The sequence below is a fragment of the Enterobacter cloacae complex sp. FDA-CDC-AR_0164 genome (assembly GCF_003071645.1).
GTDB lineage: Bacteria > Pseudomonadota > Gammaproteobacteria > Enterobacterales > Enterobacteriaceae > Enterobacter > Enterobacter ludwigii.
This window is the reverse complement of sequence record NZ_CP028950.1, coordinates 3109273-3166943: the sequence shown is the minus strand read 5'-3', so window position 1 is coordinate 3166943 and position 57671 is coordinate 3109273. Positions and strand designations below refer to the sequence as shown.

Here is a 57671-nt window from a genome sequence, read left to right as displayed (position 1 = left end):
GACCATCCCCATTACTGGGTGCGGTGGGACGACAGAGATTATTCAGTGCATCTGGAAAAAGAATTACGCGCGGCCACAATCGATGGGCCACGCCTTTATAAAGAAATGGCGTAAGGAGATCACAATGACCGATACCAGCCTGATTCCCGAAAAAGAAGTGATGAACAAGCTTGGGGTTTCATCACGCCAGACCATCTGGAACTACACCAACCGGCACGGTTTTCCCAAGCCAGTCAGGACCCACCCGAAAGCGTACCTGCGGGAAGCTGTTGATGGCTGGATCCTCAATGGCGGCGTTAACCAGAAATGTTCCTGATGTGCCAGAAAAGCTTATCAGCGTGAAGCTCATACGCTTTGCGCTGAGCCTCTATCCAGTCATGTTTGTTGTACACAGCCATTACCCCGCCAAGTTCATGCCCGAGCATCCTCTCAGTAACATGAGGCTCGACATCCATCTCTGACAGCCTTGTTACCAGCGTCCTCCTGAAGTCGTGGGTTCGCCAGTAGCCAAGGTCCATCCCTCCCCTTATTCGATTTACGAATCGGTTGGCGGCAGCGATGCTGATCGGTTCGTTTATGTCCTCCCCGGGGAAAAGTACATCATTGTAAGTTGTCATGGCCTTTTCAAGGAAAGGCTGAATCTGTTCGAAGATGGGACGCCGGATAACGTTGCCCATTTTGCTGTGCTCTTTCGGCACGGTCCAGACCATATCATGCAGATCAAACTCGGCTTTGGTGGCCAGTCGAAGCTCAGATAGCCTTGCCCCCCACAGCATTAGCATCTGGTGAAGAAGCTTATTTGAGGTAGACGCCCGGCTTCTTTCAATAGCCATCCAAATCTGAGCCAGCTCGTTATATGACAGAACTCGGTCGCCCACAGCAGCCCTGGAGCCGAAATCTCTTGGCTGGATGCTCATAATTGCGCAGCTATCTATCACCTGACGCCGCATGCACCAGCTTATCGCAGATCTTAGCTGGCTGAGCACTTGGCGTGCACGTCTCGGGTTGTCCCTTTCCTCTTCTGTGAGGAGGTCCACCCACTGCTTAACTGTGATGGAGGATGCCGGTCTATTAGGGAACGCGTCATGCATCCGCTTCATAACCGTTGATCGGTATAGTGCCTGGGTCTTTTCTCTGAGTGTCGTAGAGACGTAATTGTCGAACCAGTAGTCGAGGCATTGGGCGACCGTCAGGGAGTTCTGCGTCTTCTCCTCAAAGTAGGAGCGCGGATCTGTGCCGGAGAAATAAAGGTTTCGTAAATCAGATGTGATCTGCCTGGCATCCTTTAACGACACCGAAGGGTAGCGGCCAATGCCGAGACGATGAGGTTTACCATGCCAGCGATACCGGTACTGGAACTGGATGACCCCCTTTGGAGAAATGCGCACGCTGAGGCCATCAGCATCAGCCACTTCTTGTGGACCCGAATATGGTTTACCATGAATGGTACGCAGTTTTGTGTCGCTGATAGCCATAAATAATATTTGGTACGCTCAGAAATAGTGGTTTGGTACACTTCTGGTACGCAATATCACATGGACATCAAGACACAGTAAACAACTATATTTAACGTTCGTGGACAAACTCAGGTGAGAAAAGGGTTGTTTTTCGAGTGATAACAGGCAGTTAATTAACTATTGTGGACAATCTTAAACAATGGCAGACACAGATAAACAACCTACCTTCCTATTCCACGACTACGAAACCTTTGGCACCCACCCGGCGCTGGATAGACCGGCACAGTTTGCGGCCATCCGTACCGACGACGAATTCAACATCATTGGCGAGCCTGAGGTCTTTTACTGTAAGCCGGCCGATGACTACCTGCCCCAGCCCGGCGCGGTAATGGTCACCGGGATCACCCCACAGGAAGCCCGGGACAAAGGCGTGAACGAGGCCGCATTCGCCCGGCGCATTCACGACCTCTTCACCGTCCCGAATACCTGCGTGGTCGGTTACAACAACATCCGTTTCGATGACGAAGTGACGCGCAATATCTTCTACCGCAACTTCTACGATCCTTATGCCTGGAGCTGGCAGAACCGCAACTCGCGCTGGGATTTGCTCGACATTATGCGTGCCTGCTATGCGCTGCGCCCGGAAGGCATCAACTGGCCTGAGAATGATGAAGGGCTGCCGAGCTTCAGACTGGAACACCTGACGCGCGCAAACGGTATTGAGCACAGCAATGCCCACGATGCGATGGCCGATGTCTACGCCACCATTGCTATGGCAAAGCTGGTGAAAACCGCTCAGCCGCGGCTGTTTGACTATCTGCTGAGCCACCGCAGCAAGCAGAAACTCACCACACTGATTGATGTGCCGCAGATGAAACCGCTGGTACATATCTCCGGTATGTTTGGCGCCTGGCGCGGCAATACCAGTTGGGTCGCACCGCTGGCCTGGCATCCGGATAACCGTAATGCCGTGATTATGGTGGATTTAGCCGGTGATATTACACCGCTGCTCGATCTCGACAGCGATACGCTGCGCGAACGGCTCTACACCCCAAAAGATGAACTCGGCGATCTGCCCGCGGTGCCGGTCAAACTGGTCCATATCAATAAATGTCCGGTCCTGGCCCAGGCCAATACTCTGCGCGCGGAGGATGCAGACAGGCTGGGGATTAACCGTCAGCGTTGCCTGGATAACCTCAAGGTGCTGCGTGAAAACCCGCAGGTACGTGAGAAAGTGGTGGCGATCTTTGCCGAAGCCGAACCCTTTGTTCCGTCAGACAACGTCGATGCGCAGCTGTACAACGGATTTTTCAGCGACGCAGACCGTGCGGCAATGAATATTGTTCTGCAAACCGAACCGCGTAACTTACCCGCACTGGATATTACCTTCGCGGACGCACGTATCGAAAAACTGATGTTTAATTACCGCGCGCGCAACTATCCTGGCACGCTGGATGAAACCGAACAGGCGCGCTGGCTTCAGCATCGTCGTCATGTGTTTACACCAGAATTTCTGCAGAGCTACGCGCAGGAGCTGGAGATGCTGTATAGCCAGTATGAAGGAAATGCTGAAAAGCAGGCGCTGTTAAAAGCGCTGTATCAGTATGCGCAGGAGATCGTCTGACAGATTTTGGGCGAAAAAAAAACCGGAGGCGATGGTCTCCGGTTTTTTTTTACTTAACTCTTACGCAACGTCTTCGTACTGAGGAACCGGGTTACGGAAGCTCTTCGTGACGCACGCCAGGTAAACCAGGCCGATACCCGCCCAAATCAGGCCAAGCACCATGGAACTCTCTTCCAGGTTAACCCACAGCGCACCCACGGTCAGCGCACCACACATCGGCAGGAACAGATACTGGAAGTGATCTTTCAGCGTTTTATTACGCTTTTCACGGATCCAGAACTGAGAAATAACCGACAGGTTAACAAAGGTGAACGCCACCAGCGCACCGAAGTTAATCAGCGCAGTTGCCATCACCAGGTCAAAGTTAATCGCCAGCAGAGCAATAGCGCCGACCAGGATGATGTTCATCGCCGGCGTACGCCAGGTTGGGTGAACGTAGCCGAAGAAGCTTTTCGGGAATACGCCGTCACGACCCATTACGTACATCAGACGTGCAACGCCTGCGTGCGCGGCCATGCCGGATGCCAGTACCGTGATGGTGGAGAAGATCAACGCGCCAACCTGGAACGCTTTACCCGCCACGTAGAGCATAATTTCTGGCTGAGAGGCATCCGGATCCTTAAAGCGAGAGATATCCGGGAAGTACAGCTGCAGGAAGTAGGTCGCAAAGATAAAGATCAGACCACCAATCAGCGCCGTCAGGAAGATAGCACGCGGGATAACACGCTCTGCGTCCTTGGTCTCTTCAGACAGGTTGCTGATGCCGTCAAAACCGGTAAAGGAGAAGCACAGAATGGTTGCCCCGGTAATCATCGGGATCACATGCGCATCACCAGACCAAAACGGCTTGCTGCTCGCCAGGGTACCTGCACCTTCACCGTGGAAGACACCAAAGATAACCATGCCCAGAATCACGGCAATCAGGATGACCTGAAGCACAACAATAACGGAGTTAAAGTTCGCAACGGACTTGATGCTGCGCAGGTTAAACGCCGTCATAAAGGCCACCAGCGCCACGACGAACATCCACGAAGGGATCGACGGCACCAGTGCTTCAAAATAAATTTTAGCCAGCAGAATGTTGATCATCGGCGCGAACAGATAGTCGAGCAGCGAAGACCAGCCCACCATAAAGCCAACGGTCGGGCTGATGGATTTCTGGGCATAGGTGTAGGCGGAACCGGCAGACGGATAGCGACGGACCAGTTTACCGTAGCTCAGCGCGGTAAAGAGGATCGCAATCAGTGCGAAGGCGTAAGCCGTCGGCACATGACCGTCTGTGAGGCCTGATACGATACCGAATGTATCGAACAGCGTCATTGGCTGCATATAGGCAAGGCCCATCATAACAACCGGAACTAACGTAAGGGTTTTACGTAATTCCACGCGAGAGGTGTTTGGAGTTGCGTTATGCGACATAGTTATTCTCCTTTACGGTGATAACCGCCACGTAAGCGAAAAATTGCCCCATTTCTGTATTCCTCAGCGACAACAACTGTCGGATTTTAGTAAATATCTATCCGGTACGAAGCCCGGCCTCTTGGTTTTTAGTTTCGTTTCATACGTGCAAAAAAAAATAACCGACGCCTTTTATATCGTCGATTATTCATTTGGTTGCAGCGGCGCATTTTGCCCCACATCGGATACAAAAGGCAATACTTTGCAACGCCCGGGGCGATTTTCTTTTTTCTAACTGGCTGATTTCTCGACGCTGCTTTGCGAGTAAACGGCAGCAATAGCACTATTTGCTAAAATTTCGTCCCGCCACCAGGCACTTGCCAGCCCCGCAGTTTGTTCATTCCAGCCGACCCACACCGATTCATTGCTGCTTTGTGCAAGCACCTGTTTTTCAACAAGCGCACCGCTGTCTAAAAACCGCTGTGCCAGATAGCGGGGTAAATAGCCGCACCCCAGGCCACTGATTTGCAGCTCCAGCTTGGTTTTATAGTCGAACACCGTGATCGCCTCCTGCTCATCAAGCAACTGCGTGGAGGCCGCACAGTCGGGACGCGAGCTGTCACCGACCACAATGGCGCGGTAGCCTTTAATCGTGCGCCGGTTAAGGGGTTCCGGCTCCTGCGCGAGCGGATGGTGTGGCGCGACGGCGAAAACCTGCTCCAGCACACCCAGCCGGGCGAAACCGAAATCGCTTAACTGGGGCGGTTCATGCAGCGCACCGACAAAAATATCGGCCCTGCCCTGAGTTAAGGCATCCCATGAATCGCCCAGCACGCCATTAATGAAGATTAATCGGGTTACGCTGTGGTGCTGATAGAACGCCTCAATCAGCGGCGTCAGAAGAGAAAACGGAAAAGTATCATCAACGCCGATGACCAGTTCGTTCTCCCATCCCTGGTGCAGTTTGACGGCCTGTTTTTCCAGTTCGCGAACGGTATGCAGGACGTCGCGCCCCTTCTCCAGCAGCATCTGCCCGGTACGGGTAAAACGGGCGCGGTGACCAGAGCGATCGAGGATCTGGATATTAAGATCGCTTTCCAGTTTATGAACGGTATAGCTCAGCGCCGACGGGGTTTTGAAGAGCTTTGCCGAAGCAGCGGCAAAGCTCCCCTCTTTTTCCAGTGCATCCAGAATAATAAGAACATCCAGCAGCGGTTTCATGTTCGCCCCCTTCCGGTGTGCGATCGTTTCCGCTGAGAAACTTATTCCATCGGCATCACCAGCGGATCGGGATATTGATACTCAAACCCCAGCTCATGACAAATGCGATTGCCATCAACAATTTTGCCTTTACTTTCGTCCTTTGCTTCACCAAAAACAGGCGGAACCAGACCCAGCTGGCGTGCCATCAGCGGGTAAAACGTGCTACGCGCTGGATGAGAAGGCGCACATATATTATAGATGTGCCCACCTTTTGGAGCCTGTAAGAGTAGTTCTATTGCGGCAATTACGTCATCAAGATGCACAAGATTGACGCCATGTTGTCCGTCTGGCGCGGATTTTCCCGCGAAGAAGCGCCCTGGATGTCGTCCGGGGCCAACCAGACCTGCCAGCCGTACGATATCGACCTGGGTGCCGGGAAGATGATGCAGCCAGTCTTCCAGCTCTTTCAGCACTTTACCGCTCGCGGTAACGGGATGACGCTCAGAGGTCTCTTTCACCACGCCGTCAACATCGCCGTAGACCGAGGTTGAGCTGGTAAAAATAATGCGTGGGACGTGATGCGCCAGCGCGCTGTCGACAATCTCCTGCATCGCCTGCAGATAAAATGATTCGCCCGGGCCACTGCGCCGTGCCGGTAACGTAATCACCAGCGCATCAACGTTCATCAGCGTATCCAGATCGTCAGCATCACACACCAGTTCAGGTTCCAGACGCAGCTCGACGCCGTCAATACCGCACATGCGCGCCGCTTCTACCCCATCCGCCGTGGTTTTGCTTCCGGTCACCTGCCAGCCTTTTGCGGCCAATGACATCGCCAGCGGCATTCCCAGCCAACCTAAACCGACAATCGCGACCTTTTTCATGCGAATTCTCCTGACTTTTACTCGTCTTTCTTAAGGCTACGCCAGCCCGACAGAACACACAATTCATAGCGTCAATATGAAATGAATTAATGATCAAAAAAAGCCCTTGCAATCAGTCATACAACTGGTTTAGGTTAAAAGACATCAAATGAATAAGCATTCATCGAGAATTTTATGACACGCGTTCAATTTAAACACCACCATCATCACCATCATCCTGACTAGTCTTTCAGGCGATGTGTGCTGGAAGACGTTTGGATCTTCCAGTGGTGCATGAACGCATAAAAAAGCCCCCGGAAGATCTTCTTCCGGGGGCTTTTTTTTGGACCAAATTCAGACAGGTTAAAACAGGTTAACGAGGAAAACAGAATGTTAGATAACTCACGTTTACGCATAGCTATTCAAAAATCAGGCCGTTTGAGTGATGATTCACGCGAACTGCTCGCCCGCTGCGGGATTAAAATCAACCTGCACACCCAGCGCCTGATTGCCCTGGCTGAAAATATGCCCATCGACATTCTGCGCGTGCGTGATGACGATATTCCCGGCCTCGTGATGGATGGCGTTGTTGACCTCGGCATCATCGGTGAAAACGTGCTGGAAGAAGAGCTCCTGACCCGCCGTGCCCAGGGTGAAGATCCACGCTATTTTACCCTGCGTCGTCTGGACTTCGGCGGCTGCCGCCTGTCGCTGGCCACGCCTGTCGATGAAGCCTGGGACGGCCCGGCCGCGCTGAACGGCAAACGTATCGCCACCTCCTACCCTCACCTGTTAAAACGTTACCTGGATCAGAAAGGCGTGCAGTTTAAATCCTGCCTGCTGAACGGCTCTGTTGAGGTGGCGCCGCGCGCGGGTCTGGCTGACGCCATCTGTGACCTCGTCTCTACGGGCGCCACGCTGGAAGCGAACGGTCTGCGCGAAGTGGAAGTGATTTACCGCTCCAAAGCGTGCCTTATCCAGCGCGACGGCGAAATGGCCGATGCGAAACAGCAGTTGATCGACAAACTGCTGACCCGTATTCAGGGCGTGATTCAGGCCCGTGAATCGAAATACATCATGATGCACGCGCCAACCGAACGTCTTGATGAGGTCATTGCCCTGCTGCCAGGCGCAGAGCGCCCGACCATCCTGCCTCTGGCCGGTGACCAGCAGCGCGTCGCCATGCACATGGTCAGTAGCGAAACCCTGTTCTGGGAGACCATGGAAAAACTGAAGGCGCTGGGCGCAAGCTCAATTCTGGTGCTGCCAATTGAGAAGATGATGGAGTGATGGCCATGAGCTTTAACACAATCATCAACTGGAACGATTGTTCGCAAGAACAACAGCGCGCGCTGCTGATGCGTCCGGCGATTTCCGCCTCAGAAAGCATTACCCGCACCGTGGCCGAGATCCTTGATAACGTCAAAGCCCGTGGCGACGATGCGCTGCGGGAATACAGCGCAAAGTTTGATAAAACCGAGGTTGGCGCTTTAAAGGTAACTGAACAGGAAATCACGGACGCGGAAAGCCGCCTCGGTGATGAGATCAAACAGGCGATGGCCGTCGCGGTGAAAAACATTGATACCTTCCACACCGCGCAGATATTGCAGGCGGTCGATGTGGAAACCGTGCCCGGCGTACGCTGCCAGCAGGTCACGCGTCCGGTTGCGTCGGTGGGGCTTTACATCCCCGGTGGTTCCGCCCCGCTGTTCTCTACCGTATTAATGCTGGCAACCCCGGCACGCATCGCCGGTTGTCAGAAAGTTGTACTGTGCTCGCCGCCTCCGATTGCCGATGAAATTCTCTATGCGGCAAAACTGTGTGGCGTACAGGCGGTGTATAAAGTGGGGGGTGCACAGGCAATTTCCGCGCTGGCGTTTGGTACCGAATCCATTCCTAAAGTGGACAAAATTTTTGGCCCGGGCAACGCGTATGTGACCGAAGCCAAGCGTCAGGTCAGCCAGCGTCTGGACGGTGCCGCAATTGATATGCCTGCCGGTCCTTCTGAGGTGCTGGTGATTGCCGACAGCGGTGCAACGCCGGACTTCGTCGCCTCCGATCTGTTATCCCAGGCAGAACATGGCCCGGACTCACAGGTTATTTTGCTGACGCCGGATGCGGATATGGCAAGACGCGTGGGTGAAGCCGTTGAACGTCAGCTTGCCGACCTGCCGCGCGCCGACACGGCACGCCAGGCACTCTCAGCAAGCCGCCTGATTGTGGCGCGCGATCTGGCGCAGTGCATTGCCATCTCCAACCAGTACGGCCCGGAACACCTGATTATCCAGACCCGCAATGCGCGCGATCTGGTTGACAGCATTACCAGCGCAGGTTCGGTCTTCCTTGGCGACTGGTCACCGGAATCCGCCGGCGATTACGCTTCCGGCACCAACCACGTTCTGCCAACCTACGGATATACATCAACCTGTTCGAGCCTCGGGCTGGCGGATTTCCAGAAACGCATGACCGTACAGGAGCTGTCCCGCGAGGGGTTTGCCTCTCTGGCCTCCACCATTGAGACCCTGGCCGCTGCCGAACGTCTGACCGCCCACAAAAACGCCGTTACGCTGCGCGTTGCAGCCCTGAAGGAGCAAGCATGAGCATTGAAGAATTAGCCCGCGAAAATGTCCGTCGCCTGACGCCTTATCAGTCTGCTCGTCGTCTGGGTGGCAACGGTGATGTCTGGCTGAACGCTAACGAATACCCGACGGCCGTACAGTTCGAGCTGTCGCAGCAAACGCTGAACCGCTATCCGGAATGCCAGCCGAAAGCGGTTATCGAAAATTACGCCCGGTACGCAGGCGTAAAGCCTGAGCAGGTGCTGGTCAGCCGGGGGGCAGATGAAGGCATTGAACTGCTGATCCGAGCCTTCTGCGAACCGGGCAAAGATGCTGTCATGTACTGCCAGCCAACCTACGGAATGTACAGCGTCAGTGCAGAAACCTTTGGCGTGGCGTGCCGTAACGTGCTTTCGCTGGAAGACTGGCAGCTCGATCTGCAGGGGATTGCCGATAATCTTGACGGCGTGAAAGTGGTGTTCGTCTGCAGTCCAAATAACCCGACCGGGCAGATTATCAACCCGCAGGACATTCGAACCCTGCTGGAGATGACGCGCGGTAAAGCGCTGGTGGTGGCTGACGAAGCCTATATTGAGTTCTGCCCGCAGGCGACGCTGGCTGGCTGGCTCGAAGAGTACCCGCACCTGGTTGTACTGCGTACGCTGTCAAAAGCTTTCGCTCTCGCTGGCCTGCGCTGCGGCTTTACGCTGGCCAATAAAGAAGTCATCGACCTGCTGATGAAAGTGATTGCGCCATATCCACTCTCTACGCCGGTTGCCGACATTGCGGCGCAGGCTTTGGCCCCTCAGGGGATCAAGGCGATGCGCGAACGCGTGGCACAAATCCTTGAAGAACGGCAGTATCTGGTCACTGCCCTGAAAGATATTCCCTGCGTGGAGCAGGTATTCGACTCTGAAACCAACTACATCCTGGTACGCTTTACCGCGTCGAGTGCCGTATTTAAATCTTTATGGGATCAGGGCATTATCTTACGAGACCAAAATAAACAACCATCCTTAAGCGGCTGTTTGCGTATTACCGTAGGCACCCGTGCAGAGAGTCAGCGCGTGATTGACGCCCTGAAAGCGGAGAAAGTATGAGCCAGAAGACCCTCTTTATCGATCGTGACGGTACCCTTATTTCGGAGCCGCCAACCGATTTTCAGGTCGATCGTTTCGACAAACTGGCTTTTGAACCCGATGTAATCCCGGTGCTGCTCAAGCTGCAGAAAGCCGGCTATAAGCTGGTGATGATCACTAACCAGGACGGGCTGGGTACCGACAGTTTCCCGCAGGCGGATTTTGACGGCCCGCATAACCTGATGATGCAGGTGCTGACCTCTCAGGGCGTTGAATTTGATGAGGTGCTGATCTGCCCACACCTGCCTGCCGATGAATGTGACTGCCGCAAGCCGAAGGTAAAGCTGGTCGAACGCTACCTGACGGATGACGTGCTGGATAAAGCCAATAGCTATGTCATTGGCGATCGCATGACCGATATTACACTGGCGGAGAACATGGGTATCTCCGGGCTGCGCTATGACCGTTCCACCCTTAACTGGGCAAAAATTGGTGAGCAGTTGACCCAGCGTGACCGCTACTCGCACGTTGAGCGCAACACCAAAGAGACGCAAATCGACGTTAAGGTCTGGTTGGATCGTGAAGGCGGCAGCAAGATCCACACCGGTGTGGGTTTCTTTGACCATATGCTGGACCAGATCGCGACCCACGGTGGTTTCCGCATGGAGATCGCCGTGAAAGGCGATTTGTATATCGACGATCACCACACCGTGGAAGATACCGGCCTGGCGCTGGGTGAAGCGCTGAAGCTGGCACTCGGCGACAAACGCGGCATCAACCGTTTTGGTTTTGTGCTGCCGATGGACGAGTGCCTGGCGCGCTGCGCAATGGATATCTCCGGGCGCCCACACCTGGAATACAAAGCGGATTTCACCTACCAGCGCGTGGGCGACCTCAGCACCGAAATGGTTGAACACTTCTTCCGTTCATTGTCCTACACCATGGGCCTGACGTTGCACCTCAAGACCAAGGGCAAGAACGACCACCACCGCGTGGAAAGCCTGTTCAAAGCCTTTGGCCGTACCCTCCGCCAGGCGATTCGTGTGGAAGGTGACGCCCTGCCCTCATCGAAAGGAGTGCTGTAATGAATGTGGTGATTCTGGATACCGGATGCGCCAACCTGAACTCCGTAAAATCGGCAATTGCCCGTCACGGCTATGCGCCGGACGTGAGTCGCGACCCTGACGTCGTACTGCGCGCCGATAAGCTTTTTCTGCCCGGCGTAGGGACAGCGCAGGCGGCGATGGATCAGATCCACGAGCGCGAGCTGGTGAGTCTCATCAAAGCCTGTACTCAACCGGTGCTGGGAATTTGTCTCGGCATGCAGCTCTTGGGCCGACGCAGTGAAGAGAGCAACGGCGTTGATCTGCTCGGGATTATTGACGAAGACGTGCCGAAAATGACCGATCACGGTCTGCCTCTGCCGCACATGGGCTGGAACCGTGTTTATGCCAAAGCCGGTGACAGACTGTTTCGCGGCATTGAAGACGGGGCCTATTTTTACTTCGTGCACAGCTACGCCATGCCGGTAAATCCGTACACCATTGCCCAGTGCAATTACGGCGAAGCATTTACCGCGGCGGTGCAGAAAGATAACTTCTTCGGCGTGCAGTTTCACCCGGAACGTTCGGGTGCCGCAGGCGCACAGTTGCTGAAAAACTTCCTGGAGATGTAATGATTATTCCCGCTTTAGATTTAATCGACGGCACGGTTGTCCGTCTCCATCAGGGCGATTACGGGCAGCAACGCGACTACGGTAACGACCCCTTGCCACGTCTGCAGGATTATGCTGCCCAGGGCGCGCAGGTGCTGCACCTGGTGGATTTGACTGGCGCAAAAGATCCGACAAAACGTCAAATCCCACTTCTTAAAAAACTGGTGGCCGGCGTAGATGTGCCGGTCCAGGTAGGCGGTGGCGTGCGTACGGAAGATGACGTTGCGGCGCTGCTGGACGCTGGCGTGGCGCGGGTGGTCGTCGGCTCGACTGCCGTTAACGATCCTGAAAAGGTTAAAGCCTGGTTCCGCCGCTTTGGCGCTGACGCGCTGGTGCTGGCGCTGGATGTTCGTATCGACGAACAGGGTAACAAGCAGGTTGCAGTCAGCGGCTGGCAGGAAAATTCCGGGGTGACGCTGGAAGAGCTGGTCGAGAGGTATCTGCCCGTTGGCCTGAAGCACGTGCTGTGCACCGATATCTCCCGCGACGGCACGCTGGCAGGCTCTAACGTTTCTTTATACCAAGAAGTCTGTGCGCGTTATCCGCAGGTGGCCTTCCAGTCATCGGGGGGTATTGGTGATATCGCTGATATTGCCGCGCTGCGCGGAACGGGTGTACAGGGCGTGATTGTGGGCCGGGCCCTGCTGGAAGGTAAATTTACTGTGACGGAGGCGATTCAATGCTGGCAAAACGGATAATCCCTTGCCTGGACGTACGTGACGGCCAGGTAGTGAAAGGCGTGCAATTCCGCAACCACGAAATCATTGGCGATATCGTCCCGCTGGCAAAACGCTACGCTGAAGAAGGCGCAGATGAGCTGGTGTTTTACGATATCACCGCCTCCAGCGATGGCCGCGTTGTGGATAAAAGCTGGGTGGCGCGCGTGGCAGAAGTGATTGATATTCCCTTCTGCGTGGCTGGTGGGATTAAATCTGCGGAAGACGCTGCAAAAATTCTCTCCTTTGGTGCCGATAAGATTTCCATTAACTCCCCTGCTTTGGCAGACCCGGAGCTGATTACCCGTCTGGCCGATCGCTTTGGCGTACAGTGTATTGTTGTGGGGATTGACACCTGGTATGACGCCGCAACGGGTAAATACCATGTCAACCAGTACACCGGCGACGAAAGCCGGACACGCGTAACCCAATGGGAAACGCTGGACTGGGTGCAGGAAGTGCAGAAACGTGGCGCAGGCGAAATTGTGCTGAACATGATGAACCAGGACGGCGTGCGTAACGGTTACGACCTGGAGCAGCTGAAAAAAGTCCGCGCGGTCTGCCACGTACCGCTGATTGCTTCCGGCGGTGCAGGCACCATGGAACACTTCCTCGAAGCCTTCCGCGATGCAAACGTTGACGGCGCGCTGGCGGCCTCTGTGTTCCACAAACAGATTATTAATATTGGTGAGTTAAAAACGTACCTGGCCGACCAGGGCGTGGAGATCAGGGTATGTTAACAGAGCAACAACAGGCGCAGCTGGACTGGGAAAAAACTGACGGATTACTGCCGGTGGTTGTACAGCATGCTGTTTCAGGTGAAGTGCTGATGCTGGGGTATATGAACCAGGACGCGCTGGCAAAAACGCTCCACAGCGGTAAGGTCACCTTTTTCTCGCGCACCAAACAGCGCCTGTGGACCAAAGGGGAAACCTCTGGCCATTTCCTGAATGTGGTCAGCATTACGCCGGACTGCGATAACGATACGCTTCTGGTACTGGTGAATCCGATCGGCCCAACCTGCCACAAGGGCACCAGCAGCTGCTTCGGCGACGCAAGCCACCAGTGGCTGTTCCTGTATCAGCTGGAACAGTTACTCGCTGAGCGTAAAACGGCGGATCCTGAAAGTTCGTATACGGCTAAGCTGTACGCCAGCGGGACTAAACGTATTGCGCAAAAGGTGGGGGAAGAAGGCGTTGAGACAGCACTGGCCGCGACCGTGCATGACCGCGAGGAGCTGACGAACGAGGCGTCGGATTTGATGTATCACCTGCTGGTACTGCTGCAGGATCAGGACCTTGATTTAACGGCGGTGATTGAGAATCTACGTAAGAGACATAAATAAAAAAACCGGGGAATTTCCCCGGTTTTTTTATCTGATGAGAATCACGCTTTTGGTTTGTAGTTCCGCAACGCGTTGCGACCCAACACCACACCTGAACCGATAATCCCGCCAAGCAGGACAGCAAGGATCAGAGTGATGGCCTTTTTCGGACTGTCACGATAAACAGGAAGATCCGGTTTCATGACATAGCGATAGACATGAATGGTGTCCGGGTTAACATTCAACTTCTCGATATCCAGCAAGTTCTGCTTAGTCTGATAGTACGCTCCAGAGAACACCAGCGGACGTGAAGCTTCGTTTTCAATCATCGATTTTAACGCTTCGCTGCCCAGCAGGAACATGGTTTCCTGCGTCACGTCCTGAGTTTGCTGAATCTGTGGAGAGGTGATTTTCGCTGCTTCTGCGTTCTTCAGCGCTTCCGTAATCTGTTTGATACGCAAATCTTTTTGCTCCTGAGAGACTTTCTCCTGGTTCTCCAGGGAGTCATTCAGGGTTGTGATCTGCTGCTTAATGTTATCTTTTAGGTCAAGCGCCAGTTCTTTCGCCGTCTGCTCGTCTACCTGTTGAATATATTGGGCCAGCTGCTTCTGAGCAGCCTCCGCAGATTCCCCGGTATAAGAGACACTTAATGGCAATGATTGTCCTTTAACTGCCTGCTCAATCGTCAGCTTTTCCGGAATTTCCTGGTTTTCAAGTGCCTGAGATAAAGCAGAGAAAGAAGAGTTGAAACGTCCAATCACTCTGGTTTGAATATCGAGCATTGAGGGGGCTGCACCGCCATAAAGTATGTTTAAAGCATTCGAGTACGTCGCGATTTGCGCCGCATCAGGCTGTGAGATGATGGCCGACGATGTCCACTTTTCTTCTACTACACTGATATAGATACCTGCAAGGATGATAAAAACTGCGACAAAAGCTCCAATAATCAACTTTCCACGCCACAGTTGCATCACTAAATCGATGAAATCAAGTTGCTCCAGGTCATTGCTACGCGTGACCGGGTTATTGTTGTTTTGCGTCATACTGTCCCTAACGAATAAAAAGGGCAAAAATAATCATAAAGTATAGTGTATCTGTTACTGGCAATTTTTCTATAAGAATCCGATGAGTTATATCGGAAAGATTGGTTATGTAACTCACGTCTAACGCGCTATCATATAGCAGTTCTGATGCTTCCGGCATCAATTAGACCGAAAAGTTAACGAGGAAAGGTATGAAATTTTTGGTTACGGGCGTGGCGGGATTTATTGGTTCAAATGTCAGCAAGCGCTTGTTGGATGCAGGACACCATGTTGTGGGGATTGATAATCTAAATGACTACTATGATGTCAATCTTAAGCTGGCACGTCTGGATCTGCTGACATCTGGCAATTTCACCTTACACAAGCTGGACTTGGCCGATCGTGAAGGCATGGCAGCACTGTTCGCCCGTGAGAAATTTGATCGCGTCATCCACCTGGCCGCACAGGCAGGCGTACGCTACTCGCTTGAAAATCCTCACGCCTATGCTGATGCCAACCTGGTAGGGCACCTCAACGTGCTGGAAGGCTGTCGCCATCATAAGGTACAACATCTTCTGTATGCGTCTTCCAGCTCCGTTTACGGTCTGAATCGCAAGATGCCTTTTTCGACTGACGATTCGGTCGATCACCCTGTCTCACTTTATGCCGCGACCAAAAAAGCCAATGAACTGATGTCGCATACCTATTCCCACCTGTACAACCTGCCCACGACGGGCCTGCGTTTCTTTACCGTGTACGGTCCGTGGGGACGCCCGGACATGGCGCTGTTCAAGTTCACCAAAGCGATGATTGAAGGCAAGAGTATCGATGTCTACAACTACGGCAAGATGAAGCGTGACTTCACCTACATCGATGATATCGCTGAAGCGATCATCCGCCTGCAGGATGTGATCCCTCAGGCTGATGCGAACTGGACCGTTGAGACCGGTTCGCCAGCGACCAGCTCCGCGCCGTATCGCGTCTACAACATCGGTAACAGCTCGCCTGTCGAATTGATGGATTACATTACCGCGCTGGAAGATGCGTTAGGTAAAAAGGCAGAAAAAAACATGATGCCCATCCAGCCCGGTGACGTGCTGGAAACCAGCGCCGATACGAAGGCGTTGTATGACGTCATTGGATTTAAACCGCAGACCTCGGTAAAAGACGGAGTGAAGAACTTTGTCGACTGGTACCGTAATTTCTATAAGGTTTAATACAAAAAAACCCGGCGCATGAGCCGGGTTTTTTATGTGCGGTAGAAAGGAGATTAGTCGCTACCAAACAGATCGCGGGTATAAACCTTATCCGCCACGTCTGCCAGCTCTTCCGCCATACGGTTCGAGATAATCACATCCGCTTCTTTCTTGAAAGCGTCCAGATCGCGAACCACACGGGAGTGGAAGAACTCGTCTTCCTGCATCGCTGGTTCATAGATAATGACCTGCACGCCTTTCGCCTTAATACGCTTCATGATCCCCTGAATGGAAGAGGCGCGGAAGTTATCAGAACCGCTCTTCATGATCAGACGATAGACACCCACCACTTTTGGCTGACGCGCGAGAATGGAATCAGAAATGAAGTCTTTACGCGTGCGGTTGGCATCCACAATCGCGGAAATCAAATTGTTAGGCACCGCCTGATAGTTTGCCAGCAGCTGTTTGGTATCTTTTGGCAGGCAGTAACCGCCGTAGCCAAACGACGGGTTGTTGTAATGGTTACCAATACGCGGGTCGAGGCACACGCCTTCGATGATCTGGCGGGTGTTCAGGCCCAGACTCTCTGCATAGCTGTCCAGCTCGTTGAAGTAGGCCACGCGCATTGCCAGATAGGTATTAGCGAAGAGCTTGATTGCCTCGGCTTCGGTGGAGTCAGTGAACAGTACCGGAATATCTTTCTTGATTGCTCCTTCCTGCAGCAGTGCGGCGAAGCGCTCCGCACGCTCAGAACGCTCACCGATCACGATACGGGATGGATGCAGGTTATCGTATAACGCCCTGCCCTCGCGCAGAAATTCTGGCGAGAAGAAGACATTATCAATACCCAACTCTTCTTTAATCGATTTGGTGAAGCCTACTGGAATGGTCGATTTGATGATCATCACCGCTTTTGGGTTGATTGCGATAACATCTTTGATCACCGCTTCCACGGTTGAAGTGTTGAAGTAGTTGGTTTTAGGGTCGTAATCCGTTGGTGTGGCGATGATGACGAAATCTGCGTCGCGGTAGGCGTCTTCTTTGTCCGTCGTTGCACGGAAATTCAGCGGTTTGTTGGCGAGGTATTCCTGGATTTCTTTATCGACAATCGGGGATTGCTTTTGATTAAGCATATCCACTTTAGACTGAACGATATCCAACGCCACCACTTCATGGTTTTGTGCGATCAGAATGCCGTTTGATAGGCCTACATAGCCTGTTCCGGAGATAGTTATTTTCATTCGTTCAACTTCTTCAAGTTTAAGTTTCAGGAGGCGTAAGTACACCACCGCAATAAACAACTGTTGAGGTTTTTACCTCTTAAGTTGAGCGGCTGTCAAGGCGAAAGCCTGGCTGCGAAAATGTGAAAATGCAGTGGTTTATACGGCGTTGAAAGACGCTCGCTGGACAAAGCAAGTCCAGATGGGCTTATTCGTGATAAAAAAAGCCCGGTGAGCATCACCGGGCTTAATTATCAGGCTGAGTTAAATCAGATTAATCCAGCCATTCGGTATGGAACACACCTTCTTTATCGGTACGTTTATAGGTATGCGCACCGAAGTAATCACGCTGCGCCTGAATCAGGTTCGCTGGCAGCACGGCAGCACGGTAGCTGTCATAGTACGCCACCGCAGCGGAGAAGGTCGGTACAGGGATACCGTTCTGCACAGCGTAAGCAACCACGTCACGCAGCGCCTGCTGGTATTCGTCCGCGATTTTCTTGAAGTACGGTGCCAGCAGCAGATTCGCGATACCGGCATTTCCAGCGTACGCATCAGTAATTTTCTGCAGGAACTGAGCGCGAATAATGCAACCCGCACGGAAGATCTTCGCGATTTCGCCGTAGTTCAGATCCCAGTTGTTTTCGTCTGAAGCGGCACGAAGCTGAGAGAAGCCCTGCGCGTAGGAGACGATTTTACCCAGGTACAGAGCACGGCGAACTTTCTCGACGAATTCAGCTTTGTCACCGGCGGGTTTAGCCTGTGGGCCAGACAGCACTTTGGATGCCGCAACACGCTGCTCTTTCAGGGAAGAAATGTAACGCGCAAATACGGATTCGGTGATCAGAGACAGCGGTTCACCCAGATCCAGAGAGCTCTGGCTGGTCCATTTACCGGTACCTTTGTTCGCAGCTTCGTCCAGAATCACATCAACCAGGTATTTACCCTCTTCATCTTTCTTGGTGAAGATATCTTTGGTGATGTCAATCAGGTAGCTGTTCAGCTCACCTTTGTTCCACTCGGTAAAGGTTTCAGCCATCTCTTCGTTAGAGAGGTTCAGGCCGCCTTTCAGAAGAGAGTAAGCTTCTGCGATGAGTTGCATGTCGCCGTATTCGATGCCGTTGTGAACCATCTTCACATAATGGCCCGCACCGTCTGGACCAATATAGGTCACACACGGCTCGCCGTCTTCCGCAACCGCAGCGATTTTGGTCAGGATTGGCGCAACCAACTCATAGGCTTCTTTCTGACCACCAGGCATGATAGATGGGCCTTTCAGTGCGCCCTCTTCACCACCGGAAACACCGGTACCGATGAAGTTGAAGCCTTCAGCAGACAGTTCACGGTTGCGACGAATGGTGTCCTGGAAGAAGGTGTTACCGCCATCAATGATGATGTCGCCTTTTTCGAGGAAAGGTTTCAGAGAGTCGATAGCAGCATCAGTACCTGCACCCGCTTTAACCATTAACAGGATACGACGGGGCGTTTCCAGAGACTCAACAAACTCTTTCACCGTATAAAAAGGAACCAGTTTCTTGCCTGGATTCTCGGCAATCACTTCTTCAGTCTTATCACGGGAGCGGTTGAAAACGGAGACGGTATAACCACGGCTTTCGATGTTGAGCGCCAGGTTGCGCCCCATCACTGCCATACCGACAACGCCGATCTGTTGCTTGGACATTACATACTCCTGTCAGGTGTGGTCGCTGCGACTTATGCGCGGCTTGAATGTTTTAATGATATTAACTCAGGATGATATCTAAAGGTACAATAAAAACTCGTGTTCAATCTGAATGTTACAAATTAAAGCAATTATTGTAAAAGTGATTAATATGCTGCACAAAAATCACTCGCGTCGATTTGAAGCATTGCGCAACGATTGCTTCGTAACTGATCTAATTCATTAGTATTGTAGAAAGCCGCATCTACAGAATACTCGTTCCAGGAAGGTCTGTTTGGATCAGAGAATGTTTTTGCTGTTACAATAATTATCATCATAGAGACTGCACTAACTATCACTACAACCGGTATAAATCCCATTTTATTCCTTTGGGTTGTAAGTGCGTGACTGAAGATATAAGCCAGAGGAATAAAAGCAAAATAGTTAAATCGCGAAAATGCTGGCATAAAGTAGAAACCAAGGTGGAAACAGGAACAAATGAATGCTAAGGACCACATTCTATCCAGATAGGCATCGACCATATTCCTCTTGGCCAAATAATAGCTAATAATTAAAACATCCACAAATGCGCCGAAACCAATTTCTGCCTTAAATGAATTGATATCTCGTGTGTAAAGGGTAGCTTTTCTATAAAGTTCTGGACCTACCACAGGAATATTTGCGACTAGGCCCAGATTTAAAAGCACAACGCCGCCCAAAAAAACAAATATACCTATAATAGCACCACCTGCAAATACGATCTGAGCCTTTCTCATTCTATAAAAAAATCTAAACAATAATACAAAGATTGCAGAGTAGTGAAATAGTACAGCAATAATAAGATACTTATAAAACCCCCGCCGATTATCTCGCATTAAACTATTACAGGCAAAAAAACTAATCGTAATTGCTGCAAACTGTCTTATCTGATCCAAAACTAGAGATAATCCGCCTAGCATAACGACACAAGTGATAAAGGCTGGTCCGTTAAGAACAATAACACTAGATAAAGTCAACCTATATAATAAGTAGAAACAAAAAAAATAAAAAATAAAAATAGCTATCTGAAAAATGTCTGTTACATTTGCCATGCCAAATAAGTAAGTGTTAAACAATAAATCATATCTAATATCAAATTGTTTTTGGAAATAGTCAAAAACGTAATAATAATTCAGCCAATCTACACCATTAAAATAATAAAGAGTAGCAAAAAGAGTAAACATCAACGTTAAAGCAAAAGAAAGAATTTTTGAATAGGCTTGATTAAGTAAGCAAATTACAGTGCAAAATGTAAAACAAATAACTATAACAATCCAAGGCATGGCAATCATTCCATCAATCCTTAGTTAAATGCATATATTTTACAAGTAGTGAGTAATCTTTACTCTGACTAAAATGCTTATATGCTTCAGTAGCGCCTACAAGTGAAATATGCATACCATCGAGGCTATAAGGAACTAAATAACCATCTTTTACAAACAATCCATTTGAATTGAACATATCATCTTGATTAATATAAAAGATATTTGGATCATCAATTAAATATTGCCGAACATAGTTATTTCCATGCTCCGGCAATTTCAAATCATTTATATTCAAATCTCCACCGTCAAGTATATATCTCTGAAATTTATTTAGTGGGTTTTTTCGATATAAAACTGGCGCAGAAATCATTATAATCTTGATATTATTTGTCAATGCAAAATCTATAACCGACTTCACGTCATTGATATAACCTTGTTGATAAATGGCATTCCAATCGGATGCTAATATAAGATATTTATATTTTTTGTTTTGAATTGCGTCTTTAAGAAACCTTCTATTTTCTAAGCATTGCTTAAATGCAGCATGGGCTTTACTACCTGTATAATCATCATTGAATGATGGGAAACACCAGTTTGTAGAAACTGACTGCAGATTTATATTATATTTTTGTGCAAAATTTTTCCACAATGGATCAAATTGACCAGCAAATGAATCGCCAAAGATGAGAGTCTCAGCTTTTTTATTAGCATCACCAAGATAACATTGAGTTCCAGCGCGACGATCAACTTTGAGCGACTGGGAATCATTAAATGAATAAAAACAATAGCCGTTTTCTCGTAGAGGCATAGTTATGTATTGCGAAAGGTTATTCATGAGTACGATCCGGTCCTCAGAATAACGACTAAGCACACCATTTTTTGCATAAGTGAACGATGCGCAAGCAACAACAATTATAGCCAAAATTAATGGCTTGACCTTAAATATCAATTTCCATTGGATAATTTTATTCCATTTAATTAACTCAACATAACGATAACTAATATACCCAAATATAATAGACAATGGAATACCGACAATCCAAGCATTAGTGATGTCGTAATAATAGCTAAAAGCTACTAATGGCCAATGCCAGAGATACACTGAGTAAGAGATTTTCCCCAAAAATTGGGATAATGGATTACCTGTTGCAATACTGTTACCCTGATCCCCCCAAATTATGAAAAATGCACCGAGTACAGGTAACAACGCGAAGTAACCAGGCCAAGCAGTATGACTGTTAATGACAAAGAATGAAATTATTACTAAAGCCAGACCTGTTTTCTCTATATAATTTTTATATTGGCTGTCTAACTTTAAAGGATAAAGAAACGCGATGCCCCCTAGTAACATTTCCCAAACTCGAGATGGTAATAAAAAATATGCAGCATCCGGCCAGTGTTGCGTCATATATACATTCAACAGAAAAAAAACGACTGTCAACCCCACAATGATTTTCTTTATAGTATTGAGATTGAACAGTTTGTGTAAGCCAATAAAAAGGAATGGATAAATAAGATAAAATTGCCATTCAACTGATAGAGACCAAGTGTGAAGCAAGAATTTCTCGTGAGAATTTAGATCAAAATAACCTGATTCTAACCAGTAAATGATATTAGATATAAAGAATAGACTACTCGTGACATGTTTTCCAAGTGTACGATAATCAACAGGTACTAATACAAACCATCCGACAATAAGTAATGCAAGACATACGAGAGTTAATGCCGGAATGATACGATTTACTCTGGCAACATAAAAACCAATTAAATTAAAGCATTTTGACTCAATAGCAGTGGAAATTATTCCTGTCATCAGATAACCGGATATAACAAAAAAAACATCAACACCAGCAAATCCACCAGGAACCCACTCAGGTTTAAAGTGATAAATCATAACTGCAAGGACTGCAAATGCCCTCAACCCATTAATATCTTTACGGAATTTCAATGCAAACCCCTAATAACTGGAATTGATATTGTTATAGCCCAAGGATAGTAAAAGTTTACCATTTGAAGATAAACGGCAAAGCAATTAATCAGATCTCGAGATATATTCAATAACATTAATATATTTACTGATTACCACTCTTTCATCGAAATCTCGTTGAACTTTATCGCGACTATTTCGACTCATTTTTTCTTTATCGGAACCAGAAGACTGTAAAAATTTTTCAAGGCATTCAACAAGACTGCTTACCGATCGAGGTTCGCATAAATAGCCGTTGATACCATCGTCAACTACTTCACGGCAACCAATATTATTTGTGGTGATAATAGGACGACCAATCGCTGCAGCTTCCAATAGAGATTTAGGTACACCTTCTCTATAGTAAGAAGGCAGAACAATACAATCCGCTTTTTTTAATTCATCTTCAACGTAGTCAGTAAATCCAAGATAATTAACAATACCCCTTTTCTGCCATTCATCTAATTCTTGCGACTTGATGGCTGATGCGCTGCTCTCATCCAATGGACCAAGAAGACAAAATTCAGTATGCGGATATTTTTCTCTCAATTCTTTGGCAGCATCAGCATAGAGACGTATCCCTTTCTCAGCAATTAAACGTGCTACGAGCAAGAACCGGATATTTTTTTTTGCTTCAAATGGTGTATATTCAAAACGAGATAAATCTACACCGGATCCAGGTAAACGGTCACATTGTTTTTCAGTAACAATATGGAGATCAAGAAACAATTTTTTATCTTCATCGTTTTGAAAAAATATAAAGTCAGCTTTTTTTTGACTAGTTTTATATAGAAATGCAACAAGTTTCGAGAATATATTCTTTTGAATAAAGATAACCCCTAACCCTGCAATATTATTAATAACTTTAATATTTAAAAGGGATGCAGCAAAAGTTGCATATATATTATTTTTGGGAGTAAAGTTGAGGGTGAGATTAACCCCTTCTTTTTTGAAAATTTTATAGAAATCATAAAATGTTAGCAAATCAACAAATGGATTTTTCCCCCATCTTTGCATTTTAATTTGAAAATACTTACAACCCAGCGATTCCAATTTATCTTTATAATCTGAATCAGGAGATACAGCAATTACCTCATGGCCAGCGCTAATAAGTGTACGAATAGTGTTGCGGCGGAAGTTATAAATATACCAACTTGTATTCGCCGTAATAGATATTTTCATTTGAGCAACTTATTTCAAGAAAGAATGTTTTTTCATGATGCCATCTTTTATTCCACGAAGCATAAACCCCATCCTAGTCTTGCGGGGGGATACATTCGAGAAAATAAAGAATTTCAGCGGCATCATAATTAATAATTTAATTTTGTAACTTATTTCGAAATGTGGCTCACGTAAAGAGAAGATCCAGTTGCGATATACATAATAGAGTCTGAAAGGCGATCCTATATTGATCGATTTCCCAATCGGAAGCTTCAAATCCTTGGCACCTAAGTTATGACGCATTGCGACGGTTGTTGTCATCAAAACATGATATCCAAGATATCTGGCTCTATAACACCACTCGATATCAATCGAGTCAATAAACCATTCGGCTTTATTAAAGCCAATTGCGGCGAACACATCAATATTATACAAGGTACCAGATGATATGATTGATTTAACACTAAATACTGTGTCAGTTATTGCAATACTATTCCGGAAGTATTTTTCATATCTTGTATTATCCCTTTCATTAATAACAGATGGACCAATACATGCAATTTTTATGTCACTTTGTTCTTTGATTCTCTGATATTCACTATATAACGCATCAATTAAACCATCCTCAACTGATGAGTCCTGATCAAAAGTGATGATGTAATCAGCTTTATTTTTCATAGCATATACAAATCCGATATTTTGCGCATATGCTATGCCTAAATTTTCATTAGGCTGAATGAGAATTACATCGTTTACTCCTTCAAGGAAACTTTTCAAATCGAGCTGGCAATTCGCATCATTACTATTATCAACAACAATAACTTTTTCAACTTGTTTGGCGATCGCAGCTATATTATTCCCAAAAGAGTCTAGATCGGGATTAAATGTTACTATCAATGCATAAATATTCAATTTTGACTCCCTGAGAAACATTTTTTCCTGAAACAAAACATAAATAGTGAGGCTAATGATTCGGTTATTAAGACAGAAAGAGCCGCACCAATGGCCCCATAAAAGTGAACAAGCAATGGCATATGTAATAAATGAAGAATGGAAACAACGAAATATATAGTTCTAAGAAGTTTGGTTTTCCCTTGCGTTAAATACAAATTTTGGGCATACGCAATTCCAAAAGATATTGATATAATACTAAAGGATAAAATATAATATATAGGCAGTCCCGCAATAAACTGTTTACCCAAGAAAATTGCATACACTACTTTGCTAAATAACATTAGCCCTATAACAATCACAACCGAAAAACTTACAAGAATAAATGTTGATTTCCTCCATAGATCATAAAATTCCTTCCCTTCTTTTTTTGAAATCCTTGGGAAAAATGCTTGTGCTATTGGAGATAAGATCCCTTGAGCAGCGGATTTTAACTTATCAGCGCTGGAATAATAACCTGTTTCAGTAGGACCTTTCACCGAGCCAAGATATATTAATGTTAAAGAACTATATATATTGGTAAACACATTGGATATAAAAATATCAAATCCGCTTCGAAATCTTAATAGTATGTTTCTAACTAATACTTTACTAACGGTTTGATATTTAAGATAATAATGCAGGTAAAAAGTCGATATTATATTTGGCAATGCCACATTTATAGAATAGGCAAGCATTGCAATATATATATCATCCTTATTTCTTACAAAGAGAACAACTATTAATATTGAAACAACGCGTGTGATAGAAGTAGATATAACTATAAAACCAGTCTTTTCTTTCCCAATAAAGAAATGTGTCTGATTACAAACTGAGCTTAATACAGTAAATAGTAGAATTATATAGCAGCCAGCGAATCCATAATCTATTAATATAAAATAAGTCGCAACCACAAGTACCGAACAGAAAATGAATATTAAAAGCCTGCAAACCAGAATTTCACAAAGAATAATGTTATCTTCTTTTTTTTCTAACGATCTTGATATATCTCTAGCGCCGGTTAATGTAAACCCATATTCAACAAGCATAACAAGATATTGTTGGGCTGCAAGGAATATAGATAAGATACCGAACTGTGTAACACCCAGACTTCTTGTTATAACCGGAAGTGTAATAAAGGGAAAGAGGTAAATACTTCCTCTTACTAAAAAAAGGTGTAAAATAGATTTTACAGGGACATCTCTAATAAATTTATGCATATAGTTATATGGGTATATACCAAGCCCTATCTATTTTACAAGTAGGGCTTAGTTCAACTCAGAGAGTGTTGAATTTTGGTTGATTTAGATCTTTCGCTGAAAGCTGCGGTTCATCTTCTAATGGCCAGGATATTTTTAGCTCGGGATCATTCCAAATGAGACCTCTGTCGCTTTCTGGATGATAGTAATTTGTAGTCTTATAAACGAATTCGGCTGTTTCACTTATAACCAGAAAGCCATGTGCAAAGCCTTCTGGTATCCACAACTGGCGTTTATTGTCTGCTGAAAGGCTTACTCCAACCCATTTACCAAATGTAGATGAACTCTTACGAATATCAACCGCGACATCAAATACTTCCCCTGCAACACAGCGCACCAGTTTGCCCTGTGCATAGGGTTCCAGTTGATAATGCAAACCACGCAGAACTCCTTTGCAGGATTTTGAATGATTATCCTGCACAAACTCAACTTTACGTCCTACCGCCTCTTCAAAAACTTTCTGACTGAAACTTTCAAAGAAAAAACCACGATCGTCACCAAATACTTTTGGTTCAAAAATTAATACATCTGGTATATCAGTTTTAATTACGTTCATGTCTTAGTAACCTTTAATCATCTTCAGCAGGTATTGGCCATATGCATTTTTCTTCAACGGCTCAGCCAGCTTCTTTACCTGCTCCGCATCAATAAACCCTTTGCGATACGCAATCTCTTCCGGACAGGAGACCTTCAGCCCCTGACGCTCTTCAATTGTTGCGATGAAGTTACTTGCTTCAATCAGGCTCTGGTGCGTACCGGTATCCAGCCAGGCATAACCACGTCCCATCATGGCAACTGACAGACGTCCCTGCTCAAGATAAATACGGTTGATATCCGTAATTTCAAGCTCACCGCGCGCAGAAGGTTTCAGGTTTTTAGCCATTTCTACAACGTCGTTATCGTAGAAGTAAAGGCCCGTAACGGCATAGTTACTCTTAGGCTCCAGCGGCTTTTCTTCCAGGCTGATTGCCGTACCGTTTTTATCAAACTCCACAACGCCATAGCGTTCAGGGTCGTTAACGTGATAGGCAAATACAGTTGCACCATCATCTTTATTCAACGCAGCTTCAAGCTGCTTCGGCAGATCATGGCCATAGAAAATGTTATCGCCCAGCACCAGCGCGCAGCTATCGTCACCAATGAACTCTTCGCCAATAATAAAGGCCTGTGCAAGTCCATCAGGGCTTGGCTGAACTTTATACTGAAGGTTTAATCCCCACTGGCTGCCGTCGCCCAGAAGTTGTTCAAAGCGCGGAGTATCCTGCGGCGTACTGATGATGAGAATATCTTTGATCCCCGCCAGCATCAGTGTTGACAGCGGATAGTAAATCATTGGTTTGTCATAAATTGGCAGCAATTGCTTGCTCACTGCCATAGTAACTGGGTAGAGACGAGTGCCGGATCCACCAGCAAGAATAATACCTTTACGCGTAGCCATTGTAATTTCTCTATAAATGCAAATTGCCCGAAGCCGGGCAATTATTTAATGTTAGATTGATTCAGCGGAAAAAAGCTCGGCGAGCATTCGCTTAACGCCAACATCCCATGCCGGTAAAACCAGGCCAAAGTTGCGCTGGAATTTCTCTGTATTTAAACGCGAATTCTGAGGACGACGCGCAGGCGTAGGATACGCGGTGGTAGGAACGGCATTGAGCTTTTCAATTTCCAGTTCAATCCCCGCCTTTCTGGCTTCATCGAAGACTAACGCGGCATAGTCATACCAGGTGGTCGTGTCTGATGCAACGAGATGATAGAGGCCAGCCACTTCAGGTTTTACCATGGCCACACGGATAGCATGCGCGGTACAGTCAGCCAGTAACTCAGCGCCTGTTGGCGCACCAACCTGATCATTGATTACGGAGAGTTCTTTACGCGCTTTCGCCAGGCGAAGCATTGTTTTTGCAAAGTTATTGCCTTTGCCGGCGTAAACCCAACTTGTGCGGAAAATCAGGTATTTAGCGCAATGTGCCTGGAGCGCTTTTTCACCGTCGAGCTTGGTCTGTCCATACACATTAAGAGGTGCGGTCGCATCCGTTTCGCGCCATGGCGTTTCGCCATCGCCTGGAAAGACGTAATCAGTAGAATAGTGAACAACCCAGGCACCGATTTTAGCCGCTTCTTTCGCAATTGCCTCGACGCTGGTTGCGTTGAGCAACTGAGCGAATTCCTGCTCTGATTCAGCTTTATCGACTGCGGTATGCGCCGCTGCGTTGACGATGACGTCAGGTCTGATGGTGCGGACGGTTTCAGCGATGCCTTCCGGATTGCTAAAATCCCCGCAGTATTCTTTGGAATGCACGTCAAGTGCAATCACGTTCCCTAACGGTGCGAGTGCGCGCTGTAGCTCCCAGCCCACTTGTCCTGTCTTGCCGAACAGAAGAATGTTCATTATTGACGTTCTCCGTAATTCTGTTCGATCCAGGTCTTGTAAGCACCGCTTTTAACGTTGTTAACCCAGTCCTTGTTGCTCAGATACCATTCCACGGTCTTACGGATACCGCTTTCGAAGGTCTCTTCAGGCTTCCATCCCAGCTCAACGCCAATTTTATGCGCATCAATCGCGTAGCGGCGGTCATGCCCGGGGCGGTCAGCGACGTAAGTAATCTGATCGCGATAGGAACCTTCTTTCGGCACGATTTCATCCAGCAGATCGCAAATGGTGTGGACCACGTCCAGATTTTGCTTTTCGTTATGCCCGCCGATGTTGTATGTCTCACCCGTTTTACCCTGGGTTACGACGGTGTACAGCGCACGCGCATGATCTTCAACATACAGCCAGTCACGGATCTGGTCGCCTTTACCGTAAATAGGCAGCGCTTTACCGTCCAGAGCATTCAAAATCACCAGCGGGATCAGCTTCTCAGGAAAGTGATACGGGCCATAATTATTTGAGCAGTTGGTCACGATTGTTGGGAAACCGTAAGTGCGCAGCCATGCGCGAACCAGATGGTCGCTGGAAGCTTTTGAGGCAGAATAAGGGCTACTTGGCGCATAGGCGGTGGTTTCAGTGAACATCGGCAAATCGATTGAGGCTGGATGCTCGTCAGGGTGCGGTAAATCACCGTACACTTCGTCCGTAGATATATGATGGAAACGGAACGCTTTCTTCGCGGTATCATCCAGTGTTGACCAATACGCGCGAGCCGCCTCGAGCAAGACATAAGTGCCAACGATATTGGTTTCAATAAATGCAGCCGGACCTGTGATGGAGCGATCAACGTGGCTTTCTGCCGCCAAGTGCATTACGGCATCCGGTTTATGCTCAGCGAAGATACGGTCCATAGCAGCTTTGTCACAAATGTCCGCACGCTCAAAGACATATCGACCGCTATCGCAAACGTCAGTAAGCGACTCAAGGTTACCAGCATAGGTGAGCTTATCCACATTGACGACGTCATCCTGGGTATTTTTGATAATATGTCGTACCACCGCTGAGCCGATAAAACCTGCTCCACCCGTCACAAGAATTTTCACGTTATCTGTTCCGTCTATTGAATATGTCGAGATATTGATGCCCTGAAACCAGCCATATAACTGTGGATTCAGAAATTTTGCACGCTACCGCCCCTGGCTTAACAGCTACCAGTGCACTGAGCGAATGTTGAATAAAGGATTTGGGAGTCTGATAACAGACAAAAAACTGGCGTTAATTGTCATCCTAAATGGTCTTAGAAACAAGCACAAATCGTTACAAATCAGTCCACATTTGAATCAGATAACCCCATGTTATCATTATAATTAATAACAAAAAACGGCAGTCACCATTTTGGTTATGTTTTACATAGCCAAATGATAACTGCCGCTTATTCAAAAGTCAGAGAGGAATCAGTCGTTAGCCAGCAACTTCTCAATCCGGCTTCTGAACTTCTGACCTTCCTTCAGGTTACGCAGGCCATACTTCACAAATGCCTGCATATAGCCCAGTTTCTTACCGCAGTCGTAGCTGTCACCGGTCATCAGCATCGCATCAACAGACTGCTTCTTAGCCAGTTCAGCAATCGCATCGGTCAACTGGATACGGTCCCAGGCACCCGGCTCGGTTTTTTCCAGCTCGGCCCAGATATCCGCGTTGAGAACATAACGGCCGACGGCCATCAGGTCAGAATCCAGCGTCTGCGGCTGATCCGGTTTCTCGATAAACTCAACGATACGGCTCACCTGCCCTTCCGTTTCCAGCGCTTCTTTAGTCTGGATAACAGAGTACTCGGAGAGATCGCCTTTCATGCGCTTAGCAAGTACCTGGCTACGGCCCGTTTCGTTGAAGCGCGCCACCATTGCCGCAAGGTTGTAACGCAGCGGATCGGCAGATGCGCTGTCGATAATGATATCCGGCAGTACAACGATGAACGGGTTGTCACCCACGACCGGGCGTGCGCAAAGAATGGAGTGGCCCAGACCCAGCGGCTGCGCCTGACGCACGTTCATGATGGTTACGCCAGGAGGACAGATAGACTGCACTTCAGCCAGCAGCTGGCGTTTTACGCGCTGCTCAAGCAACGCTTCGAGTTCGTAAGAGGTGTCGAAGTGGTTTTCTACCGCATTCTTGGAGGAGTGCGTAACCAGGACGATTTCTTTGATCCCTGCAGCAACAATTTCATCGACAATGTATTGAATCATCGGTTTGTCGACAATCGGCAGCATCTCTTTAGGAATGGCTTTTGTGGCTGGCAACATATGCATGCCCAAGCCTGCTACCGGAATGACTGCTTTCAAATTAATCATTATTTCTTCCACCTTAAAATGGTTGACGAATTATAGCTCTTTAACCTGTTTTCGCCAGCATGATTTGCCGTGATTCTTATATGATGTTAGGGGACCACATCACAAAAAACAGTAGTTGTAATCTGAATAGATCGCGTTTCTGTGCCAGGAATAGTCGCAAAAAAAGACAATTGTCGATTATCTGTGCGGGAGCGCAAAATTCAGCCGCTCCGTATTCACCACCTGCTGGTCCACGCGGTCAATATCCACGGAGCTCTGCCCTTTCTCATTCACAGCCTTGATGTTCGCCAGCGACAGTAAGGTCTCATCTTTAGCCATAAACTTGCCTCGGACATCCTTACGCAGGTCGAAATTCATCTTCAGCGCCGGGCCGACGGCAGCTTCCTGCATCACGTTGATATTACGCAAGAAGAGGTGCTGCGGTTTGTTGTGCAACTCAAGCGTAGCCCGCTGCATCTCAACGTTGGTGATGGCCACAAAGGAGGTGGCGTTGCCGGAGGAAATTTGTATTCCGCGCAGTTTGTACGCAAGCTGGCGATTATCCAGGCGAATGTCGTTCAGCTTAAAGTTCTGAGGTATCGAGAGATAGTCGCCCTTTATTACACCGTAGCCGATCAGCATGCCGGCACTATTGACCATATCGACATTATCAATAATGAAATTATCACAGCCATAAATGGCTACCGTGGCGTTGTCTATTCCCGCCTTCTTGCTGAAGTCAGGAGTGATATTCTTGGCCTTAATATTGCGAATAATAAAGTGCTTACCGTTTTCGACGTGGACTAACTGACGACAGTTGCTGCCGGTGATATTTGCCACCACGAAGTTCTTCACGGTTTGCTTTTCCGGATAATCGTTGTCGTAGGTGCTGCCGGCGAGACCAATGCCGATGCCCCAGTTGATCTTGCCGTTCGTACAGTTAATGTTGTCAATCACATGATCGGAGATCAGGATGTTACGGTCATTAATGGCGACGTTCCACTCAATCGCGTCGCCCTGGAGATGGCTGAATTTACTGTTAGTGATGCGCGCGCCATCTATCTGATTATGGAATCCCTGGCGCAGGATGGCGTAGTTCGCCTGGCTTACGCTGATGTTATCAATCAGCAGGTTGCGCATGACGCGCGGCTTTTTGCCGCCAATGTAGATCTGCGTCACCGGTCCAAAGCCGCTCATTGCCAGCCCTTTAATCACACAGTCTGAACCGCGAATGTCCAGCGTAATGTTCTCCGTGCGGCCGTCACCTTCACCAATCACTTTACTGCCTTCCTGCAGCACGAAGCGTCCGCGACCATTGCCCGTTAACGCACCGCGGATCAGCAGCGTTTTACCGTCAGGAATGAAAATGCCCGTATTGATGTTTTTACAGGTGAGCCCGGCAGGGACAACAACGGTGTCGCCTTCGTTAAACGCCTGCTTAAAGGCGGCGATCCAGTCGTTGTTATTGTACTGGTTAACAGAGACCGTCTTTCCGGTTGCCGCCCGCGCAATGCGGGACGACAGCAGCGGCGTAGCCGCCAGGACGGATAAAGAAGAGACAAAGGTGCGTCGGGTAATCTTTTTCAGCATACAACCTCGGCGTTACAACGTTTGCAGCAGGCTCGCTAACTGGCGATTAATCACCTGCTGGTTAAAATCTGCTTCAACTTTTTGTCGGGCGTTGTGGATAACGGGCTCCAGCGCCTGTTGGTCGATGCCGCTAAATTCGGCTAAACGATCCGCAAGGGCCATCGCATTATTCTCCGGTACCAGCCAGCCGGAGTAATCAGACTTGATTAACTCCGGGATCCCGCTGTGCAGGGTCGACACCACCGGAATACCGACGGCCATAGCCTCCATTAACGCAACCGGGATCCCTTCCATATCGCCATCGGCGCCGGTCACGGAAGGCAGCAGGAATACATCCGCCTCATCCAGCATGGCCTTCACCTCGTGGCTTGGCTTAAAACCTGGCATCTCCACGTAATCTTCCAGCTGATACTGTTCGATAAGCGTGCGAAGACGACGCTCCCACGGGCCAATACCGAGAATGCGATAGCGGAAATCCACGCCGCGCGCTCGCAGCTGGCGGCAGGCTTCGATGGCCACGTGCAGACCTTTTTTCTCCGTCAGACGCGCCACAGAGATAATCTGCAGCGGTTTTCCCGGTACCTTGACCGGGCGGCGGGTAAAGCGCTCTAAATCCACGCCCATACGCGAAACGGTGATTTTTTCCTGCGGACAGCCCATGTTTTTCAGACGCCCGGCCCACAGGTCGCTGATGGGCAGCATCATGTCGCCACGGCGGAAAAGCTGCTGATACTCCGGCGTGTAGTGGTTCAATACTTCGCGGCTGGAGATGTCGATACCGTGGAAGATGGTCGCAATTTTACCGTCAATCACCCCCAACTCACGCAGTTTGGCGGCGGTCACGCCCGCCGGGCCAAAGTGAGCAATAAACACATCGGCGCGGTACGCCTGCGCCGTTTGACCACAAATGGCGGACAGGATCAGGTTGCGAGATTCCGCGCCATAGCGGGAAACATTCAGCGCGCGCCAGGTCGATGCACGATGGATCCCGCGTAAGGTCTGGCTGGCCCGGTGGCGCAGCTTATTTACTCTTCCTGAGGGCTCGTCCTGCAGCCAGCGGGTTTTCGCCTCCAGCCCATACTGCGTATACGCCGCATGGGTATTTTGTGTATCGCCCTTTTGCAGGGCGATGATCTCCACGTCGTATCCCATATCGATAAACGCGGTGATTTGGTTCAGCACAAAGGTTTCAGACGACAGCGGAAATTTCAGTAAGAAGAAACCAACCTTCATTTCCCCTCCCGGACGCGGTCGAGCACCGATTTCACCATCCCAATTCCCTTCTCGCGCTCGGCTTTCACCGCGACGGCCAGGCGTTCATTGATGGCAGGCAGTTGCCCCAGGGTATCGCCCACCATCGCGCCAAGCGAACCATCCAGCAGATGACGAATATCAACGGCCATTTCAGGCATGCCAAGCTGCTGCATAATGCCGGCTGACTTGTGCTCGTAGTTAATCGCAATGGCCGGCGTGCCAAAGTTCATCGAAATGATCGCCGAGTGCAGACGCGTGCCCACGGTGAGGTCACAGGCTGAGAGCAATTTGCCCATCTCGAGGTCGTTCAGTTCGTCCATCACCACGTGATAACGGGACGGATCGTTTACCAGGTTGCGCAGGTTCAGCGCCACCATGCGGTCATCTTTGTTATAGCTGTCGATGCCGGTACAGGTTGAAAGCGCCAGCACCTGGTATCCGCTGTCCAGCACACGGTTCACCACGTCAGCAAACGCTTTCTCATACGCCGCCTGGGTGGTGCCTAAACGTTTATCAAACGGTGCAAGTTCGCGCAGGGTGATGGCGACCGTTTTCTGTTTCGCCGCCACGTCCAGCCAGTGCTGCACTGCGTAGCTCGCCTGGAAACTGTCGTCCTGATGATCCACCAGCCAGGCGGTGTCCACCCCGTGTTCCACTTTCGAAGTGTCAATCTCGCTGCGTTTCATCATATCGAGGCTTACCGACTCACGCAGGATCAGGGCATCGCAGTGGCCGAAGACATAGTTTGCCAGCTGGTTAAACTGCGGATCCTGGAACGGCCCGACGCTGTGACCAATCATAAACAGCGGTTTTTTCGCCATGAATGTGCAGAGTGCGTGCTCAAACTGCGGCACACCGTAAAGATCGACGAAGAACGATCCTCCGACCTGAATAATGGCGTCGTAGCCCGACAGCAGTCGAACGAAATCCGTGAAGCCCTGAGCAATGGCGATGTTACGCAGCTTGCCGGTATCAGTTACACGGGACAGCAACACCTGATGCTGATAGCGACGGCGCAGAACTTTCTTCACGCGTCCCATCACGCCGGCAGCGTTGTTGTGCTGCTTCATCTGGCTGTATAGCGGGTCGCCCATTACCGGGCGGTTCAATAACCAGGAAGAGCTGACCGGATAACGGCTCATCACGTCCACTTCAGTCTCAGGCTTAAGGGTGTTAATCGCATCCAATAAACCGCGCAGAATGGCGCTGTCGCCACGGTTGCCGCAGGTATGGTTGCCAAGAATAAGTAATTTCATAATGGCCTCTTAAATAACTAGCCTGCGCGAAGCAGCGTTTTCATTTTTTCGTTACGGCAAAACTGGCGCTTCATCTCAACCACCAGCGCATTACGTGACAGCACAATCATCACGCCAAACGCCAGTGCACCTGCTGCGACCTGTATTGCCAGCATGGCCGCGAGCGGCAGATGGCCAGTGAGCACGATGCCCAGTCCATAGCTCACCGCAAGGGTAGGCAGTGACAGATAAAACGGCAGCCACAGGCTCAGAATGTACTGCCGGTAGCTGGAGCCCAGCACCGGCTTGATCATCACGAAGTAGCTCAGAACGGTGTTGATGATCTGCACCAGCAGAAAACCAAGCGTGACCCCAATGGCGCCGGCCATATGCCCACCGACGATAATCGCCGGAATAAACAGGAACGTTTTAAACACGTTGAATTTGAAGCTGATATCAACCCGCGCTTTAGCCATCAGCAGTGAGCCAATCGGGTTGCCAACGGATCGCAGCAGCCCCACCACGCACAGTAACTGCAGGATCGGGATAATGCTGTTCCACTTCTCGCCAAACACCAGCGGCACGAAGTTGCTCGAGACCACCATCAGCCCCAGCAAAACCGGGAAATTGATAATGCCCACCACAGAGAGCAGCTTGTAAAAATTGACGCGCAGCTTCTCGGTGTCATCCTGAATTTTGGCGAACGCCGGGAACAGTACGCGGGTGATAATCGGGTTGAGCTTCATTGGTGGTACTACCGCAACGTTGTACGCCAGGTTGTACCCGCCCGCGACGCTCGCCCCGAGGATGCGTGCCAGCACCAGCGTGGAGAGGTTAGTGTTGACATAGTTGATGATGCTGTCGGCGGTGAGCCACGCGCCAAAACGCAGGTTGGATGACACCGAAGCGAGAGAGAAATGCAGCCCAGGACGGTAAATCTTGCGACCAAAGTAGCCGAACAGCAGCGTACGCACGGCAGAGTTAACCAGATACCCGAGGATAGCGGTCATGGCCAGCGGCCAGAAATGGGCGCTGACCACGGTAAAGGTAAACCCTGCGAGAACGGCGCTGGTCTCGATCATCCCAATCTTGTTGAATTCCAGCTCTTTCTGCATCAGCGCGCGGAACTGTTGCCCGTGCGGGATCACCACAAAAGCAAACGAGAGCGTACGCATCAGCGGTGCCAGATCGGGGTTGTGCAGCACGCTGGCGATGATATCGCTCAACAGGAACACCAGCACGAAAACGAACACCCCCAACCCAACGTTCAGCCAGTAGAGCGTGGTCAGTTCCAGATGGCTGATCTCTTTGCGCTGGATAATCGAGTTAGCAATGCCGAAGTCAGACAACGTATCGGCCAGCGCGATAATCACCAGCGAGACGGTCAGCAGACCGAACTGGTGGTTATCGATAATGCGCGCCAGCACCGTCATCTGCACCAGGCCGAGGCCAATGATGACAATGGTCGCCATCGCTGACCATTTGGCGCCGCTGATGGTTTTTTCACGTAAGCTCATCTTAGTACGCCGCTTTGTTCACGAAACCTTTGAAGATGGTCAGAAAGACGATCTTGATATCGAACCAGAGGCTCCATTCACGGATGTACTCCAGGTCGAATTCGATGCGTTTTTCCATTTTTTCCAGCGTGTCGGTCTCGCCACGCCAGCCGTTGATCTGCGCCCAGCCGGTAATGCCTGGCTTCACTTTATGGCGCAACATGTAGCCTTCAATCAGCGAGCGGTATTGTTCGTTGTGAGCCACGGCATGGGGACGGGGTCCGACAATCGACATGCCACCGGTAAAGACGTTGATAAACTGCGGCAGCTCATCCAGCGAGGTACGGCGCAGGAAGTTCCCCACCCGCGTAACGCGTGGATCGTTCTGCGTCGCCTGGGTCACGACCTTGTCGTTCTCCATCACCTTCATTGAGCGGAATTTCCACACCATGATGGGCTTACCGTCCATGCCGTAGCGGGTCTGACGGAAGATAACCGGGCCCGGAGAGCTCAGCTTCACCGCCAGGGCAATGCAGCACAGCACCGGGGAGATCAGCAGTAAGATCAGTGAAGAGAGCACGATATCTTCCAGGCGCTTGAGCACGCGATTGATACCCGACAGCGGGGTGTCATACAGCGGCACGACCGGCACGCCGTTCACTTCTTCAATACGGGAATGGAGGATGTTAAAGGTAAAGACGTCCGGGATCAGGATCACCGAACAGGTGGTATCGGCCAGTTCACGCATCAGTTTCTTAATGCGGGATTCATCTTTCATCTGCATCGCGATGTATACGTTATGAATTTTGCCGGCTTTGGCGTCCTCAATAAGCTGTTCGTAATTACCAGCCCAGTCTGAAGGCACGCCGCCAGGCTTCGCGTCGTGATAAATCCCGACCACTTCAAAACCTAACCATGGCTCTTTGCGGAAGCTATCGAGAAGCACCTTCCCTACCGGCAAATCCCCCGCCACGGCGACAAAGCGACGGTTATAACCGCGGTTACGCAGCCAGCCGGCACCAAAACGGATCAGGGTGCGGCATACGACCATGCCGACGCTGGTAATCAGGTACCAGCACAGATACGTCACCAGGCGATTATCAAAATCATGGCTGAATGCCACCAGACCTGCACTGAAGATCAGGCTTAATGTCCAGTTCTGCAGCAACAGCATCAGTTCGGTGGTCATTTTCACACCACGCCACGAACGGTAGAAGTCGGTCATCCCCCCGATCATCTGGAACACAACCAGCGCAATCAGCGCCATGAGCAGATGCATGTAGAAGAAGGATTGCCCGCTTACCCAACTCACCACCCATAATCCGCCGACCATGATGGTGATATCAGAAAAACGCTGCACCATGGAGATTAACGATGCATTCGTTCTCGCTCGTTCGCGTTTTTTTAGATTCGTCATCGTTGTTCCTTTAGTTCAACACCTGCCCCCTCACCCCACATCAGGGTGAGGGGGAAAGCTATTTACTGATTCAACAGCGCCAGAATATCCTTCGTTCGCGCTTCCATCAGCGCTGTATCCGCGCGGGATTCCACGTTCAGGCGCACCACCGGCTCGGTATTTGAAGAGCGCAGGTTAAAACGCCACTGCGGGAACGCCATGCTGATGCCGTCGGTACGGTCAATTTCCAGCGCATGGAGGGCAAAATGCTGCTCCACGCGGGCAATGGCCTCGGCCGGCTGCGCCAGTTTGCTGTTGATTTCGCCACTTGCCGGGAAGGCCGCCATGCGGTCGCGTACCAGCTCGCCAAGGGTCTGCCCTTTCAGACACAGCAGCTCGGTCACCAGCAGCCACGGGATCATTCCGCTGTCGCAGTAGGCAAAATCACGGAAATAGTGGTGGGCGCTCATCTCGCCGCCATAAATGGCGTCTTCTTCGCGCATACGCTCTTTGATGAAGGCATGACCGGTTTTGGACATCACCGGCTGGCCGCCCGCGGCGTTCACCACATCCACGGTGTTCCAGGACAGACGCGGATCGTGAATGATCTTCGCGCCCGGGTTCTTCTCGAGGAACGCTTCCGCCAGCAGGCCGACAATGTAGTAGCCTTCGATGAACTGGCCTTTTTCGTCGAACAGGAAGCAGCGGTCGAAATCGCCGTCAAAGGCGATACCCATATCGGCACCGTGTTCGATGACCGCGTTACGGGTGTCGTCGCGGCACTCCGGCAGCAGCGGGTTCGGGATACCGTTCGGGAAGTTGCCGTCCGGGGTGTTATGGACCTTAACGAAGGTTACCGGGACGTTCAGGGCCTTAAAGCGGGCTTCGAGCGCATCCACCACCGGGCCGGCCGCGCCGTTACCGGAGTTGATCACCAGCTTCAGCGGTTTCAGGTTTGCAACGTTGATGTAGCCCAGCAGATGGTCGATGTACGCTTTACGCAGGTCGATCTGCTTATAGCTGCCGCGTTTCGCTTCATTCACCGGCGGGAAATCGTTAGCTTCGGCGAGACGCTGCACGTCACGCAGACCGGTATCACCGCTGATAGGACGCGCGCCCTTGCGCACCAGCTTCATACCGTTGTAGTCCATCGGGTTATGGCTGGCCGTCACTTCGATACCGCCGTCCACGCCGAGGTGGAAGGTGGCAAAGTAAATCTCTTCGGTACCGGACAAGCCGATATCCAGCACGTCCACTCCCGCATCCTGCAGCCCTTTTGCCAGCGCCAGCTTCAGGGACTCACTGGTCAGGCGCACATCGCCGCCCAGGACAATCGTTTGTGGCTTAAGATATTCGCCGTATGCGCGGCCAATGCGCCACGCAATGTCTTCATTCAGCTCTTCGCCCAGCTTGCCGCGAATATCGTAGGCTTTAAAACAGGTTAATTTTTCCATGATGACCCCTTTTTCAGGCAACAGTTGGCCCGCCCGATTAACAGGCAAATTTGTTTTTATTCATTCGCAGGCCGGATGCGCGAAACGCTATCCGGCTTTAGAGACGGCGCTATACCCGCCCGTAACGGTCCTGGAAACGGACAATATCGTCTTCTTCCAGGTACGAACCGGAGCGCACTTCAATTAAGTCGAGAGGAATTTTCCCCGGGTTTTCCAGACAGTGCGTGGCTCCCAGCGGAATATAGATTGACTCGTTTTCGCCCAGCAGTTTCACTTCGCCATCAATCGTGACTTTGGCGGTACCCGCCACCACGACCCAGTGCTCGGCACGGTGGTGGTGCATCTGTACCGACAGCCCCTCCCCCGGTTTCACGGTGATGCGTTTCACCTGGTAACGTTCACCGGCATCGATGGAGTCATATTTGCCCCACGGACGATACACTTCGCGGTGGATATGGTGTTCATGGCGACCATCGGCCTTGATCTTCTCCACCACTTTTTTAACGTCCTGCACGGCATTACGGTCAGCAATCAGCACGGCGTCTTTCGTCTGTACGACCACCAGATCCTTCACGCCAACTGTGGTCACCAGACCGGACTCGGCGTAGACATAGCTGTTTTCCGTTTTGTGGCTGATAACATCACCGTGGTGGACGTTACCCTCCGGGGTATGGGCGCTGATCTCCCACAGGGAGGACCAGGAGCCAACATCGCTCCAGCCCGCATCCATCGGTACCACAACGGCATCGGCCGTGCGTTCCATTACCGCATAGTCAATTGACTCTTCCGGGCAGGCGAGGAAAGACGCTTCGTCAACACGGATAAAATCGAGATCCGGATCCACTACCGCCATCGCTTTCTCGCAGGCGTCCAGAATATCCGGGCGATATTTGCGCAGCTCTTCCAGGTAGCGGCCAGCGCGGAACAGGAACATCCCACTGTTCCAGTAATATTCACCGCTGGCCACATAAGCCTGCGCGGTTTCCAGATTCGGTTTTTCGACAAACTGCGCCACGTCAAACGCTACGCTGTCGCCTTCGCCCGGGGTCACATTGCCACGACGAATATACCCGTAGCCGGTTTCCGGCAGGTCCGGCACGATGCCGAAAGTCACCAGTTTGCCGTTTTCGGCGTAAGGAATAGCCGCGCGTACCGCCTCGCGGAACGACTCTTCCTGTTGAATAACATGGTCTGCCGCCAGAACCAGCATCAGCGGATCGCAATCCGGGCTGCTGCGTTTGGCCGCCAGCGCAGCCAGCGCAATCGCGGGGGCGGTGTTACGTCCGGCAGGCTCCAGAATGATATTTTCTGTGAGTTTGTTCAGCTGGCGCAGCTGCTCGGCGACAATAAAGCGGTGTTGTTCGTTACAAATCACCACCGGGCTTTCACACTCCACACCCTGCAGGCGGTTAACCGTCGTCTGCAGCATGGTGAGCTCCCCTTTCAGGCAGAGGAACTGTTTTGGATAGAGCACGCGGGACAGCGGCCACAACCGGCTACCAGAGCCACCTGCCATCACAACCGGATACAAAGTGGTTTGACTCATGATTTATCCCCGTATATCTGCAATAAATTGGCTCAGCACGTTCTCTTTCTCGAGCGTGCGTTCGGCATATTCACGTGCCACCGTGTTCGTTTTTGGCATGGCAAGTGCCCGTTCAATGCCAGTGACCAGCGCCGGGACCGATTCCGGTTCCACGCAAACGGCGATCCCCGGATAGCTGTCGCACAGCTGGCCTAATTCTGTTTCGGCTTCCGCCGTGATCACCGCGTTACCGCCCACTGCCAGAATGTTGGTCAGCTTGGACGGCAGCACCGCGTCTGCCGCGCCGCGCTTTTGCACCACCAGATGGCAGTCGCCCATTTTCAGCAACGCAGGCAGTGCCTCGTAAGACTGAAGCGGGAAAAATTTCACGTTCGTCAGGCCACGTTCGTTGGCCATTTTTTCCAGTCGCGCTTTTCCGCCACCCTGCCCGACGATGACAAACATCCAGGGTTGATGGCTCAGTTGCTGTGCGGCGTCGATGACGCTCTCAAGCCCCTGCTTCTCGCCGATGTTGCCTGAGTAAAGAATGATTTTTTGGTCGTCAGGCAGACCGAGCTGAGCGCGTAGCGCCTGAGCGTCACTGTCTGTCACGTCGCGAAAACGCGCCACTTCAGACCAGTTGGGGAAAAAGATCACTTTTTCCGCCGGTACGCCCTTCTCCTGCGCTTTGTTCATCATTGAGCGCGAGATGGTCGAGACATAATCCACGTTATGCAGGCCGCTGCGCTCGAAGGCGCTGGCGAGTTTCGCCACCTTCCCGCTCTTACCTTTGCCGGCCATTCCCAGGCCGAGCATGGCGTCCACTTCATAATCCTGAATGTGAAGCAGCGTGCGCGCGCCGGAGAGTTTGCCCAGCAGGCGCATGCTTGGGGTGCAGAACAGCGTTGGCACCACACCGATAATGCGATCCGGCTTCCAGCGACGTTGCGCCATCAGCGGGAAGAAACTGCTCAGGGCAAAGCTGCCCAGATGAAGTAACCGCTTCAGCGTTGAGGGCTGTTTCGGCACGTACAGCGGGCAACGCCAGACGGTCGCGGCACCCTCTTCGCGACGGTAGCGCCAGCCTGAATAGCGCTCACCTACTTTCCATTCCGGGTAGTATGGCGGCGCGGTAATGACCCGCACGTCATGTCCCTGGCTCGCCATCCACTCGACCATTTCGCCGGTGTATTTACCGATGCCGGTTAACTCCGGCGAATAGTTGATTCCGTACACCAGAATTTTCATAAGCCCGGCACTCCGGACTGACGATCGGCCAGGAAATAGGCACGACTGTTGTCATGCACATTGTCACTGGCCAGCAACGCCTCTGGCGTCTGCCAGCGGTAGTCGTCATGCTGAGAATCAGGCAGACGCAGGTCTGCCTCACTCACCTTCAGGCGAAAACCGAGCACCACATAGTGCGTGGTGAAACCGGTGCCCGAAAAGTTATCGTCATAGAAGTGCTGCCAGACCCCGTAAAACTGGCCTGCCGCCATCGGCAGTTGCAGGCCCAGTTCCGCCAGAGTGAGACGCTCAAAAGCATTTTCCAGCGTCTCATCCTTCTGCACGCGCCCGCCGGGCACGAACCAAAAGCCCTGTGCAGGACGGTTGGTTCGTTTTCCCAGCAAGAACTCGCCGCGTTCGTTTTCCACCACCAAATCAATTGAGATGAGCGGAGTGGAACGCACTACCGTGGCAAAATCTTCCTGACTTAAAAACATCATTACCCCCGGAAGCGGTGCTGGTTTTCAAGGAACCACTGGTAGGTGCTTGCCAGCCCCTGCTCCAGTGATACCTCGTGATACCAGCCCAGCTGATGCAGACGGGTCACGTCCAGCAGTTTGCGCGGCGTGCCGTCCGGTTTGGTGGCGTCAAAGACCACGCGGCCTTTGTAACCCACCACCTGCGCGATGGTTTGCGCCAGCTCACGAATGGTGCAATCCACGCCAGTACCGACGTTAATGTGCGACAGCATCGGTTCGGTGTTTTCCTGCCACACCTCACGATCCAGCTCCATTACGTGGATGCTGGCAGCCGCCATGTCATCCACATGCAGGAATTCACGCATTGGCGTACCGCTGCCCCACACCACCACATCCGGTGCATTTTCGGCCGTTGCCTCGTGGAAACGACGCAGCAGCGCCGGGATCACGTGCGAATTGCTCGGGTGGAAGTTGTCATGCGGTCCGTACAGGTTGGTCGGCATCACCGAACGATAGTCGCGGTTATACTGACGGTTGTAGGATTCGCACAGCTTGATCCCGGCAATCTTGGCAATCGCATACGGCTCGTTGGTTGCTTCCAGCGTACCCTGCAGCAGTTCGCTCTCGGCGATCGGCTGCTTCGCCATTTTCGGGTAGATACAGGATGAGCCGAGGAACAACAGCTTATTCACGTTGTGCAGATGCGCTGCGTGAATGATGTTGCTCTCAATCATCATGTTCTCGTAGATGAAATCCGCCGGATACGTGTTGTTGGCAACAATGCCGCCCACTTTCGCCGCCGCCAGATACACCTGGTCAATACGTTCACTGGCGAAGAAGTCCTGTACCGCTTTGCTGTCGAGCAGGTTCAGCTCGTCGCGGGTACGGACAATCACGTCGACATCACCGCGCTGTTCAAGCTGGCGAACAATCGCGGAACCCACCATTCCGCGATGACCCGCTACAAAAATACGTTGTTTTGTCATTCTCAGGACTCCAGTGCGATGGCAACCTCGTAGCCATGTGACTTGAGCAGGGAGTGTTTTTTCGCTGCTTCAAGATCTTTGGCAACCATCTCGGAAACCATCTCCTGCAGAGTAGTTTCAGGTTTCCAGCCCAGTGTTTCGTGTGCTTTGGTTGGGTCGCCCAGCAGGGTTTCCACTTCAGCAGGACGGAAGTAACGTGGGTCAACCTGTACAATCACGTCGCCCGGTTTAACGCCCGGTGCGTCATGGCCGGTTACGGAAACCACGATGCCTTTCTCTTCCACGCCGGTACCTTCGAAGCGCAGTTTGATACCCAGCTGAGCGGCAGCCATCTCAACGAACTGACGTACGGAGTACTGCACGCCGGTTGCGATAACGAAGTCTTCTGGTTTTTCCTGCTGCAGCATCATCCACTGCATTTTTACGTAGTCTTTGGCATGGCCCCAGTCACGCAGGGAATCCATGTTGCCCAGGTGCAGGCAAGATTCCAGACCCTGTGCGATGTTAGCGATAGCGCGGGTGATTTTACGGGTAACGAATGTTTCACCGCGACGTGGGGATTCGTGGTTGAACAGAATGCCGTTACAGGCATACATGCCGTAGGATTCACGGTAGTTCACGGTGATCCAGTACGCGTACAGTTTCGCCACCGCGTACGGAGAACGTGGATAGAACGGGGTAGTCTCTTTCTGAGGAATTTCCTGCACCAGACCGTACAGCTCAGAGGTGGAAGCCTGGTAGAAACGGGTTTTCTTCTCAAGGCCGAGGAAGCGAATCGCTTCCAGCAGACGCAGCGTACCCATTGCGTCAACGTCAGCGGTGTATTCCGGAGATTCAAAGGAGACCGCAACGTGGCTCATCGCGCCCAGGTTGTACACTTCATCCGGCTGCACTTCCTGCAGAATACGGGTCAGGTTGGAAGTATCGGTCAGGTCGCCGTAGTGCAGATGGAATTTCGGGTTCGCCGCATGAGGATCCTGATAAATGTGATCCACACGTTCGGTGTTGAATGAAGAAGCACGACGCTTAATACCGTGTACTTCATAACCTTTTTCCAGCAGCAGTTCTGCCAGGTAAGAACCATCCTGTCCGGTAACGCCGGTGATGAGAGCGACTTTAGACATGTTTATATTCCTCTACTTATGAATTTAATCAGTTTCAACGCGTTCGCGTATCACCACTGCGGGGTTGCCACGGCAAATTTTATTTGCCGGTAGCGATTTAAAAACGCTGCTGCGGGCACCGACTACCGTGCCATCGCCAACAGAAACACCAGGTGCAACAAAAACATCTGTCGCTAGCCAGCATTTTTCGCCAATCACAATCGGAGTGGCGGTAATATCAAAATGCTGACTCATAAAATCGTGACTGCCGGTGCACAAATAACACTTCTGTGAAACCACTGAATTTGCACCAATCGTAATATCGCCAAGGGTATATAACACCGCGTCATCCCCTACCCACGCATAATCCCCAAGCGTTAATTTCCACGGGTAGGTAATTTTTACCGACGGGCGAATGACTACGTTTTTTCCGATTTTTGCGCCAAACAGTCGCAATAAAAAAGCTCGCCAGCGGTACAGTATTTGCGGTGACCAGGCAAATAAGGTGGCCTGTACGGCCCACCACAACTGCACTTTAATACCGCTCCCGCCCCGAAAGCCTTTCGGCACGGAGAAACCTTTAAGATCCTGCATTACGTTTCCTTATATTCAGGCTTTGTTATATAAGGTTTTCGTTTTACCCGTGGTACGCAGACGTAATAAATAAGATAATTCCGCCCAGAACCCCGGCACGCCTAATATTTTACGCTGCACATTTCTGGCATCCTGGCACAGTTCCAGATTATTAGACGTTGACACACCGCCCATTGAAAATTCAGATACCAGCCCTTTAATTCGACGGAACGGGTAACCTGATTTATACAGACTGGCAGTCAGCGCATAATCTGAAGAAACTTTATACTGCAGATCGTAAGGCTGTTTTTTCAGACCTTTTACCGGGAAGAAAATGGCCTGATGGCTGGCAGGCAAACTGTGGTAGATATACCAGCCAGGTTTCGCACTGCGGCAAACTTTATGGCCATCGCCAAAATCGAGCAGCGCGTCGCCAATGTACATCGCATCCTCTTTCTGGCGCGCCAGCTGACGGGCAAATAACGCCACATCCTCATGGAATATGTCACCGGAATTCAGGAAGATGGCATAACGGCCTTGCGCCATGTCGATGCCTTTATTCATCGCATCGTAGATGCCTTTATCTTTCTCGCTGATGAAACGTAAGTTGAACTCACCGTTGAGTTTTTCCAGAAACTCCGCCGTACCATCGTTCGAGCCGCCATCGACCACAATCCACTCAAAGGTGAGGCTTGGATCGCGCGCCAGGTTGCGCAGCGAGCGCCAGGTTTTTACCACCCCTTCGTAATTACGAAAAGCGACAGTAATGACGCTAAGAAACATAAATCACCTCATTTCGTCATACGTTCGTAATATTAAGCGCTTTGCGCAGAATAAACGGACAGACAATCAAGAAAGCATATTCCGGGCTAAATATTGACCCGGTAAAAAACAACGACACCGGTGTAAACAGATAAAGCTGCACGCGAAAGTTCTGGTTATCACCAAACGCGTTAATCATCATTTTGAAAACTTTAAACAGATACCACAGTGTCAACAGTACGGCGAACCACGAAAAATAGATAATTAACAGATACAGGCCATTGTCTATGGTTTTACCGACATCCGCACCGTTAAAGATTCCGAATGATGCAACATATTCGTAAAGTGAGCCGAATCTTACTACACCATCGATATGGGTTAAGGAATAACCCACCATCACCAGCGGACCAATGATACGATAATAGGATGACGAGCCTTCGGTTCCCAAATCTCCCAGACGTTCAGAGATGTATGGGAAGGCAAATATCACGCCAACCATAAATACCGTCAGAGAGATAATCGCCAGCGGCAGTTTTTTCTTAATCGCATCTTTGTTCAGGTACTGGAACGCCCACTCCAGCAGGTAAAACAGGATAAATGTCATTACCCCTGAGAACGATCCAGACAGAACAATTCCTGCAAGAATCATAGCATCGGTCTTAGGGGTTTTGATACCAAACTGTTTGATGCTGAGCCAAATTGAGATTAGTGCCAGAGCAAAAAACGCCGGTTCAAAATAGAGGGCTGTCGTACGCTTTCCGCCAAACTTGATGAAGTTCAATACATAGCTGTTACTGTAAATGAGATATTTCGAAATTATCTCCATCAGGCTACTGCCACCGGTCAAAATAATTTGCGCCATTTCTAGTGCAGCAAGCATAACAATTAACGCAACGGCAATATAAAAGAACCTAAGGATTTTCCGATAATTGTGTGGCGAAATAACCTTGAAACGAATACTCCAGACCATGCCAATAATAATGACGATATAAACAAACAGCATGGTGGAGGTGACGTATTTACTGGCATCCAGAGACTGACCAAAGATGTAGTTAAAGAGCGTCAGACCCACGCCCAGCCCTAAGGCCATCATCAGCTTCTTGAGGTTGATTTTGTCGACATACAGCAGAAGCAGAACGGGCAAGAAGGTCACTATGGTTATCGGGAAGCTTTCGCCAAGCTGGGCAATTTTGACGTTGACCAGCAGGTAAATCAGCGGCAGCAGCAGATAACTACAGACTCTGATAGAACGAGACATATTCCTCCAGCATCTGTTGTCCACTGTAGGCCTTGCGGCTGCGGTTGCGGAACGATTCCAGGTCGGTGCCAAAAACGGCCTGCGCGATCTGCGCCTTCGGCAGTTGCACCAGAGGCAGTACCTCATGCTCCGCAAACGTGGTCCCGCCCGATTTTTCCAGCACTTCACGTGCCGCATCGCTGTGGGTGGCAATCACCGGCACACCGATGGAGAGCGCTTCGCACAGGATCAGCGGGTAGTTATCCACGCGCGAACTGAATACCAGCGCATCCATCCCATTGAGGGCGCTCATCAGTTTGCGCTTGTCGGTTTCAAACCCGTGATTCACCACGTTAGCCCCTTCGAACGGCGAGAACTTGCCGAAGGTGTGCAGTTCAATCTTGTCACCCAGCGCCATCATGTCGCGCACCAGCTGCTGATTGGTTTTGCCGTCGTAACGCAGGTCATGCGCAACGATAGCGATTTTTGGTTTACCCGGGGTTTCTGCAACCGGGGTAAGTTCGGCCAGAATCGCTTCCGTCGCCACGTCGATACCGTTATTGATGATTTGACAGCGCCCTGCCCCATACAGACTGTTAAAGGCATCGGCAACGTGCTGGCTTGGGGAGATAAACGTACAGCCGAGCGAGAGCATGTCGCGGAACAGCTGGCGCTTTCCGGCCACCAGCTGATGGGCACGATCCACTTTCACCGGCGGGTAGTTGCTCAGCGTCGGGCACTTCTGGCAGTTGCTTTTCCAGCCTTCACACCCGTCGGTAAAGGCGCAGCGACCGGTCACGCTCCAGTGATCGTGCAGCGTCCAGACGAAGCGGGTATCCGGTTTGTGGGCCTGCACCTTCTGACAAAACGCCACCACCTCTTCCAGATTCAGCCAGTAGCTGTGAAGCACGTGGAAATGCAGCACAACCGGCCCCTGGGAGCGCGTCACGGTGCGATAAAGGGTATTAAGATTGCCAAACAGATCGCGGTTAAACAGGCGGAACAAGGCAATGTTGGCCACGGAAGTCAGGCGCGGCGTGTGCTTATGCACCTGCGGGTAGTTATCGTGGCTGACGCTTTTCTTACCGCCTTTGCCATAACCGTAAATAAAACGAGACTGAAGTCCTTTTTGCAGCGCGCGCTGGTGAAGATCCAGCGCCACACCGGCCGCCCCGCCCTCTGCGAGACGGACGTTAAATTGCAGAATGTTCATTTGATCACCTTCACGCGGGCTTTCTCACCCACCACCAGCGCGTTATCCGGAATACTGTCCAGCACCACGCTCCCTGCGCCTATCGTGACGTTGTTACCAATCGTGATGTCGCCAATGATGACCACGTTCGCGCCCAGCTCGACGTTATTGCCAATCACCGGGCAGGCCAGGCTGTCGGGCCCACGGTTACCGATGGTGACCGCATGGCGAATAGTGAAATCATCACCGGCTACAACGAATTTGTTGATCACCACGGCATAACCGTGATGAATGGTAAAACGGCGACCAATGGTGGCAGCGGCCTGAATTTCATAACCAAAAAAACATTCAGTAATGATGCGGTACAGCACCAGCACCGGTGCTGCCCAGAGATTGTTTAAAACATTTTTCTTGCGCCACACCGAGCAAAAATGCGCGATGCGGTACGCCAGAACCATGCAGCACGGGCGCAGGCTCCAGCTGTTAGCGCGGCAATCTTCCAGAAACATTATTTCCCCCGAAGTCCATCAGCCAGACGCTTGCCGTTACGCACGGACAACAACGTGAGCAGCGTGCGCCAGTTCATGCGCTTATTGCGGATCTGATAGAGGGTAAACAGCTGATACTTCCGGCTGGCACGGTCGAACTTGTCCTTGTGCTTGCGGTAAAAGTGGAAGTAACCAGAGAATTTCTTCGGCGACGAGGTGATTTGCATCTCCCCGTGATTGATATGCAGGATCTGCGTCGCCTCTTCCACCTTCCACGGCTCGCCATACTCCATCACCATGCGCAGGAAGATGTCGTAATCCTGCGCAGCCTTCAGCTCGGTATCGAACAGGCACTCCTTAAAGCGCCACGCCCAGGTAAAGACCTGATTACCAATGATGTTGCGTTTAAAGAACAGGCGGCGTGAGTAAGGCGATTTCGGGTACAACGGCAGGCTGGCAGGCTGCGAGTAAACTTCACCCTGACAGACATAGTCGTTGGCATACAAAAACGCATGCGTCACCAGCTGTGCTTTGTGCGACAGAAAGATCGACAGACGGTTCGGCGTCCATTCGTCATCGTCGTCGATGCCGGTCAGATACTGGCCTTTAGCCTGCATAATCGCCTGGTTACGCACCGCGCACGCACCGGAGTTAATCTCGTTGTGCGTGTAAACCACGCGCGGGTCGTTAAGGTCAGTCACAAACTTTTGCAGCTGTTCGTATGAGGAAGAACAGTCATCAACGATGATCAGTTCCCAGTTATCGTAATCCTGTCGCAGCACAGATTTTATTGCGCGGATCGCCAGCTGCTGACGATTCCATGTCGGCATATAAATAGAAACTAAAGGGCGTTGTGTAGTCATGGTCTTCCCCGAAAGCTAACGATTAGTGACTGTCAGACTTGTATTCGTACTCGTAGTAACCGTAGTCCTGGTAACCGGTCGCACGACGGAAGATGGAGTTCAGGATCACCCCTTTCACTTCAATTCCGTTTTGCTCGAAGCGGCTCAGGCTGGTTTCCACTTCCTTCAGCGTGTTCACCGCGTAACGCGCCACCATCAGCGTGGTGCCGGCATGGCGGCCCACAATGGCGGCATCGGTCACCGCCAGAATTGGTGGGGTATCAATCAACACCAGGTCATAGTTTTTGCTCGCCCACTCCACCAGCTCGCTAAAACGTTCACTCATCAGCAGCTCTGATGGATTTGGCGGCACCTGACCACGCGGAATAAGGTCAAACTTCGGCACCGTCGTCGGTTTTGCACTCTGGCTAATCTCACCTTTGCCCAGCAGGATTTCCGACAGCCCGTTGACGTTATTGGTACCCAGCAGTTCGTGGGTATAGCCCTTACGCATATCACAGTCGATCAGCAGCACCCGTTTATTGGTCTGGCTCACCACCGCCGCCAGGTTGGCACAGACAAAGGTCTTACCAATTGACGGGCTGACACCGGTCAGCATCAGGACGTTGTTTTTGGCCTGCATCATGGCGAAGTGCAGACTGGTACGCAGACTACGAATCGCTTCGATGGCCAGATCGGTTGGGTTACCCACGGCCAGCAGCTGGCTTTGTTTGTAACGCTTAACGCCTTTGGTGGTTTTGACGCTGTCACGCGATTTTTGCCACTCCGACAGCGGGATGCTGGCGTAGACGTTGATACCGCTCTCTTCCAGTGCCTGCGGGCTTTCGATTCCACGGTTGAACAGCGAGCGAAGCAGCACGCCAACGATGGAGAGGATAAGACCCAGAATAATGCTGCCGAGAATGATGAGGGCTTTCTTCGGCTTCAGCACCCCTGGCTGGGTGATGGCCGGGTCAACGATGCGCACATCACCAACGGTACTGGCTTCGGTAATTTTCAGCTCCTGCTGTTTATTCAGCAGCTGCATGTACACCTGCTGTCCGGATTCCACATCGCGGGTCAGACGTACGATTTCCTGCTGCGTTTTAGGCATCGCAGTGACGCGATCGTTGAGTTTCGCCTTCTCTTCTTCCAGCGTGCGGCGTTTCTCCAGCAGCGTACGGTAGGCCGGGTGACGCTTGGTATAAAGCTTGGAAATCTCCGCCTCTTTGAAGGTCAGCTCGTTAAGCTGGGCATCAATGTTAACCATCGAGTCGAGAACGGATTTCGCTTCCAGCGGCAGGTCGACAGAGTCTTTATCCTGACGATAGGCGTTCAGCTTGTTCTCGGCATCATCCAGACGGGCGCGGACTTCCGGAAGCTGTTTGGCGAGGAATGCCAGGCTTTTCGCTGCTTCAGCCGATTTACGCTCAACGTTCTGCTCAAGATAGTTACGGGTGATGCTGTTGAGGATGTCGCGGATCTGATCCTTATCTTCACCGGTAAAGGTCATGCTCAGGACACCGGTGTCCTTGCCGTTTTCGGTGACGGTCAGGTTGTTCTGCAGATTGTTAATCATTCCCAGCGTGGAGAATTTGGTCACGGTAAATTCACCGCCCTCCTGGGCGTGGATCGCGCTGACCATCATGCTGACACCCTCTTTCGTCAGCATCTGCCCCACTTCACCGCGCGCGCTAAAGCCCGCATCGCTGGTTAACTGGTACTGTTTTGGGCCTAACACCGTCAGGGTAAAGGTCTGATCCACGCTTCCTTTTGGCAGCACAAAGTCAGTCACTTTGACCGTGTCGTTGCTGCGTCCCATCAGACGGTCCCAGCCGGCACCAAAGATCGGGAAGGTATTTTTGGTGACGGAGATATCAAGGCCGAGGTCGTGAACGGTTTTACCCAGAACCAGGCGCGACTGGATCAGCTGAATTTCCGCATCGGAGGCCGGCGGTTTGTTCGCCAGTGCGGAGCCAATGTCCTGCACCAGCGAGTTACCGGTATTTTGCTCAATCTGCACCAGCGCATCGGCACTGTAGATTGGCGTCGCAAACAGCGTATAGACGACGGCCGCCGCGGCAAACACGGCGGTGATCCCAAGCACCCACCACTTTGCCTCTACGACGGTGCCGACCAGGCGACCAATATCGATTTCATCACTGCCCGAAGTCGGGGCGGCAGAAGGTTTTGTTTTTTCTGTCATTGTTATCCCTGCTGAGCTTTCAGTGCCTGCGCCCACTGACGGGCAGACTGGTCAAGTAAGGTGTATACCGCCTCGAAGGCCTCATGGCTTTTGCGATATGGATCGGGGATTTCGCGTTCATTGTCCCAGTGACCAAACAGCATCACCTTGCCGCGCATCTCCGGTGCGATATCACACAGCGCATGGATATGGCGTTTTTCCATCGTCAGGATCAGGTCATACTCCCGGCACATACGGCCGGTGACCTGGCGGGCGATGTGCCCGTCGAGAGAAAGGTTATGATCGCGGGCCACGCTCGTTGCGCGCTCATCGGCACCTTTACCGACCAGCGCACCCAGCCCTGCGGATTCAACGGTCAGTTCGGGCTGGTAGAATTTCAGCAGCCGTTCAGCCGTGGGGGAACGGCAAATGTTCCCCACGCATACCACCAGAATTTTGTTAAACATCGCGGATTACCAGGTATGAATGTCGCGCGCCGTATCCGTCATGTAGCGAACGCCACTGATGGTTGGCAGCAACTGGTTGATCAGACGGTTCCAGCGGGCAACCGGTGCGGTGGTGACATACACCACATCGTATGGCTGGAGACGGAACTCCGTTGCCATCACCAGAGACGTCGCATCGGACATATCCAGCTGGTAGATGTTGGCAATCTTGCCTTTCGCACTGCCCTCACCTTTCAGCGGACGGATCACGAAGATACCGGTGGCGTTGGAGGTGGTCAGATCAATACCCTCTGCATTACCCAGCGCTTCGGTCAGGGTCATGCCGCTGAAGTCCATTTTGAGGGTGCTCTGTTTCTTAACTTCGCCCATCACGAACACTTTCAGATCGTCATTGCGCGGTACGTAAAGAATGTCGCCCGGATAGAGCAGACGGTTCTGAGTCAGGTCACCGTTTTGCATCAGCGCCTGCAGCGAAATGCGCTGCTCTTTGCCGTTGTGCGTCAGAACCACGTTGCGCCAGTCGGCACCGTCGGTTAAACCGCCGGCGGCGTTAATGGCATCCAGAACGGTCAGCGGTACGTTGGTGATGGCCTGTTGGCCGGATTTATTCACCTGTCCGGAGATATAGGCTTTTTGCGAGCGGAATGCGGCGATATTAACGTCCACCTGCGGATCGGCGATGTACTGCGCTAAGCGGCCGGTAATATCACTGCGGATTTCGGCGAGCGTTTTCCCGGCAACGTGTACCTTGCCAATATAGGGATAGAACATGGTGCCGTCTGACTGTACCCAGTTACCGGTGTCGCTTGAGCTACGGTACTGGCCCGCTGGTGTGGTCAGTTCAGGGTGGTCCCAGACGGTGACGTTGATGACATCACCCGGCCCCACGCGGTACTGGTAGGAGGCAATCTCCTGATCCAGAGACATATTCGGCTGAGCAACATTCGGACGTGGGCGTAATTGTTCGACCAGACGTGGCGTGAGTGGATAAACATTCACCATTTTGTCGAGATCAAAATCGGCATCCTGCTGCTTGATCACATCCTTACCCATTGTTGACATATTGCTGCCGGGAAAGACCGTACAACCACTCATCAAGGTCACAGACACCAATAATGGCATCAATTTCATTTTGGATTTCATCATTGATTATTTATCACTTTGGCAGAGTAATTATCCTGTGCAATTTAAAATAAGCTGGGTCGTATTGGGTTTCAGCATGCAGTTAATCAAATAGAAATATAACTGGCATCAGTCCTAAAAAAAGCTTATTCATCCATTGGCTATTGACAGAATAATCGAGGCTGATTCACACGCTTTCAGGCACGCTACCGCCCTTGGCTTTCAGTTACCAATCCACTGACTAAACAATGTGTTATGGATAGACACCCTCTTGAACAAGGTCTTCTGGAAATATATCAGCCGCAAAAACGCCCGACGGATAATCAATAACCATTCCTGAAGACCGAAACAATAATAGCAACAAGGAGATTTAACATTTGATGCTGGAGGAATTGTTGCAGCTAACCTAATAGCAGGCAAGGAGACAACTGTCCTAATAACTGTTTTTAAGATTAATATTAAGAGCAAACTTTTGACCTTTTAGGATTTTCTTTATATTGACAAAGCAACAATAAAAACCATTAATTGCGATATATCCTAAAATGTACTGTGCGTAATAAAATATACGTAATTACCTTATTTACAGCGCCAGCGTATTGCTCTCTTTTTGTTCGGCCTTATTAAGAGAAATCTCAGCCCGGCATTGCAATTTCCCGCCGCTTTATCCATGATCGAAGTGTGACATTCGTCATATAACAGAAGGTATTGCTATTACTATGGAATGGATTGCCGATCCATCAATCTGGGCCGGACTGGTGACGCTGGTTGTCATCGAATTGGTGCTCGGTATTGATAATCTGGTCTTTATCGCCATCCTCGCCGAAAAACTGCCCCCTTCTCAGCGTGACCGCGCTCGCGTAACGGGCCTGCTTTTGGCGATGGTGATGCGGTTGCTGCTGCTGGCCTCTATCTCCTGGCTGGTCACGCTGACACAGCCTCTGTTCTCCGTTCACGGCCTGAGCTTCAGCGCCCGTGACCTGATCATGCTCTTCGGTGGCTTGTTCCTGCTGTTTAAAGCGACAGTTGAACTTAATGAGCGGCTCGAAGGCAAAGACAGTGAAAACCCGACCCAGCGACGCGGGGCAAAATTCTGGCCTGTGGTGGCGCAAATCGTGGTGCTGGACGCCGTCTTCTCACTGGACTCGGTGATCACCGCCGTCGGGATGGTTGACCACCTGGCCGTGATGATGGCCGCAGTGATCATTGCCATCACGCTGATGGTGATGGCAAGTAAAGCCCTGACCCGGTTCGTTAACAGCCATCCGACCATTGTTATTCTCTGCCTGAGTTTCCTGCTGATGATTGGCTTTAGCCTGGTGGCGGACGGGTTTGGATTCCACATTCCGAAAGGCTATCTGTATGCCGCCATTGGTTTCTCAGTAATGATTGAAGCGCTGAACCAGTTGGCGATATTCAACCGTCGCCGTTTCCTCTCAGCAAATCAGACGTTACGTCAACGCACGGCCGACACGGTCATGCGCCTGCTGAGCGGGAAAAAAGAGGATGCAGAACTGGATGCGGAATCCGCCGCGATGCTTGCCGATCACAGTGACGGGCTGATCTTTAATCCGCAGGAGCGACTGATGATTGAGCGGGTGCTCAATCTTAATCAGCGGACGGTCAGCAGCATCATGACATCACGGCATGACATCGAGCATATCGACCTGACGGCACCGGAGGAGCACATTCGCGCCCTGCTGGATAAAAACCAGCACACCCGCGTGGTTGTCACCGGCGGCGAAGAGGAAGAGGAGTTGCTGGGCGTGGTGCACGTCATCGACCTGCTGCAACAGCAGCTGCACGGTGAAGCACTCAATCTGCGCGCCCTGGTGCGCCAGCCGCTGGTCTTCCCTGAAGGACTGCAGCTGCTTTCTGCCCTTGAGCAGTTCCGTAATGCGCGCACTCACTTTGCCTTCGTGGTGGATGAATTCGGTTCCGTTGAAGGACTGGTCACGCTCAGCGACGTCATGGAAACCATCGCCGGTAATTTGCCCAACGAGGTGGATGAGATTGATGCGCGCCACGACATCCAGAAAAATGCCGACGGGTCGTGGACGGCGAACGGTCATATGCCGCTGGAAGACCTGGTGCAATATGTGCCGCTGCCGTTGGATGAAAAACGCGAGTATCACACTATTGCCGGTCTGCTGATGGAATATTTGCAGCGTATCCCGCAACCGGGAGAAGAGGTTCAGGTGGGCGACTATCTGCTTAAAACGTTGCAGGTTGAGAGCCACCGTGTACAGAAGGTGCAGCTCATTCCACTGCGGGATGAAGAAGAACTGGACTATGAGGTTTAGTGAGTTGTTTTGCCCGGTAGCATGTGCGCTACCGGGCGCTCGGGCATCAAAGCTTATCTAACAGCTTTTTCACATCCTTCCCTGACTGTGAATCTTTATTCCGATCCGCCCAGTCGTTCAGACGACGTTTCGCTTCGTCCTGCAGATGTTTGCGCAGGATCTGATCCACCTGAAGGCTGTAATTCAGCGCCTGCCATTTGCCATAGACAGTGAGCGGAACCGGCGTCTCTTTAAGGAAGTCGATCAGTTTACTTTCACCCTGCCAGCCGGAAAGTACCCGCACGTTAAATCGGGTATCCGCCGTCTCTTTCACCAGATCCAGCTTACCTTCACCGGTTAACGACAGGAGTGAAGAGGTCCCCTGCATTCCGTCGAGAGTGAGCTGCCCGTTGTCCAGCATCAGGTCAGTGGTAAAGCTGTCGAGGCGCGTTGCGCTGTCGTAGTTTTCCTGGGCTTTAACATCACTGCTGCGCTCCACCGCCTGCTGCACCAGCTGCTGGAAGTTAAGCCCTTCCATACGGGAATCTTTCAGGTCAAGATGAGCCTGCCCCTGCCATTCGCGGCGGAAAGCCTCAGCATCAATCTTCGTCCCCGAGAAGTCACCCGCCAGCGTCAATTGGCCCGTTAAGGAGATCGGGTAATTAAAGGCTTTAAGGATGGTACCAATCTCAACGTTGTCGAGACGCGGCTGGAATTCGGCGCTGGCCGTCTCTTTACGCACGTCCAGCGTGCCCGGCAGAGAAAGATGTCCGGCGCCCATTTTGCCGCTCAGTTCGGAGATCACCAGCAAACCGTTATGGTTAAACATCTGGCTGCTCACGTCGGTAAAATCGATACCGCGCCAGCGCAGGCTGTTAGCTTTCAGTAAGATATCGGCCGTGAATCCGCGCAGACCGTTATAGTCTGGCTGATCAAGACTCGAGGAGATGACCGGACGCGGCTTGGACGGCTGGCTTTGCCCATTCTGAGCAGCGTTACCGTCGGTTGCACCTGCTGGCTGAGGCGGAAGTAAGTTCTCCAGATTGAGCTTGTCAAACTGCAGATTCATTACCCACTTCGGCTTCTCCTCAAGCGTGACGCTCGCCTGCCCTGTCAGACTGCTGTCGTTCGCCTGCAGATTGAGGTTATCCAGCTCAAGCTGTTTTTGCTCTTCGCGCCACACCACCTGCAGCGTTCCCTGACCGGTGATCCCCTGGGCAGGAAGATCGGCTCCCGTCAGTTGCCAGTTCAGTTGCTGAATATCCGCCGTGAGCTGATGGGGGTAATCTGAGGCATTCACGTTGGCGTTCAGCGACAGATTCAGATCGCGCTGATCGCGGTTCAGCCTTCCGCTAAACTCCAGCGAGGCAACATGATGGTCGTCCTGCTCCATCTTCAGGTTGATGTTACGGACGGTTACCTGCTCGTCGGACTCATGCTGGAAAACCAGCACGCTGTCGGCGACTTTCAGTTTGGCTATATCAAATGACCAGCCCGTATCCGTCGGCTCGTCGGGCAGCGTATTTTCCCGCGGGGCGACCGGCGCATCCGAGTCACGCACGGCTTCAGTTTGCGGCGTCAGCTGAATCACCGCCCCTTTCAGCATCACCTGGTCGACCTGCAACTGGTGTGAAAAGAGCGGGATCAACGCCACATCAAGACGCATGTTATCGGCAGAGACCAGCGGCTGGGAGGCACCCGGCGCGGTTAACGACATGCGGCCTGAGAGAATGCTGAGTTGCGGCCAGACGTGCCAGCGCAGCGGCCCATCAAGCTTCAGTTGATAACCACTACGCGCTTCGACCTGCCGCACCATGTAAGCACGGAAATCATTAGGGTTAACAAGCAGGACTAACGCCGAAAGGCCAGCAACCAGAACCACCAGCAAAATCATCAGCGTTGTCAGAACTCTTCTCATAGCATCCTCAGTGGACTAACGATCAGTCTTTATCAATACGGCTCGCGACCGCACCCTGCTGGTCGCGATATTTAGCGTCCTGACGGCGGTTATAAGGACGATCTGCCGGACCGGTTAGCGGTTCAAAACTCAGCGCACCGATCATCATCCCCGGACGCAGTGCCAGAGGCAGTTTACCGGCATTGAAGAACTCGAGCACGATACGGCCCGACCAGCCTGGATCGATACGGTGCGCGGTCACGTGAACCATCAGCCCCAGTCGCGCCAGAGAAGAACGGCCATCGAGCCAGCCGACCAGGTCCGCAGGCAGCGTCACCGATTCATAGGTCACCGCCAGCGCCAGTTCACCCGGATGCAGATAAAAGGCTTCGCCCTCGTCAATAACGATTTCATCACTCATCACGCGATCAAGCGCGGCGCTGACTTCATCCTTCGGCCCGCTAAGGTCGATGAACGGTGCGGTATGGCCGCTAAAGGTGCGGAATTTATTTCCCAGGCGCACATCA

54 protein-coding genes and 1 other annotated feature (2 of these 55 only partly in view) are annotated in these 57671 nt (G+C 51.0%); of the genes, 14 read left to right on the top strand and 40 right to left on the bottom strand.

Annotated features, from left to right (window positions below; translation table 11 throughout):
• On the top strand, positions 1-114 hold the 3' portion of the coding sequence (locus AM410_RS15475; RefSeq protein WP_108648028.1) for a hypothetical protein. 87 nt of this gene lie to the left of the window's left edge; 114 of the gene's 201 nt are visible here — the last part of the coding sequence; its start codon lies off the left edge, out of view; its stop codon occupies positions 112-114.
• A gap of 10 nt (positions 115-124) precedes the next feature.
• Positions 125-316, top strand: coding sequence for a helix-turn-helix transcriptional regulator (locus tag AM410_RS15470; protein ID WP_028018495.1), 192 nt, complete (start codon positions 125-127; stop codon positions 314-316).
• On the opposite strand, the gene AM410_RS15465 is transcribed toward AM410_RS15470, so the two are convergent.
• Positions 297-1475, bottom strand: a complete 1179-nt coding sequence (locus AM410_RS15465; RefSeq protein WP_108648027.1) for a tyrosine-type recombinase/integrase — start codon at positions 1473-1475, stop codon at positions 297-299. The two genes, AM410_RS15470 and AM410_RS15465, sit on opposite strands and share 20 nt — an antisense overlap.
• A gap of 181 nt (positions 1476-1656) precedes the next feature.
• Between AM410_RS15465 and sbcB the strand changes: the two genes are divergently transcribed.
• A complete protein-coding gene (gene sbcB, locus AM410_RS15460) occupies positions 1657-3081 on the top strand; it encodes an exodeoxyribonuclease I (RefSeq protein ID WP_108648025.1) in 1425 nt (474 codons plus the stop codon).
• A gap of 60 nt (positions 3082-3141) precedes the next feature.
• On the opposite strand, the gene plaP is transcribed toward sbcB, so the two are convergent.
• The 4 genes from plaP to AM410_RS15440 form a co-directional block, all read right to left on the bottom strand.
• The gene (plaP, locus tag AM410_RS15455) at positions 3142-4500 is read right to left on the bottom strand and encodes a putrescine/proton symporter PlaP (RefSeq protein WP_014170786.1); all 1359 of its coding nucleotides are present in this window, start codon (positions 4498-4500) and stop codon (positions 3142-3144) included.
• Complete coding sequence (yoeI, locus tag AM410_RS15450; protein ID WP_099458931.1) at positions 4490-4552, bottom strand: membrane protein YoeI; 63 nt, start codon at positions 4550-4552, stop codon at positions 4490-4492. Before yoeI ends, plaP begins: the two co-directional genes overlap by 11 nt.
• Before the next feature lie 218 nt (positions 4553-4770).
• A complete protein-coding gene (locus tag AM410_RS15445; protein WP_014170787.1) occupies positions 4771-5700 on the bottom strand; it encodes a LysR substrate-binding domain-containing protein in 930 nt (309 codons plus the stop codon).
• 41 nt (positions 5701-5741) lie between these two features.
• Positions 5742-6566: an SDR family oxidoreductase gene (locus AM410_RS15440; protein ID WP_014170788.1), complete on the bottom strand. Its 825-nt coding sequence runs from the start codon at positions 6564-6566 to the stop codon at positions 5742-5744.
• A 174-nt stretch (positions 6567-6740) separates the two neighbouring features.
• On the opposite strand from AM410_RS15440, the gene hisL reads away from it, so the two are divergent.
• The 9 genes from hisL (at position 6741) to hisIE (ending at position 13957) form a co-directional block, all read left to right on the top strand.
• Complete coding sequence (hisL, locus tag AM410_RS15435; RefSeq protein WP_001364200.1) at positions 6741-6791, top strand: his operon leader peptide; 51 nt, start codon at positions 6741-6743, stop codon at positions 6789-6791.
• Positions 6767-6890: a sequence feature (His leader region), on the top strand. (Overlaps the previous gene by 25 nt.)
• A 45-nt stretch (positions 6891-6935) precedes the next feature.
• Positions 6936-7835, top strand: coding sequence for an ATP phosphoribosyltransferase (gene hisG, locus AM410_RS15430; RefSeq protein WP_000886595.1), 900 nt, complete (start codon positions 6936-6938; stop codon positions 7833-7835).
• Positions 7836-7840: 5 nt separating this feature from the next.
• Positions 7841-9145, top strand: coding sequence for a histidinol dehydrogenase (hisD, locus tag AM410_RS15425; protein WP_025203710.1), 1305 nt, complete (start codon positions 7841-7843; stop codon positions 9143-9145).
• Positions 9142-10203, top strand: a complete 1062-nt coding sequence (gene hisC, locus AM410_RS15420; protein ID WP_032678504.1) for a histidinol-phosphate transaminase — start codon at positions 9142-9144, stop codon at positions 10201-10203. The genes hisD and hisC overlap by 4 nt, the downstream gene beginning before the upstream one ends.
• Complete coding sequence (hisB, locus tag AM410_RS15415; protein ID WP_040017933.1) at positions 10200-11267, top strand: bifunctional histidinol-phosphatase/imidazoleglycerol-phosphate dehydratase HisB; 1068 nt, start codon at positions 10200-10202, stop codon at positions 11265-11267. Before hisC ends, hisB begins: the two co-directional genes overlap by 4 nt.
• Positions 11267-11857: an imidazole glycerol phosphate synthase subunit HisH gene (hisH, locus tag AM410_RS15410; RefSeq protein WP_020883288.1), complete on the top strand. Its 591-nt coding sequence runs from the start codon at positions 11267-11269 to the stop codon at positions 11855-11857. Before hisB ends, hisH begins: the two co-directional genes overlap by 1 nt.
• The gene (gene hisA, locus AM410_RS15405; RefSeq protein WP_032678506.1) at positions 11857-12594 is read left to right on the top strand and encodes a 1-(5-phosphoribosyl)-5-[(5-phosphoribosylamino)methylideneamino]imidazole-4-carboxamide isomerase; all 738 of its coding nucleotides are present in this window, start codon (positions 11857-11859) and stop codon (positions 12592-12594) included. The genes hisH and hisA overlap by 1 nt, the downstream gene beginning before the upstream one ends.
• Positions 12576-13352: an imidazole glycerol phosphate synthase subunit HisF gene (hisF, locus tag AM410_RS15400; RefSeq protein ID WP_014170794.1), complete on the top strand. Its 777-nt coding sequence runs from the start codon at positions 12576-12578 to the stop codon at positions 13350-13352. The genes hisA and hisF overlap by 19 nt, the downstream gene beginning before the upstream one ends.
• On the top strand, positions 13346-13957 hold the full coding sequence (gene hisIE, locus AM410_RS15395) for a bifunctional phosphoribosyl-AMP cyclohydrolase/phosphoribosyl-ATP diphosphatase HisIE (protein ID WP_073396101.1): 612 nt from the start codon (positions 13346-13348) through the stop codon (positions 13955-13957). The genes hisF and hisIE overlap by 7 nt, the downstream gene beginning before the upstream one ends.
• 41 nt (positions 13958-13998) lie before the next feature.
• Here the strand turns inward: hisIE and wzzB are convergent, their stop codons facing one another.
• Positions 13999-14979, bottom strand: coding sequence for an LPS O-antigen chain length determinant protein WzzB (gene wzzB, locus AM410_RS15390; RefSeq protein WP_078774584.1), 981 nt, complete (start codon positions 14977-14979; stop codon positions 13999-14001).
• Between the two features lie 191 nt (positions 14980-15170).
• Here wzzB and AM410_RS15385 point away from each other — a divergent pair, with 191 nt between their 5' ends.
• On the top strand, positions 15171-16175 hold the full coding sequence (locus AM410_RS15385; RefSeq protein WP_073396104.1) for an NAD-dependent epimerase: 1005 nt from the start codon (positions 15171-15173) through the stop codon (positions 16173-16175).
• Positions 16176-16228: 53 nt separating this feature from the next.
• On the opposite strand, the gene ugd is transcribed toward AM410_RS15385, so the two are convergent.
• From ugd to AM410_RS15225, 32 genes are all read right to left on the bottom strand, one after another.
• Positions 16229-17395, bottom strand: a complete 1167-nt coding sequence (ugd, locus tag AM410_RS15380; protein WP_042716014.1) for a UDP-glucose 6-dehydrogenase — start codon at positions 17393-17395, stop codon at positions 16229-16231.
• A 253-nt stretch (positions 17396-17648) separates the two neighbouring features.
• Positions 17649-19055 carry an NADP-dependent phosphogluconate dehydrogenase gene (gene gndA, locus AM410_RS15375; RefSeq protein ID WP_073396105.1) on the bottom strand — a complete coding sequence of 469 codons (1407 nt, stop codon included), beginning with the start codon at positions 19053-19055 and terminating at the stop codon, positions 17649-17651.
• Between the two features lie 146 nt (positions 19056-19201).
• Positions 19202-20365, bottom strand: coding sequence for an EpsG family protein (locus AM410_RS15370; protein WP_073396107.1), 1164 nt, complete (start codon positions 20363-20365; stop codon positions 19202-19204).
• Between the two features lie 4 nt (positions 20366-20369).
• Complete coding sequence (locus tag AM410_RS15365; RefSeq protein ID WP_073396108.1) at positions 20370-22286, bottom strand: acyltransferase family protein; 1917 nt, start codon at positions 22284-22286, stop codon at positions 20370-20372.
• A gap of 84 nt (positions 22287-22370) precedes the next feature.
• On the bottom strand, positions 22371-23486 hold the full coding sequence (locus AM410_RS15360) for a glycosyltransferase family 4 protein (protein WP_073396110.1): 1116 nt from the start codon (positions 23484-23486) through the stop codon (positions 22371-22373).
• A gap of 9 nt (positions 23487-23495) precedes the next feature.
• On the bottom strand, positions 23496-24377 hold the full coding sequence (locus tag AM410_RS15355; protein WP_159082267.1) for a glycosyltransferase family 2 protein: 882 nt from the start codon (positions 24375-24377) through the stop codon (positions 23496-23498).
• Positions 24374-25615 carry an oligosaccharide flippase family protein gene (locus tag AM410_RS15350; RefSeq protein ID WP_073396113.1) on the bottom strand — a complete coding sequence of 414 codons (1242 nt, stop codon included), beginning with the start codon at positions 25613-25615 and terminating at the stop codon, positions 24374-24376. Before AM410_RS15350 ends, AM410_RS15355 begins: the two co-directional genes overlap by 4 nt.
• A 58-nt stretch (positions 25616-25673) precedes the next feature.
• Positions 25674-26210 (bottom strand): dTDP-4-dehydrorhamnose 3,5-epimerase, encoded by a 537-nt coding sequence (gene rfbC / locus AM410_RS15345; protein WP_073396114.1) that lies wholly within the window; start codon positions 26208-26210, stop codon positions 25674-25676.
• 3 nt (positions 26211-26213) lie between these two features.
• Positions 26214-27092 (bottom strand): glucose-1-phosphate thymidylyltransferase RfbA, encoded by an 879-nt coding sequence (gene rfbA / locus AM410_RS15340; RefSeq protein WP_014170805.1) that lies wholly within the window; start codon positions 27090-27092, stop codon positions 26214-26216.
• A 51-nt stretch (positions 27093-27143) separates the two neighbouring features.
• Positions 27144-28043 (bottom strand): dTDP-4-dehydrorhamnose reductase, encoded by a 900-nt coding sequence (rfbD, locus tag AM410_RS15335; protein ID WP_014170806.1) that lies wholly within the window; start codon positions 28041-28043, stop codon positions 27144-27146.
• On the bottom strand, positions 28043-29128 hold the full coding sequence (gene rfbB, locus AM410_RS15330) for a dTDP-glucose 4,6-dehydratase (protein ID WP_073396117.1): 1086 nt from the start codon (positions 29126-29128) through the stop codon (positions 28043-28045). The genes rfbD and rfbB overlap by 1 nt, the downstream gene beginning before the upstream one ends.
• A 351-nt stretch (positions 29129-29479) precedes the next feature.
• Complete coding sequence (galF, locus tag AM410_RS15325) at positions 29480-30376, bottom strand: GalU regulator GalF (RefSeq protein WP_020883269.1); 897 nt, start codon at positions 30374-30376, stop codon at positions 29480-29482.
• Between the two features lie 177 nt (positions 30377-30553).
• Positions 30554-31945, bottom strand: a complete 1392-nt coding sequence (gene wcaM, locus AM410_RS15320; protein WP_025203690.1) for a colanic acid biosynthesis protein WcaM — start codon at positions 31943-31945, stop codon at positions 30554-30556.
• 12 nt (positions 31946-31957) lie between these two features.
• A complete protein-coding gene (gene wcaL, locus AM410_RS15315; protein WP_059305472.1) occupies positions 31958-33178 on the bottom strand; it encodes a colanic acid biosynthesis glycosyltransferase WcaL in 1221 nt (406 codons plus the stop codon).
• Positions 33175-34455: a colanic acid biosynthesis pyruvyl transferase WcaK gene (gene wcaK, locus AM410_RS15310; RefSeq protein ID WP_024908095.1), complete on the bottom strand. Its 1281-nt coding sequence runs from the start codon at positions 34453-34455 to the stop codon at positions 33175-33177. The genes wcaL and wcaK overlap by 4 nt, the downstream gene beginning before the upstream one ends.
• Before the next feature lie 17 nt (positions 34456-34472).
• Complete coding sequence (wzxC, locus tag AM410_RS15305) at positions 34473-35951, bottom strand: colanic acid undecaprenyl disphosphate flippase WzxC (RefSeq protein WP_073396119.1); 1479 nt, start codon at positions 35949-35951, stop codon at positions 34473-34475.
• Between the two features lies 1 nt (position 35952).
• On the bottom strand, positions 35953-37347 hold the full coding sequence (gene wcaJ, locus AM410_RS15300) for an undecaprenyl-phosphate glucose phosphotransferase (RefSeq protein WP_014170813.1): 1395 nt from the start codon (positions 37345-37347) through the stop codon (positions 35953-35955).
• Positions 37348-37409: 62 nt separating this feature from the next.
• The gene (gene cpsG / locus AM410_RS15295; protein ID WP_032680630.1) at positions 37410-38780 is read right to left on the bottom strand and encodes a colanic acid biosynthesis phosphomannomutase CpsG; all 1371 of its coding nucleotides are present in this window, start codon (positions 38778-38780) and stop codon (positions 37410-37412) included.
• Positions 38781-38889: 109 nt separating this feature from the next.
• Entirely contained in the window at positions 38890-40326 is a 1437-nt protein-coding gene (gene cpsB, locus AM410_RS15290; protein WP_014170815.1) for a mannose-1-phosphate guanyltransferase, read from the bottom strand.
• Between the two features lie 3 nt (positions 40327-40329).
• Complete coding sequence (gene wcaI, locus AM410_RS15285) at positions 40330-41553, bottom strand: colanic acid biosynthesis fucosyltransferase WcaI (RefSeq protein WP_108648024.1); 1224 nt, start codon at positions 41551-41553, stop codon at positions 40330-40332.
• Positions 41550-42029, bottom strand: coding sequence for a GDP-mannose mannosyl hydrolase (locus AM410_RS15280; protein WP_072126435.1), 480 nt, complete (start codon positions 42027-42029; stop codon positions 41550-41552). The genes wcaI and AM410_RS15280 overlap by 4 nt, the downstream gene beginning before the upstream one ends.
• A gap of 2 nt (positions 42030-42031) precedes the next feature.
• Positions 42032-42997, bottom strand: coding sequence for a GDP-L-fucose synthase (fcl, locus tag AM410_RS15275; protein ID WP_014170818.1), 966 nt, complete (start codon positions 42995-42997; stop codon positions 42032-42034).
• Between the two features lie 2 nt (positions 42998-42999).
• Positions 43000-44121, bottom strand: coding sequence for a GDP-mannose 4,6-dehydratase (gene gmd, locus AM410_RS15270; RefSeq protein WP_014170819.1), 1122 nt, complete (start codon positions 44119-44121; stop codon positions 43000-43002).
• A 24-nt stretch (positions 44122-44145) separates the two neighbouring features.
• Positions 44146-44694, bottom strand: a complete 549-nt coding sequence (wcaF, locus tag AM410_RS15265) for a colanic acid biosynthesis acetyltransferase WcaF (protein WP_020883264.1) — start codon at positions 44692-44694, stop codon at positions 44146-44148.
• A gap of 15 nt (positions 44695-44709) precedes the next feature.
• A complete protein-coding gene (gene wcaE / locus AM410_RS15260; protein WP_073396120.1) occupies positions 44710-45456 on the bottom strand; it encodes a colanic acid biosynthesis glycosyltransferase WcaE in 747 nt (248 codons plus the stop codon).
• A gap of 16 nt (positions 45457-45472) precedes the next feature.
• A complete protein-coding gene (wcaD, locus tag AM410_RS15255) occupies positions 45473-46693 on the bottom strand; it encodes a colanic acid polymerase WcaD (protein ID WP_020883262.1) in 1221 nt (406 codons plus the stop codon).
• Complete coding sequence (wcaC, locus tag AM410_RS15250; protein WP_014170823.1) at positions 46668-47885, bottom strand: colanic acid biosynthesis glycosyltransferase WcaC; 1218 nt, start codon at positions 47883-47885, stop codon at positions 46668-46670. Before wcaC ends, wcaD begins: the two co-directional genes overlap by 26 nt.
• Positions 47882-48373: a colanic acid biosynthesis acetyltransferase WcaB gene (wcaB, locus tag AM410_RS15245; RefSeq protein ID WP_014170825.1), complete on the bottom strand. Its 492-nt coding sequence runs from the start codon at positions 48371-48373 to the stop codon at positions 47882-47884. Before wcaB ends, wcaC begins: the two co-directional genes overlap by 4 nt.
• Complete coding sequence (wcaA, locus tag AM410_RS15240) at positions 48373-49215, bottom strand: colanic acid biosynthesis glycosyltransferase WcaA (protein WP_032680629.1); 843 nt, start codon at positions 49213-49215, stop codon at positions 48373-48375. Before wcaA ends, wcaB begins: the two co-directional genes overlap by 1 nt.
• A gap of 22 nt (positions 49216-49237) precedes the next feature.
• On the bottom strand, positions 49238-51400 hold the full coding sequence (gene wzc / locus AM410_RS15235) for a tyrosine-protein kinase Wzc (protein ID WP_073396122.1): 2163 nt from the start codon (positions 51398-51400) through the stop codon (positions 49238-49240).
• A gap of 2 nt (positions 51401-51402) precedes the next feature.
• Positions 51403-51846 carry a low molecular weight protein-tyrosine-phosphatase Wzb gene (gene wzb, locus AM410_RS15230; protein ID WP_073396123.1) on the bottom strand — a complete coding sequence of 148 codons (444 nt, stop codon included), beginning with the start codon at positions 51844-51846 and terminating at the stop codon, positions 51403-51405.
• Between the two features lie 6 nt (positions 51847-51852).
• Complete coding sequence (locus tag AM410_RS15225) at positions 51853-52992, bottom strand: polysaccharide export protein (RefSeq protein WP_014170829.1); 1140 nt, start codon at positions 52990-52992, stop codon at positions 51853-51855.
• A 692-nt stretch (positions 52993-53684) separates the two neighbouring features.
• On the opposite strand from AM410_RS15225, the gene AM410_RS15220 reads away from it, so the two are divergent.
• Positions 53685-55268 (top strand): TerC family protein, encoded by a 1584-nt coding sequence (locus AM410_RS15220; RefSeq protein WP_020883259.1) that lies wholly within the window; start codon positions 53685-53687, stop codon positions 55266-55268.
• A 46-nt stretch (positions 55269-55314) separates the two neighbouring features.
• Here AM410_RS15220 and asmA read toward each other — a convergent pair whose 3' ends face one another.
• Together asmA and dcd are read right to left on the bottom strand one after the other, a co-directional pair.
• Positions 55315-57165 carry an outer membrane assembly protein AsmA gene (gene asmA / locus AM410_RS15215; protein ID WP_108648022.1) on the bottom strand — a complete coding sequence of 617 codons (1851 nt, stop codon included), beginning with the start codon at positions 57163-57165 and terminating at the stop codon, positions 55315-55317.
• Between the two features lie 22 nt (positions 57166-57187).
• Positions 57188-57671 carry the 3' portion of a dCTP deaminase gene (gene dcd / locus AM410_RS15210; protein ID WP_020883257.1) on the bottom strand. It continues 98 nt past the right edge of the window, so 484 of the gene's 582 nt are visible here — the last part of the coding sequence; its start codon lies beyond the right edge, outside the window; it ends in the stop codon at positions 57188-57190.

Excerpts from the sequence above, each read along its gene's own strand:
- AM410_RS15470 (WP_028018495.1), top strand. The coding sequence starts at position 125 with ATGACCGATACCAGCCTGATTCCCGAAAAAGAAGTGATGAACAAGCTT.
- AM410_RS15465 (WP_108648027.1), bottom strand. The coding sequence starts at position 1,475 with ATGGCTATCAGCGACACAAAACTGCGTACCATTCATGGTAAACCATAT.
- sbcB (WP_108648025.1), top strand. The coding sequence starts at position 1,657 with ATGGCAGACACAGATAAACAACCTACCTTCCTATTCCACGACTACGAA.
- plaP (WP_014170786.1), bottom strand. The coding sequence starts at position 4,500 with ATGTCGCATAACGCAACTCCAAACACCTCTCGCGTGGAATTACGTAAA.
- AM410_RS15445 (WP_014170787.1), bottom strand. The coding sequence starts at position 5,700 with ATGAAACCGCTGCTGGATGTTCTTATTATTCTGGATGCACTGGAAAAA.
- AM410_RS15440 (WP_014170788.1), bottom strand. The coding sequence starts at position 6,566 with ATGAAAAAGGTCGCGATTGTCGGTTTAGGTTGGCTGGGAATGCCGCTG.
- hisG (WP_000886595.1), top strand. The coding sequence starts at position 6,936 with ATGTTAGATAACTCACGTTTACGCATAGCTATTCAAAAATCAGGCCGT.
- hisD (WP_025203710.1), top strand. The coding sequence starts at position 7,841 with ATGAGCTTTAACACAATCATCAACTGGAACGATTGTTCGCAAGAACAA.
- hisC (WP_032678504.1), top strand. The coding sequence starts at position 9,142 with ATGAGCATTGAAGAATTAGCCCGCGAAAATGTCCGTCGCCTGACGCCT.
- hisB (WP_040017933.1), top strand. The coding sequence starts at position 10,200 with ATGAGCCAGAAGACCCTCTTTATCGATCGTGACGGTACCCTTATTTCG.
- hisH (WP_020883288.1), top strand. The coding sequence starts at position 11,267 with ATGAATGTGGTGATTCTGGATACCGGATGCGCCAACCTGAACTCCGTA.
- hisA (WP_032678506.1), top strand. The coding sequence starts at position 11,857 with ATGATTATTCCCGCTTTAGATTTAATCGACGGCACGGTTGTCCGTCTC.
- hisF (WP_014170794.1), top strand. The coding sequence starts at position 12,576 with ATGCTGGCAAAACGGATAATCCCTTGCCTGGACGTACGTGACGGCCAG.
- hisIE (WP_073396101.1), top strand. The coding sequence starts at position 13,346 with ATGTTAACAGAGCAACAACAGGCGCAGCTGGACTGGGAAAAAACTGAC.
- wzzB (WP_078774584.1), bottom strand. The coding sequence starts at position 14,979 with ATGACGCAAAACAACAATAACCCGGTCACGCGTAGCAATGACCTGGAG.
- AM410_RS15385 (WP_073396104.1), top strand. The coding sequence starts at position 15,171 with ATGAAATTTTTGGTTACGGGCGTGGCGGGATTTATTGGTTCAAATGTC.
- ugd (WP_042716014.1), bottom strand. The coding sequence starts at position 17,395 with ATGAAAATAACTATCTCCGGAACAGGCTATGTAGGCCTATCAAACGGC.
- gndA (WP_073396105.1), bottom strand. The coding sequence starts at position 19,055 with ATGTCCAAGCAACAGATCGGCGTTGTCGGTATGGCAGTGATGGGGCGC.
- AM410_RS15370 (WP_073396107.1), bottom strand. The coding sequence starts at position 20,365 with ATGATTGCCATGCCTTGGATTGTTATAGTTATTTGTTTTACATTTTGC.
- AM410_RS15360 (WP_073396110.1), bottom strand. The coding sequence starts at position 23,486 with ATGAAAATATCTATTACGGCGAATACAAGTTGGTATATTTATAACTTC.
- AM410_RS15350 (WP_073396113.1), bottom strand. The coding sequence starts at position 25,615 with ATGCATAAATTTATTAGAGATGTCCCTGTAAAATCTATTTTACACCTT.
- rfbC (WP_073396114.1), bottom strand. The coding sequence starts at position 26,210 with ATGAACGTAATTAAAACTGATATACCAGATGTATTAATTTTTGAACCA.
- rfbA (WP_014170805.1), bottom strand. The coding sequence starts at position 27,092 with ATGGCTACGCGTAAAGGTATTATTCTTGCTGGTGGATCCGGCACTCGT.
- rfbD (WP_014170806.1), bottom strand. The coding sequence starts at position 28,043 with ATGAACATTCTTCTGTTCGGCAAGACAGGACAAGTGGGCTGGGAGCTA.
- galF (WP_020883269.1), bottom strand. The coding sequence starts at position 30,376 with ATGATTAATTTGAAAGCAGTCATTCCGGTAGCAGGCTTGGGCATGCAT.
- wcaM (WP_025203690.1), bottom strand. The coding sequence starts at position 31,945 with ATGCTGAAAAAGATTACCCGACGCACCTTTGTCTCTTCTTTATCCGTC.
- wcaL (WP_059305472.1), bottom strand. The coding sequence starts at position 33,178 with ATGAAGGTTGGTTTCTTCTTACTGAAATTTCCGCTGTCGTCTGAAACC.
- wcaK (WP_024908095.1), bottom strand. The coding sequence starts at position 34,455 with ATGAAATTACTTATTCTTGGCAACCATACCTGCGGCAACCGTGGCGAC.
- wzxC (WP_073396119.1), bottom strand. The coding sequence starts at position 35,951 with ATGAGCTTACGTGAAAAAACCATCAGCGGCGCCAAATGGTCAGCGATG.
- wcaJ (WP_014170813.1), bottom strand. The coding sequence starts at position 37,347 with ATGACGAATCTAAAAAAACGCGAACGAGCGAGAACGAATGCATCGTTA.
- cpsG (WP_032680630.1), bottom strand. The coding sequence starts at position 38,780 with ATGGAAAAATTAACCTGTTTTAAAGCCTACGATATTCGCGGCAAGCTG.
- cpsB (WP_014170815.1), bottom strand. The coding sequence starts at position 40,326 with ATGAGTCAAACCACTTTGTATCCGGTTGTGATGGCAGGTGGCTCTGGT.
- wcaI (WP_108648024.1), bottom strand. The coding sequence starts at position 41,553 with ATGAAAATTCTGGTGTACGGAATCAACTATTCGCCGGAGTTAACCGGC.
- AM410_RS15280 (WP_072126435.1), bottom strand. The coding sequence starts at position 42,029 with ATGTTTTTAAGTCAGGAAGATTTTGCCACGGTAGTGCGTTCCACTCCG.
- fcl (WP_014170818.1), bottom strand. The coding sequence starts at position 42,997 with ATGACAAAACAACGTATTTTTGTAGCGGGTCATCGCGGAATGGTGGGT.
- gmd (WP_014170819.1), bottom strand. The coding sequence starts at position 44,121 with ATGTCTAAAGTCGCTCTCATCACCGGCGTTACCGGACAGGATGGTTCT.
- wcaF (WP_020883264.1), bottom strand. The coding sequence starts at position 44,694 with ATGCAGGATCTTAAAGGTTTCTCCGTGCCGAAAGGCTTTCGGGGCGGG.
- wcaE (WP_073396120.1), bottom strand. The coding sequence starts at position 45,456 with ATGTTTCTTAGCGTCATTACTGTCGCTTTTCGTAATTACGAAGGGGTG.
- wcaD (WP_020883262.1), bottom strand. The coding sequence starts at position 46,693 with ATGTCTCGTTCTATCAGAGTCTGTAGTTATCTGCTGCTGCCGCTGATT.
- wcaC (WP_014170823.1), bottom strand. The coding sequence starts at position 47,885 with ATGAACATTCTGCAATTTAACGTCCGTCTCGCAGAGGGCGGGGCGGCC.
- wcaB (WP_014170825.1), bottom strand. The coding sequence starts at position 48,373 with ATGTTTCTGGAAGATTGCCGCGCTAACAGCTGGAGCCTGCGCCCGTGC.
- wcaA (WP_032680629.1), bottom strand. The coding sequence starts at position 49,215 with ATGACTACACAACGCCCTTTAGTTTCTATTTATATGCCGACATGGAAT.
- wzc (WP_073396122.1), bottom strand. The coding sequence starts at position 51,400 with ATGACAGAAAAAACAAAACCTTCTGCCGCCCCGACTTCGGGCAGTGAT.
- wzb (WP_073396123.1), bottom strand. The coding sequence starts at position 51,846 with ATGTTTAACAAAATTCTGGTGGTATGCGTGGGGAACATTTGCCGTTCC.
- AM410_RS15225 (WP_014170829.1), bottom strand. The coding sequence starts at position 52,992 with ATGATGAAATCCAAAATGAAATTGATGCCATTATTGGTGTCTGTGACC.
- AM410_RS15220 (WP_020883259.1), top strand. The coding sequence starts at position 53,685 with ATGGAATGGATTGCCGATCCATCAATCTGGGCCGGACTGGTGACGCTG.
- asmA (WP_108648022.1), bottom strand. The coding sequence starts at position 57,165 with ATGAGAAGAGTTCTGACAACGCTGATGATTTTGCTGGTGGTTCTGGTT.